This window comes from Sphingobium soli (assembly GCF_020782245.1).
GTDB classification, from domain to species: domain Bacteria; phylum Pseudomonadota; class Alphaproteobacteria; order Sphingomonadales; family Sphingomonadaceae; genus Sphingobium; species Sphingobium soli.
Map to the genome: position 1 here is coordinate 56319 of NZ_JAJGNP010000011.1, position 57036 is coordinate 113354.

General features: G+C 63.1%; 50 protein-coding genes, 3 tRNA genes and 2 pseudogenes (2 of these 55 running past the window's edge). 25 read left to right on the top strand and 30 right to left on the bottom strand.

Annotated features, from left to right (window positions below; translation table 11 throughout):
* Positions 1–1539: the 3' portion of an ATP-dependent helicase gene (locus tag LL253_RS13400; RefSeq protein WP_228227497.1), read on the top strand. Its footprint begins 738 nt before the window's first position; only the last 1539 of its 2277 coding nucleotides appear in the window; the start codon falls outside the window, past its left edge; it ends in the stop codon at positions 1537–1539.
* A 93-nt stretch (positions 1540–1632) separates the two neighbouring features.
* On the opposite strand, the gene LL253_RS13405 is transcribed toward LL253_RS13400, so the two are convergent.
* The 3 genes from LL253_RS13405 to LL253_RS13415 all read right to left on the bottom strand — a co-directional run bounded on the left by LL253_RS13405 (position 1633) and on the right by LL253_RS13415 (position 2364).
* Positions 1633–1708: transfer RNA gene (locus tag LL253_RS13405), tRNA-Ala, on the bottom strand.
* A gap of 155 nt (positions 1709–1863) precedes the next feature.
* Positions 1864–1939: transfer RNA gene (locus LL253_RS13410), tRNA-Ala, on the bottom strand.
* 89 nt (positions 1940–2028) lie between these two features.
* Positions 2029–2364 carry a TIGR02300 family protein gene (locus tag LL253_RS13415; protein WP_009821851.1) on the bottom strand — a complete coding sequence of 112 codons (336 nt, stop codon included), beginning with the start codon at positions 2362–2364 and terminating at the stop codon, positions 2029–2031.
* A gap of 177 nt (positions 2365–2541) precedes the next feature.
* Here LL253_RS13415 and aroA point away from each other — a divergent pair, with 177 nt between their 5' ends.
* From aroA to LL253_RS13450, 7 genes are all read left to right on the top strand, one after another.
* Positions 2542–3852, top strand: a complete 1311-nt coding sequence (gene aroA / locus LL253_RS13420; RefSeq protein WP_228227498.1) for a 3-phosphoshikimate 1-carboxyvinyltransferase — start codon at positions 2542–2544, stop codon at positions 3850–3852.
* Positions 3849–4097 (top strand): CBU_0592 family membrane protein, encoded by a 249-nt coding sequence (locus LL253_RS13425; RefSeq protein WP_009821853.1) that lies wholly within the window; start codon positions 3849–3851, stop codon positions 4095–4097. Before aroA ends, LL253_RS13425 begins: the two co-directional genes overlap by 4 nt.
* On the top strand, positions 4094–4738 hold the full coding sequence (cmk, locus tag LL253_RS13430) for a (d)CMP kinase (protein WP_228227499.1): 645 nt from the start codon (positions 4094–4096) through the stop codon (positions 4736–4738). The genes LL253_RS13425 and cmk overlap by 4 nt, the downstream gene beginning before the upstream one ends.
* A gap of 163 nt (positions 4739–4901) precedes the next feature.
* Positions 4902–6614 (top strand): 30S ribosomal protein S1, encoded by a 1713-nt coding sequence (rpsA, locus tag LL253_RS13435; protein ID WP_009821855.1) that lies wholly within the window; start codon positions 4902–4904, stop codon positions 6612–6614.
* Between the two features lie 161 nt (positions 6615–6775).
* Positions 6776–7066 (top strand): integration host factor subunit beta, encoded by a 291-nt coding sequence (locus tag LL253_RS13440; RefSeq protein ID WP_009821856.1) that lies wholly within the window; start codon positions 6776–6778, stop codon positions 7064–7066.
* A gap of 48 nt (positions 7067–7114) precedes the next feature.
* A tRNA-Leu gene (locus LL253_RS13445) sits at positions 7115–7200 on the top strand.
* A 238-nt stretch (positions 7201–7438) separates the two neighbouring features.
* Complete coding sequence (locus tag LL253_RS13450; RefSeq protein WP_009821858.1) at positions 7439–9223, top strand: cation:proton antiporter domain-containing protein; 1785 nt, start codon at positions 7439–7441, stop codon at positions 9221–9223.
* A 2-nt stretch (positions 9224–9225) separates the two neighbouring features.
* Here LL253_RS13450 and LL253_RS13455 read toward each other — a convergent pair whose 3' ends face one another.
* The 5 genes from LL253_RS13455 to LL253_RS13475 all read right to left on the bottom strand — a co-directional run bounded on the left by LL253_RS13455 (position 9226) and on the right by LL253_RS13475 (position 16591).
* A complete protein-coding gene (locus tag LL253_RS13455) occupies positions 9226–10167 on the bottom strand; it encodes a glutaminase (RefSeq protein WP_009821859.1) in 942 nt (313 codons plus the stop codon).
* A gap of 60 nt (positions 10168–10227) precedes the next feature.
* Positions 10228–10719, bottom strand: a complete 492-nt coding sequence (locus LL253_RS13460) for a methylated-DNA--[protein]-cysteine S-methyltransferase (RefSeq protein ID WP_407696101.1) — start codon at positions 10717–10719, stop codon at positions 10228–10230.
* A 78-nt stretch (positions 10720–10797) separates the two neighbouring features.
* Positions 10798–12210 carry an efflux transporter outer membrane subunit gene (locus LL253_RS13465; protein ID WP_228227501.1) on the bottom strand — a complete coding sequence of 471 codons (1413 nt, stop codon included), beginning with the start codon at positions 12208–12210 and terminating at the stop codon, positions 10798–10800.
* A 4-nt stretch (positions 12211–12214) separates the two neighbouring features.
* The gene (locus tag LL253_RS13470; RefSeq protein ID WP_228227502.1) at positions 12215–15391 is read right to left on the bottom strand and encodes an efflux RND transporter permease subunit; all 3177 of its coding nucleotides are present in this window, start codon (positions 15389–15391) and stop codon (positions 12215–12217) included.
* Positions 15392–15394: 3 nt separating this feature from the next.
* Positions 15395–16591 carry an efflux RND transporter periplasmic adaptor subunit gene (locus LL253_RS13475; RefSeq protein ID WP_228227503.1) on the bottom strand — a complete coding sequence of 399 codons (1197 nt, stop codon included), beginning with the start codon at positions 16589–16591 and terminating at the stop codon, positions 15395–15397.
* A 118-nt stretch (positions 16592–16709) separates the two neighbouring features.
* Here LL253_RS13475 and LL253_RS13480 point away from each other — a divergent pair, with 118 nt between their 5' ends.
* Complete coding sequence (locus LL253_RS13480) at positions 16710–17297, top strand: TetR/AcrR family transcriptional regulator (RefSeq protein WP_037542287.1); 588 nt, start codon at positions 16710–16712, stop codon at positions 17295–17297.
* A gap of 6 nt (positions 17298–17303) precedes the next feature.
* Here the strand turns inward: LL253_RS13480 and LL253_RS13485 are convergent, their stop codons facing one another.
* The 4 genes from LL253_RS13485 to LL253_RS13500 all read right to left on the bottom strand — a co-directional run bounded on the left by LL253_RS13485 (position 17304) and on the right by LL253_RS13500 (position 23640).
* Positions 17304–18422 carry a glycosyltransferase family 4 protein gene (locus tag LL253_RS13485; RefSeq protein ID WP_228227535.1) on the bottom strand — a complete coding sequence of 373 codons (1119 nt, stop codon included), beginning with the start codon at positions 18420–18422 and terminating at the stop codon, positions 17304–17306.
* A gap of 103 nt (positions 18423–18525) precedes the next feature.
* Positions 18526–21414: a M16 family metallopeptidase gene (locus LL253_RS13490; protein WP_228227504.1), complete on the bottom strand. Its 2889-nt coding sequence runs from the start codon at positions 21412–21414 to the stop codon at positions 18526–18528.
* A gap of 95 nt (positions 21415–21509) precedes the next feature.
* Positions 21510–22889, bottom strand: coding sequence for a DEAD/DEAH box helicase (locus tag LL253_RS13495; protein WP_228222381.1), 1380 nt, complete (start codon positions 22887–22889; stop codon positions 21510–21512).
* Between the two features lie 280 nt (positions 22890–23169).
* Entirely contained in the window at positions 23170–23640 is a 471-nt protein-coding gene (locus LL253_RS13500; RefSeq protein ID WP_228227505.1) for a pyridoxamine 5'-phosphate oxidase family protein, read from the bottom strand.
* 96 nt (positions 23641–23736) lie between these two features.
* On the opposite strand from LL253_RS13500, the gene LL253_RS13505 reads away from it, so the two are divergent.
* From LL253_RS13505 to LL253_RS13555, 11 genes are all read left to right on the top strand, one after another.
* A complete protein-coding gene (locus tag LL253_RS13505) occupies positions 23737–24312 on the top strand; it encodes a NifU family protein (RefSeq protein WP_228227536.1) in 576 nt (191 codons plus the stop codon).
* Positions 24313–24398: 86 nt separating this feature from the next.
* Positions 24399–25028, top strand: a complete 630-nt coding sequence (gene tsaB, locus LL253_RS13510) for a tRNA (adenosine(37)-N6)-threonylcarbamoyltransferase complex dimerization subunit type 1 TsaB (protein ID WP_228227506.1) — start codon at positions 24399–24401, stop codon at positions 25026–25028.
* On the top strand, positions 25025–25504 hold the full coding sequence (locus LL253_RS13515) for a GNAT family N-acetyltransferase (protein ID WP_009821871.1): 480 nt from the start codon (positions 25025–25027) through the stop codon (positions 25502–25504). Before tsaB ends, LL253_RS13515 begins: the two co-directional genes overlap by 4 nt.
* Positions 25505–25617: 113 nt before the next feature.
* Complete coding sequence (locus tag LL253_RS13520; RefSeq protein WP_009821872.1) at positions 25618–26040, top strand: MucR family transcriptional regulator; 423 nt, start codon at positions 25618–25620, stop codon at positions 26038–26040.
* Between the two features lie 123 nt (positions 26041–26163).
* Positions 26164–26586 (top strand): Fur family transcriptional regulator, encoded by a 423-nt coding sequence (locus LL253_RS13525; RefSeq protein ID WP_009821873.1) that lies wholly within the window; start codon positions 26164–26166, stop codon positions 26584–26586.
* A 4-nt stretch (positions 26587–26590) separates the two neighbouring features.
* Positions 26591–27349 (top strand): lysophospholipid acyltransferase family protein, encoded by a 759-nt coding sequence (locus tag LL253_RS13530; protein WP_228227537.1) that lies wholly within the window; start codon positions 26591–26593, stop codon positions 27347–27349.
* A gap of 9 nt (positions 27350–27358) precedes the next feature.
* Positions 27359–28723, top strand: coding sequence for a tRNA (N6-isopentenyl adenosine(37)-C2)-methylthiotransferase MiaB (miaB, locus tag LL253_RS13535; protein WP_228227507.1), 1365 nt, complete (start codon positions 27359–27361; stop codon positions 28721–28723).
* 122 nt (positions 28724–28845) lie between these two features.
* The gene (locus tag LL253_RS13540) at positions 28846–29850 is read left to right on the top strand and encodes a PhoH family protein (RefSeq protein ID WP_009821877.1); all 1005 of its coding nucleotides are present in this window, start codon (positions 28846–28848) and stop codon (positions 29848–29850) included.
* Between the two features lie 141 nt (positions 29851–29991).
* Positions 29992–30501: an rRNA maturation RNase YbeY gene (gene ybeY / locus LL253_RS13545; RefSeq protein ID WP_228222377.1), complete on the top strand. Its 510-nt coding sequence runs from the start codon at positions 29992–29994 to the stop codon at positions 30499–30501.
* A 70-nt stretch (positions 30502–30571) separates the two neighbouring features.
* A complete protein-coding gene (locus LL253_RS13550) occupies positions 30572–31507 on the top strand; it encodes a hemolysin family protein (protein WP_228227508.1) in 936 nt (311 codons plus the stop codon).
* A 135-nt stretch (positions 31508–31642) separates the two neighbouring features.
* Entirely contained in the window at positions 31643–33082 is a 1440-nt protein-coding gene (locus tag LL253_RS13555) for a DUF2142 domain-containing protein (protein WP_228227509.1), read from the top strand.
* 48 nt (positions 33083–33130) lie between these two features.
* On the opposite strand, the pseudogene LL253_RS13560 reads toward LL253_RS13555, so the two are convergent.
* The 4 genes and pseudogenes from LL253_RS13560 to LL253_RS13575 form a co-directional block, all read right to left on the bottom strand.
* Positions 33131–33715, bottom strand: a pseudogene (locus LL253_RS13560) (phosphatase PAP2 family protein); the annotation flags it as partial.
* On the bottom strand, positions 33672–35069 hold the full coding sequence (gene lpdA, locus LL253_RS13565; RefSeq protein WP_228227510.1) for a dihydrolipoyl dehydrogenase: 1398 nt from the start codon (positions 35067–35069) through the stop codon (positions 33672–33674). The gene lpdA and the pseudogene LL253_RS13560, both read right to left, overlap by 44 nt.
* A 12-nt stretch (positions 35070–35081) precedes the next feature.
* Positions 35082–35483, bottom strand: coding sequence for an acyl-CoA thioesterase (locus LL253_RS13570; protein ID WP_009821884.1), 402 nt, complete (start codon positions 35481–35483; stop codon positions 35082–35084).
* Positions 35483–36805 carry a pyruvate dehydrogenase complex dihydrolipoamide acetyltransferase gene (locus tag LL253_RS13575; RefSeq protein WP_228227511.1) on the bottom strand — a complete coding sequence of 441 codons (1323 nt, stop codon included), beginning with the start codon at positions 36803–36805 and terminating at the stop codon, positions 35483–35485. Before LL253_RS13575 ends, LL253_RS13570 begins: the two co-directional genes overlap by 1 nt.
* A gap of 184 nt (positions 36806–36989) precedes the next feature.
* On the opposite strand from LL253_RS13575, the gene LL253_RS13580 reads away from it, so the two are divergent.
* Entirely contained in the window at positions 36990–37445 is a 456-nt protein-coding gene (locus LL253_RS13580) for a universal stress protein (RefSeq protein WP_009821886.1), read from the top strand.
* 85 nt (positions 37446–37530) lie between these two features.
* Here LL253_RS13580 and rnr read toward each other — a convergent pair whose 3' ends face one another.
* Positions 37531–39831 carry a ribonuclease R gene (rnr, locus tag LL253_RS13585; RefSeq protein ID WP_228227512.1) on the bottom strand — a complete coding sequence of 767 codons (2301 nt, stop codon included), beginning with the start codon at positions 39829–39831 and terminating at the stop codon, positions 37531–37533.
* Positions 39832–39927: 96 nt separating this feature from the next.
* Between rnr and LL253_RS13590 the strand changes: the two genes are divergently transcribed.
* On the top strand, positions 39928–40995 hold the full coding sequence (locus LL253_RS13590) for a PA0069 family radical SAM protein (RefSeq protein ID WP_228227513.1): 1068 nt from the start codon (positions 39928–39930) through the stop codon (positions 40993–40995).
* 202 nt (positions 40996–41197) lie between these two features.
* On the opposite strand, the gene LL253_RS13595 is transcribed toward LL253_RS13590, so the two are convergent.
* The 3 genes and pseudogenes from LL253_RS13595 to dnaE all read right to left on the bottom strand — a co-directional run bounded on the left by LL253_RS13595 (position 41198) and on the right by dnaE (position 45364).
* Entirely contained in the window at positions 41198–41569 is a 372-nt protein-coding gene (locus tag LL253_RS13595) for a hypothetical protein (RefSeq protein ID WP_228227514.1), read from the bottom strand.
* A gap of 62 nt (positions 41570–41631) precedes the next feature.
* A pseudogene (locus tag LL253_RS13600) lies at positions 41632–41717 on the bottom strand.
* A 104-nt stretch (positions 41718–41821) separates the two neighbouring features.
* Entirely contained in the window at positions 41822–45364 is a 3543-nt protein-coding gene (gene dnaE / locus LL253_RS13605) for a DNA polymerase III subunit alpha (protein ID WP_228227515.1), read from the bottom strand.
* A 147-nt stretch (positions 45365–45511) separates the two neighbouring features.
* Between dnaE and LL253_RS13610 the strand changes: the two genes are divergently transcribed.
* The gene (locus tag LL253_RS13610; protein WP_228227516.1) at positions 45512–47308 is read left to right on the top strand and encodes a sensor domain-containing diguanylate cyclase; all 1797 of its coding nucleotides are present in this window, start codon (positions 45512–45514) and stop codon (positions 47306–47308) included.
* A 16-nt stretch (positions 47309–47324) separates the two neighbouring features.
* On the opposite strand, the gene LL253_RS13615 is transcribed toward LL253_RS13610, so the two are convergent.
* On the bottom strand, positions 47325–48002 hold the full coding sequence (locus tag LL253_RS13615) for an ABC transporter ATP-binding protein (protein ID WP_009821893.1): 678 nt from the start codon (positions 48000–48002) through the stop codon (positions 47325–47327).
* Positions 47995–49245: a lipoprotein-releasing ABC transporter permease subunit gene (locus LL253_RS13620; RefSeq protein WP_037542295.1), complete on the bottom strand. Its 1251-nt coding sequence runs from the start codon at positions 49243–49245 to the stop codon at positions 47995–47997. The genes LL253_RS13615 and LL253_RS13620 overlap by 8 nt, the downstream gene beginning before the upstream one ends.
* A 298-nt stretch (positions 49246–49543) precedes the next feature.
* Between LL253_RS13620 and LL253_RS13625 the strand changes: the two genes are divergently transcribed.
* Together LL253_RS13625 and LL253_RS13630 are read left to right on the top strand one after the other, a co-directional pair.
* Positions 49544–49843 carry a hypothetical protein gene (locus LL253_RS13625; RefSeq protein WP_228227517.1) on the top strand — a complete coding sequence of 100 codons (300 nt, stop codon included), beginning with the start codon at positions 49544–49546 and terminating at the stop codon, positions 49841–49843.
* Positions 49840–50310, top strand: a complete 471-nt coding sequence (locus LL253_RS13630; RefSeq protein ID WP_228227518.1) for an Hsp20 family protein — start codon at positions 49840–49842, stop codon at positions 50308–50310. Before LL253_RS13625 ends, LL253_RS13630 begins: the two co-directional genes overlap by 4 nt.
* A gap of 125 nt (positions 50311–50435) precedes the next feature.
* Here the strand turns inward: LL253_RS13630 and LL253_RS13635 are convergent, their stop codons facing one another.
* From LL253_RS13635 to ccmC, 8 genes are all read right to left on the bottom strand, one after another.
* Entirely contained in the window at positions 50436–52364 is a 1929-nt protein-coding gene (locus LL253_RS13635; RefSeq protein WP_228222364.1) for a potassium transporter Kup, read from the bottom strand.
* 132 nt (positions 52365–52496) lie between these two features.
* Complete coding sequence (locus LL253_RS13640) at positions 52497–53141, bottom strand: tetratricopeptide repeat protein (protein ID WP_228227519.1); 645 nt, start codon at positions 53139–53141, stop codon at positions 52497–52499.
* Entirely contained in the window at positions 53138–53545 is a 408-nt protein-coding gene (locus LL253_RS13645; RefSeq protein WP_228227520.1) for a cytochrome c-type biogenesis protein, read from the bottom strand. The genes LL253_RS13640 and LL253_RS13645 overlap by 4 nt, the downstream gene beginning before the upstream one ends.
* Positions 53542–54069, bottom strand: coding sequence for a redoxin family protein (locus LL253_RS13650; RefSeq protein ID WP_228227521.1), 528 nt, complete (start codon positions 54067–54069; stop codon positions 53542–53544). The genes LL253_RS13645 and LL253_RS13650 overlap by 4 nt, the downstream gene beginning before the upstream one ends.
* Positions 54066–55994 (bottom strand): heme lyase CcmF/NrfE family subunit, encoded by a 1929-nt coding sequence (locus LL253_RS13655; RefSeq protein ID WP_228227522.1) that lies wholly within the window; start codon positions 55992–55994, stop codon positions 54066–54068. Before LL253_RS13655 ends, LL253_RS13650 begins: the two co-directional genes overlap by 4 nt.
* The gene (gene ccmE / locus LL253_RS13660; RefSeq protein WP_228227523.1) at positions 55991–56437 is read right to left on the bottom strand and encodes a cytochrome c maturation protein CcmE; all 447 of its coding nucleotides are present in this window, start codon (positions 56435–56437) and stop codon (positions 55991–55993) included. Before ccmE ends, LL253_RS13655 begins: the two co-directional genes overlap by 4 nt.
* A complete protein-coding gene (locus LL253_RS19805) occupies positions 56434–56565 on the bottom strand; it encodes a hypothetical protein (RefSeq protein WP_266101005.1) in 132 nt (43 codons plus the stop codon). Before LL253_RS19805 ends, ccmE begins: the two co-directional genes overlap by 4 nt.
* 1 nt (position 56566) lies before the next feature.
* Positions 56567–57036, bottom strand: partial view of a heme ABC transporter permease CcmC gene (gene ccmC, locus LL253_RS13665; RefSeq protein WP_009821903.1) — the 3' portion only. Its footprint extends 253 nt past the window's final position; 470 of the gene's 723 nt are visible here — the last part of the coding sequence; the start codon falls outside the window, past its right edge; it ends in the stop codon at positions 56567–56569.

A 57036-nucleotide genomic window follows, 5' to 3' on the forward strand; every position in this document is an offset into this window, starting at 1 on the left:
GCGCAGGAGCGGAAGAATATCTGCTGCGTGGGCGATGACGATCAGTCCATCTATTCCTGGCGCGGCGCAGAGGTTGCCAATATCCTGCGGTTCGAAAAGGATTTTCCTGGCGCAACGATCATCCGGCTGGAACAGAATTATCGGTCGACCCCGGACATATTAGGCGCGGCGTCCGGCGTGATCGCCGAAAATGGCAATCGCCTGGGCAAGACGTTGTGGACCGACATTGATGTGGGCGAAAAGGTCAAGGTCATCGGCGTCTGGGACGGGCCGGAGGAGGCGCGGCGCATCAGCGAGGATATCGAGGCGATCGAGCGGAGCGGCGGGTCGCTGGACGATGTCGCCATCCTGGTCCGCGCCCAGCATCAGACGCGTGAGTTTGAGGATCGCTTCATCCAGATCGGCCTGCCCTATCGCATCATCGGCGGCTTCCGTTTCTATGAGCGCGCCGAAATCCGCGATGCGCTCGCCTATCTGCGCCTCGTCAACCAGCCGGCCGACGATCTGGCCTTCGAACGGATCGTCAATGTGCCCAAACGTGGCCTAGGGGACAAGGCTGTCGAAAAACTGCATCGCCTTGCCCGCGCGCAGGGGATTCCGCTTACCCTCGCCGCCGCGCGGATCCTGGACACGGACGAATTGACGCCACAGGCGCGCCGGTCGCTGGGCGCCTTCATCGGCGATCTGGCGCGGTGGCGTGATCGCGCGGGGCAATTGCCTCATGCCGAACTGGCGCGCCAGATATTGGACGAGAGTGGCTATACCGCGATGCTACAGGCCGATCGCACGACCGAAAGCGCCGGGCGGCTCGAAAATCTCACCGAATTGACCCGCGCAATGGAGGAATATGACACGCTGGGCGCCTTCCTGGAGCATGTCAGTCTGGTGATGGACAATGAGGCGCAGGCGGAAGAGCGCAAGGTCACGATCATGACCATCCACGCCGCCAAGGGCCTGGAGTTCGAGCATGTGTTCCTTGCGGGGTGGGAGGAAGGCCTGTTTCCCTCGCAGCGCGCGCTCGATGAAGGGGGCCTCAACAGCCTGGAGGAAGAGCGCCGGCTGGCCTATGTTGCGATCACGCGCGCGCGGCGGCGCTGCACCATCCTGCATGCCGCCAACCGCCGCATCTATGGCCAATGGACCAGTTCGATCCCGTCGCGCTTTGTCGGGGAGCTTCCCCCCGAGCATGTCGAGGAGGAAAGCAGCATGAGCGGCGGCGCGTCGCTATGGCGCGCCAATTGGTCGGAACGGGAAGACCCCTTCGCCAATGTCGCGCGCGGCACTGGCCGGGGACCGGGCTGGCAGCGCGCCCAATCATCGGGCCAGTTTAGCGCCGAGCCGGTGCGCATCGTGGAAGCGCGGTCCTCCGCTGTCTCGCTGGGCAATAAGGGCCGCAGCGACATGAGCATCGGCCTGCGCGTCTTTCACCAGAAATTTGGCTATGGCACCGTCGCGGAGATTGAGGGCAACAAGCTGGAGATCGACTTCGAAACCGCCGGCCGCAAGCGCGTGATGGACAGCTTCATTTCCATCGCGTGATTGGAAGAGCGTCCCTCAGTCCGGCCCAGGGAGAAGGGCAGGAGACTCAGGGATTTCGCGGCCAACCGATATTCAATTTGTGAGGATGTTTTTTGGTGGAGCCTAGCGGGATCGAACCGCTGACCTCCTGCATGCCATGCAGGCGCTCTCCCAGCTGAGCTAAGGCCCCATCCTGCGCGGGAGCGCCGCAGCAATCAGGTCGGGCCATGTCCGGAAAACCGTCGGCCAAATAATGGTGCAGCCCCGGACTGAGGTCCGCCCGGCGCTGACGCTTCGGGAGTTTTGCCGGCAAATGCCCCTGGACATTTCCCTGATCGGCAAAACTGGTGGAGCCTAGCGGGATCGAACCGCTGACCTCCTGCATGCCATGCAGGCGCTCTCCCAGCTGAGCTAAGGCCCCGTCACCAACCCGAAGCGCCGCTTGGGCCGGCGCTTCGGAGGTCGCTGCCTCTAGGATCGTCAGACCCCATTGGCAAGCGGAATTTTCAGTTAATTGTCGTCATTGTCGTCGTCATTGCCAGCTTCGACGCCCAGGTCGTCGTCACCGCCCAGATCGACGTCATTGTCCGGGGAATCGTCGTCATCATCGACGTCGATATCCAGGTCCAGATCGTCGTCAGCCGTTTCCCGTTCGCCATCGGCGGTTTCCACCACCTTCTTGGGCGCTTCCTCATAGGGCAAGGGCTGCTTCGATTTCAGCACGGGCTCGGGTTCCCAAGCGGTGTTGCAGTTGATGCACACCACCGGATCGTCCTTGCCCAGATCGTAGAAGCGAGTCGCGCATTTTGGGCAGGTCCGCTTCGTGCCCCATTCAGCCTTCACCATGTCCGGCCTGTTCCTTCTTCGATGCTCAAACAGAAATCACGCGGCGCGACAGTCTGGTCGCCCGCGAAACGAGGCGCGCCTTGCCATAGGCAAACCCCGCTGTCAAAAGCCGCGGAGATTTTTTCCGTTCCATGACAAGGGGCATTTGTGACCCAGACCCAAGACCAGCCTATGCCTATGACCTTCCGCACAGCGCCGCCCCTTTCGGGCAGCGTCACTGTGCCGGGCGACAAGAGCATATCGCATCGGTCGCTGATGCTGTCGGCGCTGGCGGTCGGTGAAAGCCGGGTCGAAGGACTGCTGGAAGGGGAAGACGTGCTTGCCACGGCGGCAGCAATGCGGGCGATGGGTGCCCGGATCGAGCGCGACGCCGACGGCGTCTGGCATATTCACGGCGTGGGCGTCGGCGGCCTGTTGCAACCAGAAATTGCGCTCGACATGGGCAATAGCGGCACGTCCACGCGGCTGCTCATGGGCTTGCTGGCCAGCCATGATCTTACCGCGACCTTCATTGGCGACGCATCCTTGAGCAAGCGGCCGATGGCACGCGTGACGGAGCCGCTCGCCCAGATGGGCGCCAGCTTCACGACCAGTCCTGGCGACCGCCTGCCGCTGACGATGAGGGGCGCGTGCCCGGCGGTGCCGCTGGACTATGTGCTGCCCGTCGCATCGGCGCAGGTGAAGTCGGCCATTCTCCTGGCCGGTCTCAACACACCCGGGATCACGCGTGTCGTCGAGCCGATCCCGACGCGCGACCATAGCGAACGCATGCTCCAGGGATTCGGCGCGGATCTGCGCGTGGAGCAGCAGGCCGATGGCGCCCGTGTCATCACGCTGATCGGCGAGGCCGAACTCAAGCCGCAGCAAATCATGGTGCCGGGCGATCCGTCCTCGGCCGCCTTCCCGATGGTCGCAGCGCTGGTCGTGCCGGGATCAAAGGTGACGATCGCCAATGTCGGCTTGAACGCAACGCGGGCCGGGCTGATCGACCTGCTGCGCGAAATGGGCGGGGCCATCGAGGTGGTGAACGCGCGCGATGTCGGCGGGGAGCCGGTTGGCGACCTGGTCGTCACGGCATCGGTGCTGACCGGCGTTGAGCCCGATCCTGCCCGTGCCCCCAGCATGATCGACGAATATCCGGTTGCCTTCGTCGCAGCGGCCCTTGCGCAGGGGCGCAGCGTCTTTCGCGGACTGGAGGAACTGAGGGTCAAGGAGTCCGACCGGATCGCGACCATGGCAGAGGGGTTGCGTGCGATCGGCGCGCGAGTGGAGGAAATGGAGGACGGCCTCATCATCGAAGGCACTGGCGGCCAGTTGTTGCCCGGCGGCGGCCCGATCGCGACGAAGCTGGATCATCGCATCGCGATGAGCTTTGCCATCGCAGGCTTGGCGTCGCGTGAAGGGGTCACGATCGACGACATGCGCCCGGTCGCCACCAGCTTCCCGACCTTTATCCCGCTGTTGCGCGAATTAGGGGCTGTCGCATGAACCTTGACCTCGCCAATCTGGTTGGCCTTGCTGGCAGCGCACTCATGGTCGTCGCCTATGCCTACAGCAACATGGCCCGACAGCTGAACTTCCTCATTTTCAACCTTCTCAACCTCGTCGGGTCGCTGCTTCTCATCTGGTCGCTGACGGTCCATTTCAACATGGCGTCGATGGCGCTGGAAATCGTCTGGGCCGCAATCGCGCTGCTCGGGCTCGGCAACGCGCTTCGCAGGAAAAGACAATGATTATAGCCGTCGATGGTCCCGCAGCATCCGGCAAGGGTACGATCGCCAAGGCATTGGGCCGCCATTATCGGTTGCCGGTGCTGGACACGGGCCTGCTTTACCGTGCGGTGGGCCTGTCGGTGCTCAAGGCCGGCGGCGATCCCGATCGGGAAGAAGATGCCCTGGCCGCCTGCAATTTCGGTGACGCATTGCTCGCTGACCCGGCGCTGCGCAGCGAAGCGGTCGGCAGCCTCGCCAGTCGCGTATCCGTGCATCAGGTCGTGCGGGATGCGCTGGTTCAGCGGCAACGCGATTTCGCGACCCAGCCCGGCGGTGCGATCCTGGACGGACGCGACATTGGGACGGTGATCGCGCCCGATGCCGACGCCAAGATTTTCGTTACCGCCAGCGTGCATGTGCGCGCGGAACGCCGATACAAGGATGCGCTGGCGCATGGCGGGCACCCGGACATGGATTCGCTGGTCGCGGACATTCAGGCGCGCGACACCCGCGACATGAGCCGGGACCACGCTCCGCTGCGGGTCGCCGATGGCGCGGACTTGCTCGACACGTCGGAATTGACTATAGACGCGGCCGTCCAGCGGGCGATCGCGCTTGTGGACGCCCAGCTGGAAGGTCGCTCCGCACGAGTGACCCGATAAGGCGCGCGGATTTTCCGGGCGCCCTTTTCGCTTTTCTCGACGGCGCGTCCCTTGGCTCTCAACCCATTGGATACGCGACGGGTATTCGGCCTGGCGCGTAGTTTGGCCAAAGACCACCGGATACAACCGGTTGGCCAGCAATGACGAGTGAAGGAACGACTTAATGGCCTCTACGGCATTTCCCTCGCGCGACGATTTCGCCGCGCTGCTCAATGATTCTCTCGGTGGCGAGGATGGCGGTTTCGAAGGCCGCGTCGTCAAGGGCACCGTTACCGGTATCGAAAACGACCTGGCCGTCATCGACGTTGGCCTGAAGTCCGAAGGCCGCGTGCCGCTGCGCGAATTCGCGATGCCCGGCCAGAAGGCTGACCTCAAGGTCGGCGACGAAGTCGAAGTCTATGTCGACCGCGTCGAAAACGCCCATGGCGAAGCGATGCTGTCGCGCGACCGCGCCCGCCGCGAAGCCGCCTGGGACAAGCTGGAAGCCGAATTCACCGAAAGCGCCCGCGTCGAAGGCGTCATCTTCGGCCGCGTCAAGGGTGGCTTTACCGTCGACCTCGACGGCGCCGTCGCGTTCCTTCCCGGCAGCCAGGTCGACATCCGCCCCGTGCGCGACGTCACACCGCTGATGGACATTCCGCAGCCCTTCCAGATCCTCAAGATGGATCGCCGCCGCGGCAACATCGTCGTGTCGCGCCGCGCCATTCTGGAAGAAACCCGCGCCGAACAGCGCAGCGGCCTCATCCAGACACTGGCCGAAGGTCAGATCATCGAAGGCGTCGTCAAGAACATCACCGATTATGGTGCGTTCGTCGACCTGGGCGGCATCGACGGCCTGCTGCACGTCACCGACCTGAGCTACAAGCGGATCAATCATCCCAATGAGATGATCAACATCGGCGACACGGTGAAGGTGCAGATCATTCGCATCAACCGCGACACCCAGCGCATCTCGCTGGGCATGAAGCAGCTGGAAAGCGATCCGTGGGAAGGCGCGAGCGCCAAATATCCGGTCGGCGCGAAGCTGACGGGCCGCGTCACGAACATCACCGAATATGGCGCCTTCGTCGAGCTCGAGCCGGGCATCGAAGGCCTGGTCCACGTTTCGGAAATGTCTTGGACGAAGAAGAACGTCCATCCCGGCAAGATCGTGTCCACCAGCCAGGAAGTCGAAGTCCTGGTTCTGGAAGTCGATCCCGAAAAGCGCCGCATCAGCCTGGGCCTCAAGCAGGCGCAGTCCAACCCCTGGGACAGCTTTGCCGAGCGTCATCCCGTTGGTTCGACGGTCGAGGGCGAAGTCAAGAATGCGACCGAGTTCGGCCTGTTCATCGGCCTGGACGGCGACGTCGACGGCATGGTCCACATGTCCGACATCGCCTGGGGCATTTCGGGCGAAGATGCGCTGGCCCTGCACCGCAAGGGCGAGACGGTTCAGGCCGTCGTTCTCGACATCGACGTCGAGAAGGAGCGCATCAGCCTCGGCATGAAGCAGCTTGAGCGTGGCGGCCCGGCCGCTGGCGGCACCGCGGCTGCGGCTGCAGGCCTCAACAAGAACGCGATCGTCACCGTGACGGTTCTGGAAGTGCGTGATGGTGGCCTGGAAGTCCAGGCCGGTGAAGACGGCGCCGCCGGCTTCATCAAGCGCAGCGACCTTGGCCGCGACCGTGACGAACAGCGTCCGGAACGCTTCCAGGTCGGCCAGAAGTTCGACGCGATGGTGACCGGTTTCGACCGCGCCAAGAAGCCGACCTTCTCGGTCAAGGCCATGCAGATCGCCGAAGAGAAGCAGGCGGTTGCGCAGTATGGCTCGTCCGACAGCGGCGCCTCGCTGGGCGACATTCTGGGCGAAGCGCTCAAGGCCAAGAACGAAGGCTGATCCCTTCCGACATGGCAAGGCGAAAGGCCCGTCGAACCCCGTGTTCGGCGGGCCTTTCCCGTTATGACACAAGCGCAACGATAATGCGGCGGACGATTGTCAACGCGTTACAAAAGCAGTATGAAACGACAGGGGGAACAGCAGAGGGGAGCTGGACACCAATGATCCGTTCGGAATTGATTCAGAAACTGGCCGAAGAAAATCCGGGACTGACGGTGCCGGAGGTCGAACGGATCGTCGATCTCTTTTTTCGTGAGATTGTGGATCGGCTTGCCTCGGGCGGCCGGGTTGAACTGCGCGGTTTCGGCGCATTCACGACCCGCGCTCGCGATGCCCGAACGGGGCGCAATCCCCGCACCGGCGAACAAGTGCCGGTCTGCGCCAAGCGCGTTCCCTATTTCAAGCCGGGCAAGGAAATGCGCGAACGCTTGAACAGCGGCAGCGAAGCCTGATTTCTGCGACTTGACCTGATCGCCGCGCCGGCTATGGCCATGGCTTACGCGGACGTGGCGAAATCGGTAGACGCAGCGGACTTAAAATCCGCCTCCCCCTGGGAATGCGGGTTCAAGTCCCGCCGTCCGCACCAGTGTGCAATGCTGCCCTTGGCATTCGCCATCAGGCGGCAACAGGCGCGTCGATCGGCCATGGCCGCCCAGCACTAGCGATCCCGATGCATCCCTGGAGCGCCTGCCCCTGCGATGCCCCTTCCGGCAACGGGCTTATCACAGCCTTCGCCGCCGAGATTTCAAACCTGAACGATGTCATTCGAAGCTTTTTTCTACTTCCATGCTGGTCTTTCGCATGCCCAGCGGCAATGATGGGTCATGGCCGGCGCAATTGATCCCAACAGTTTCAGTGACTCTCTTGTAATCCTTGGCGCAGCGGGGCTGGTGATACCCGGCTTTGCCCGCTTCCGGATCAGCCCGGTCATCGGCTTCATCCTGGTCGGGCTGGCGGTCGGGCCGGCTGGCCTGGGGGCATTGGTCGAGCGCTATCCCTGGCTTTACCATATCACCATTTCGGATGGGGAGGCCATCGAACCATTTGCCGAACTCGGCATCATTCTGCTGCTTTTTTCCATCGGGCTGGAATTGAGCTTCAAACGGCTCTGGTCGATGCGCGCGCAGGTTTTCGGCGTCGGTGCGGCCGAATTATTCGGAAGCGGCCTGCTGATCGCGGCGGGGCTGTATCTTCTGGGGCAACCGACCGCCGGGGCGATCGGCCTCGGTCTTGCGCTCGCCCTGTCCTCGACCGCCGTCGTGCTGCCCATGGTCGGCACCCAAAGTGCGGTCGGCCGCGCCGCCTTTTCGATGCTGCTGTTCGAAGATCTCGCGCTGGTGCCGATCATCTTCATGCTGGGTGCGCTCGCCCCCTCTGTCGCCAGCAGCCCCGACGGCGCCTGGAGCGCGTTGGCCAGCACATTGGTCAGGGGTGGCGTGACTGTCGGGGTCATGCTGATCCTTGGCCGCATCACCCTGCCCCATATTTTCAGTCAGGCGGCCCGCACCAAAAGCCCCGAAGTCTTTCTGGCCGCCAGCCTGCTCGTCGTCATCATTTCCAGCATGGCGACGTCGATCGCCGGCCTGTCGCCGATCGTCGGCGCGCTGGTCGCGGGCCTGCTGATCGCGGAAACCGACTATCACGGCGAGGTCGAGGTCATCACGGCCCCGTTCAAGGGCCTGGCGCTCGGCGTCTTCCTGATTACCGTGGGCATGAGCCTGGACCTGCGCGTCATCCTGGCCAACTGGCCCAGCCTGATGCTGGCCGTATTCGGCGTGGTGCTGTGCAAGACGCTGGTCACGGCGGCGCTGCTCTATTTTTCGGGCACGCGCAAAGGGACCGCGCTGGAGGTCGGCGTGCTGATGTCCAGCCCGTCGGAAACGACCTTGATCGTGCTGTCCGCTGCGGCCGCGGCGCAACTGATCCTGCCTTCGACCGCGGCTTTCTGGCAGATCGTCACTGCGATCGGCCTCACCATCACGCCGCTGCTGGCCCGCTTCGGCCATGATATCGCCCGTCGCCTGGAAATGGCGCTTGGCGAAGAACGCGTGGAAACCGACGACGTCCAGACGCAGGCCGCCGCGGTGGTCATCGGCTTTGGCCGGGTCGGCCGCATGGTCTGCGACCTGTTGCGCACGCATAGTCAGCGCTTCATCGTCGTGGAATCCGACCCCGACGTCGTGGCGGAAGCCCGCCGGGCGGGCTATCCCATATTATTTGGCGACGTCGCCCGTGTGGAAATGCTCGACAGGCTGCGCCTGGGCCATGCGCGCGCGCTGATCCTCACGATGGATGATCCGGTGTTGTCGGTCCGCGTCACGCAGCGTGTGCGCGGCTGGGTGCCGGACCTGCCCATCATCGCCCGCGCGCGGGACGCGGACCATGCCGCCCAACTGTATCGCGCCGGGGCCAGCGATGCGGTGCCCGAAACGCTGGAAAGCTCGCTGCAACTGGCGGAAACCGCGCTCGTCGATCTTGGCGTTGCCATGGGGCCGGTCATCGCCTCCATCCATCAAACGCGCGAGGATTTGCGCATGGGCATCAAGGATGCGGCTCAGATGCAAAAGACGCCCAAATTGCGACGGTTGCGCGCGGACGAGACAAACTGACGTCACCCGGCGACGGGCGGGCTGAAAATCGACCATCCGGTGCGGCTGGATAGTTCCTCCAGCGCCAGCGTGCCCAGCTGGCTGTTGCCGCTGGCGTTCAATCCCGGCGACCATACCGCGATCGACGCGCGGCCGGGTACGATGGCCAATATGCCGCCCCCTACCCCAGACTTGCCGGGCATCCCCACGCGAAAGGCGAAGTCGCCCGATGCATCATAATGGCCGCAGGTCAGCATCAAGGCATTGATGCGTCGCGCCCTGCGCGGCGACACGACCCGGCCACCATCGGGATGCCGTCCGTCAAGCATCAGATAGCGCCCCGCAAGTGCCAATTGCCGGCAGCTCATCTCGATCGCGCACTGGTGGAAATAGGCGCCGAGCACCAATTCGACCGGATGGCGCACATTGTCGAAGGCCCGCATGTAATTGGCGAGCGCCATGTTGCGAAAGCCCGAGGCGGTTTCGGATGCGGCAACCGCTTCATTGATGGCGATATCGTCATCCCCGGCAAGATAGCGCAGGAAGCGGAGCATCTCGCCAATGGCGACGCGCGGCTGGTGCCCGCCCAGATTGACGTCGGCAACCACGATCGCCCCGGCGTTGATGAAGGGATTGCGCGGAATGCCCTGCTCATGCTCCAGCTGCACGATCGAGTTGAAGGCGGTGCCAGATGGCTCACGCCCCACACGGTCCCAAAGCTGATCACCTACCTTGCCAACCGCCAGGGTCAGCGCGAACACCTTGGATATGGACTGGATGGAAAAGCCCATGTCGGCGTCGCCGCCTGTCACCATCTGCCCGTCGGCCGTCGCGATAGCGATGCCGAAATGGCGGGCCTCAACCTTGGCGAGCTCGGGAATATAGTGGGCAACGCGACCCCGATCCGGCGCGCTCCGCATGCTGGCGACGATGTCCGCCACTATATCCGTCAGATCTTCCGTCATGTCGCCCCTGATATGCGCAGAGCGGCACCCTAACGACAAGCCGCGCGGGAAAGAAGATGCTCAGCGAGCGAGGACACGCGCCTCATGGGCCAGCAGCCACTGTTTGGCGTGCAGGCCGCCTGCAAAGCCGGTCAAATCGCCGTTCCTGCCTACCACACGATGGCATGGCGTGATAATCGACAGCGGATTGCGCCCATTGGCGGCCCCGACCGCCCGCACCGCTGTCGGCCGACCGATGTCGGTCGCGATAGCGCCATAGCTGCGCGTCTGACCATAAGGAATGGCGTCCAGAGCGCGCCACACATCCCGCTGGAACGGCGTTCCAGCCGGCGCGCACGGCAGGTCGAAGCGCCCCAGCGCGCCGTCGAAATAGGCAGCCAGTTGCGCCGATGCCTCCTTGAGCAACGGATCATCCTTGGCCTCGCCAAGGGCAGGCAAGGGCACGCGCGAGGGTCGATCCTGCGGCCAGAGCACGGCGACCAATTGACCGGCGCTCGCCACGATGGTCAGAAGGCCGACGGGCGAGGCCAAACGGATGCAGCTGAAAGTCACGCGACGGTCCTTCAGAAAAAGTGGCGACGTCATGACAACGCCGCCATCGTTCCGCTTCCCGCATTTTGCGGCCAAAGCCTATTTGAGACCGCCACCCATGGCCCGGTAGAGTTCGACCATATTGGCCTCACGCGTCAACCGCGTCGCCACCAGCGACTGTTCGGCGGTATAGAGCGAACGCTGCGAATCCAGCGTCGTCAGGAAGCTGTCGACGCCCGCCCGAAAGCGCGCTTCGGAAAGCGTATAGGCGACCCGCGCGGAATCCCGCAGCGAGGTCTGGGCCTCCAGCTGGCGCTCCATCGTCCCGCGGCGAGCCAACGCATCGGCAACTTCGCGAAAACCGGTCTGGACGCTTTTTTCGTATGTTGCGACCATCGCGTCATAGGTGGCCCGGGCATAACGCAAATTGCCCTGATTACGGCCGAAATCGAAAATCGGCAGGTTGGCCGAAGGCGCCACCGACCAGAAATCCGATCCCGATCCGAACAGGTTGGAGAGGCCCTGGCTGATGGATCCGAAAGCCGCCGTCAGTGAGATATTAGGGAAGAAGGCCGCCCGCGCGGCGCCGATATTGGCGTTCGCGGCGCGCAACTGGTGCTCGGCCGACGCGATATCGGGCCGCTGCAGCAAGACATCGGATGTGATGTTCGCCGGCAAATTCTCAAGGGTGGCCCCTTCCGGCGTCAGGCTGTCGGGCAGGTCGCTGGCGGGCACGGTCGTACCGGCCAGCAGGTTGAGCGCATTTTGATCCTGCGCGACCAGCGTCGTCGCTTCGGCAATATCCGATCGCGCCTGATCGTAGCTGGTCTGCGCCTGGCGCACTTCCAGCTCCGATGCGATCCCCCGCTCAAACCGGGCCTTGGTCAGGGTCAGCGTCTTGCCGAACGCCCCCTCCAGTTCCCGGGCGATGCGCAATCGTTCCTGATCGGCCGCCATCACCAGCCACGCATTGGCGGTTTCCGCCACGAGACTGGTCTGCGCCGCCTTGCGATTTTCGTCTGTTGCGAAAAATTGCTCGAGCGCCGCCTTGCTGAGATTGCGCACGCGGCCGAAGAGGTCGATTTCCCACGCCGAAATGCCGACCTGCGCCTGATAGACATCATTGTTCAGCCGCTGAGTTTGGCCGAACTGAACGAGCGGCTGTTCGGAATAAGTGGCCGTGCCACTCGCATTCACGCTTGGAAAGAGGTCGGCCCTTTGCACGCGATATTGCGCGCGCGCCTGCGCTACATTGGCGACAGCAATGCGCAGGTCGCGATTATTGGTCAAAGCCGTCTCGATCACCCGGACCATCCGGGGGTCCGTGAAGAAATCCCGCCAGGCCGTCTCTGCCGGAATCGCCGCTACGCCCTCGCCTGTTTCAGCATAGGCAGGCCCCTGCGGGCTTTCGACCGGCACCGGCAGATCGGGCCGCACATATTTCGGCGCCATGTCGCACGCCGCCAGGGCAAGCGACAGGGTGACGGCGCTCAGCGCCTTGATGCTGCGCATGATCTCAGGCCTCCTGCGACGAAGTGGGCGCATCGGCATTGTCCGCCGCTTGATTATCATGGTGTTCCCGGAACAGACGTTTCACCACGGTGAAGAAGACCGGCACGAAGAAGATGGCCAGCACGGTCGCCGACAACATGCCGCCTACCACAGCCCAGCCAATGGCATTTTGGCCACCCGCGCCCGCGCCGGTCGACAAGGCCAGCGGCAAGACGCCGAAGATGAACGCGAAGCTGGTCATCAGGATCGGCCGCAAGCGCAACTTGCCCGCTTCCAGCGCTGCCCGCGCGGGCGACAGGCCCTCACGCATCTTTTCTTCCGCGAACTCCACGATCAAAATCGCGTTCTTGGCCGAAACGCCAATGGTCGTGATGAGGCCGACCTGTAGGTAAATGTCGTTATTGAGGCCTGCGAGCGTGGCCGCGATCACCGCACCCAGCACGCCGAGCGGAACCACCAGCATGACCGCGATCGGCACCGACCAGCTTTCATACAGGGCAGCAAGGCACAGGAAGACGATCAGCATGGACAGCGCATAGACATAAGGCGCCTGCCCCCCCGATGTCTGTTCTTCATAAGAAATGCCGTTCCAGCTGAAGCCGATCCCTGCGGGCAGCTTGGCGGCATGTTCCTCCATCGCCTGCATGGCAGTGCCGCTGGACACGCCGGGCGCGGCGCCACCCTGGATGTTCATCGAAGGCACACCGTTGAAGCGTTCCAGTCGCGCCGGCCCCTGCACCCATTCCGTCGTCGAGAAAGCGGAAAGGGGCGCCATTTGGCCGGAACTACCCCGGACATGATAAGCGCCTATGGCATCGGCCGATGTGCGATAGGGCGCGTCAGCCTGGACGTAGACGCGCTTCACCCGATCACGATCGATGAAATCGTTGACATAGGCGCCGCCAAGATTGGTGCTGATCGTGTCATTGACATCCGCCTGGGCGATCCCGAGGGCGCCGGCAGCCGCCTGATCGACGTTCAGCTTGAGCTGGGGCGTATCCTCCAGGCCGTTGGGACGCACCTGCGCCAGCCGCTCGTCGCCCATTGCCATGCCAAGCAGCTGGTTGCGAGCCGCCAGCAGCTTATCATGGCCCAGATTGCCCTGATCGAGCAGCTGGAAATCGAAACCGGACGCATTGCCCAGTTCCTGGACGGCCGGCGGCACGAAGGCGATGGCCATGCCAGCGGAAATCTTCTTAAACGCCATATTCGCGCGCCGCGCGATCGCAGGGACGGCATTTTCCGCGGCCTTGCGATCCGCCCAATCCTTCATCCGGGCAAAGGCGATGCCCACATTCTGCCCCTGCCCCACAAAGCCGAAGCCCGCGATGGTAAAGACAGCCTCCACATTACTCTTCTCATCGACCAGATAATGGCGCCGCATTCGCGTCAGCGACCGTTCGGTTTCTTCCAGCGTGGATCCCGCCGGCAGGGACAATTGCGCGATGATAATGCCCTGATCCTCCTCCGGCAGGAAGCCTGATGGCAACCGCAGAAAGATGAACGCCATGCCGATGACGATCAGCAGGTAAAGCAGCATCGTGCGCACCCAGCGGCGCTCGACCTTCTCGACGCCCTGGCCATAACGCGCGACGCCCTTGTCAAAGGTACGATTGAACCAACCGAAAAAGCGTCCGAAAATCGACCCGAAACGCCCCGACCATTGATCATGGCCATGCGATGCGGGCTTCAAAATTGCGGCGCACAAAGCTGGCGTCAGAATCAGCGCCACCAGAACCGACAGGATCATCGACGACACGATGGTAATGGAGAACTGGCGGAAAATGACGCCAGTCGAGCCGCCGAAGAAGGCCATCGGCAGGAACACTGCGGACAGGACGAGACCAATACCGATCAGCGCGCCACTGATTTCGTCCATGGATCGCCGCGCGGCTTCCTTCGGCGTCAGCCCTTCATCCTGGATCAGGCGCTCGACATTTTCGACCACGACGATCGCGTCATCGACCAGCAGGCCGATGGCCAGCACCATACCGAACAGAGTCAGCGTATTGATGGTGAAGCCCGCCGCGTAGAGCACCGCTAATGCGCCAAGCAGGACAACCGGCACGGCAATCGTTGGGATAAGCGTCGCGCGCCAGTTCTGCAAAAAGATGAACATGACGACGAAGACGAGCAGAATTGCTTCGAACAGCGTGTGGATCACCTGCTCAACCGACAATGTCACGAATTTGGAATTATCGACCGGAAAATCATATTTGACCCAGGTCGGAAAATTCTTGGACAATTCGTTGACGCGGTCTTTCACCGCTTCCACTGTATCGAGCGCATTCGCGCCAGGCGCCAGCTTGATGCCAAAACCGGAAGCGGGATGGCCGTTGAACTTGACGCCAAAGCCGTAATTCTCAGCCCCAAGCTCGACGCGAGCGACATCGGACAACAGGACGACCGATCCATCGCTGTTGCTGCGAAGCCGAATTTTCTCGAACTCCTCCGCCGTACGCAAACGCGACTGGGCGGTGACAGTCGCATTGAGCGCTTGTCCCTCGGGCGCTGGCGCTCCGCCGATCTGGCCGGCCGAAACCTGGGCATTTTGCGCCTGGATCGCGGACTTCACGTCTCCCGTGGTGATGCGCAAATTGGCCATCTTGTAGGGATCGAGCCAGATGCGCATCGCATATTGCGACCCGAACAGCTGCGTATCGCCCACGCCGGTGACGCGGCTGAGCGGATCCTGCAAGGTGGCCGCGATGAAGTCGGCCGCGTCTTCCTGATCGTGAATACCATCGTCCGTGTAGACCGCGGCGATCAAAAGGAAGCTCGATGTCGACTTGCCGACGCGTAGCCCTTGCTGCTGGACCTCTTGCGGCAGCAACGGGGTCGCCTGCGACAATTTATTCTGAACCTGCACCTGCGCAATGTCAGGGTCGGTTCCCTGTTCGAACGTCAGCGTAATGCTGAGATTGCCCGACCCGTCGCTGGTGGACGAAAAGTAACGCAGATTGTCGATGCCCTTAAGCTGCTGCTCGATAATCTGCGTGGTCGTGCTTTCCAGCGTCTGGGCATTCGCGCCGGGGTAGCTGGTCTGGATCGTGACCGCAGGTGGCGCGATTTCCGGGAACTGCGCAACCGGCAGGGAACGGATCGCCAGCAGGCCCGCGAGCATGACGACGATGGCGATGACCCACGCAAAGATGGGCCTGTCGATGAAATAGCGCGCCATGATTTAGTTAGCCTCGCCCTGAACCGGCTGGTCGACCGCCTGGCCGGGACCGCGCTTCGCGCCCTGCTGCTGCGCCGTTATTTGCTGCGGCGCACCAGGGCGAACCACCGTTCCAGGCTTGAGATTGACCAGGCCTTCCACGATCAGCTTGTCGCCGGGCTTAAGCCCATTGGTGACGATCCATTTGTCTCCGACCGCACGATCAACCTCCACCTGACGCATTTCGACCTTGTTTCCCTTGCCCACGACCATCGCCGTGGCGCGCCCGCGGGCATCGCGGCTGATGCCCTGCTGCGGCGCCAGGATCGCTGAATTGCGCCGTCCTTCGACGAGGCGGGCACGGACATACATGCCAGGAAGCAGCAGTCCATCGGGATTGGGAAAGGTCGAACGCAACGTGACCGCCCCGGTGTCCGGGTCCACGGTCACTTCCGAAAACTGGAGACGGCCCTCTATCGGGTATGTGCTGCCGTTGGGCAAGATCAGTTGGATGCGCGCACCATCAGCCTCGCTCACGCCACCTTTCTTCATGGCTTGCTTCAGGTCGATGATCTCGGCCGCCGACTGGGTCACATCCACATAGACCGTGTCCAGCCGCTGGATCGTGGCGAGCGGGTCGGACTGACCGGTTTGCACCAGCGCACCCGCGGTAAAGAGCGAGCGCCCGATGCGGCCAGAGATGGGTGCGCGGATGCGCGTAAAATCCAGGTTGACCTGTGCCGCCTGTACCGCGCCGCGCTGCGCCGCAACATCGGCCCGCGCCTGCTGCGCGGTGGCCACCGCATTGTCATATTCCTGCCGGCTGACAGCATTGATGCCGACTAGGTCCTTATAGCGTTGCGCTTGCAAACTGGTCGATCCGATAGTCGCCTGCGCGCGCGCCAAAGCACCCTGTGCCTGTGCCAATGCCGCGCGATAGGGCGAATCTTCGATCTCGAACAAAACCTGGCCGGCGCGCACATAGCCGCCTTGCGAGAACAGGCTGCGGCGGATGACGCCATTGATCTGCGGGCGAACTTCGGCCGTTTCCAGCGCCGCCACACGGCCCGGCAGTTCATTGACCAAGGGGACAGATTGCGTGCTGACCGTCGTCACGCCGACCGCTGGCGGCGGGGGCGCGGGCGGTTGGCTTTCACCACAACCGCTTAACGTCAACGCCGACGCGCACGCCAGCAACCCGGTGAAAATCCCCTTTTGCATAGCCCGAATCCGTTTTTGCTTGATACCTGAGTACGGAATGAACGTTCATTCCGCTTGCTGCGCAGGTATGATCCTGCCACAGAAAGTTCAAGGCTCAAAAAGCCATTTGGGGGTAGAAGTGGTTGCAGTGCAGCATGAAGCGGACGGCAGGGCACGTATTCTGGCTGCGGCGCGCACGCTTTTTTCCGCCAACGGGTTTCATCAGACGTCCATGGCGCAATTGGCCAGCGCCGCTCAGGTGTCAGTCGGGCAAATCTATCGCCTGTTCAAGGGCAAGGAAGAAGTGATCGAAGCGCTGGTGCGGATCGACTCCGATGCATGGACTGCGCAGATGACCATATTGCGATCCCGGCTGGATGCGCATGAACTCTCTGCCGAACAAGCGTTCGAGGCCATGCTGCTCCATAGTACCGATGAAAAGGAAGAAGCGCTCTTGTTTGAAATCATGGCCGAGGCGTTTCGTAACGAGGCTGTGGGCAAGATGATCGGACAGTTGTGCATCGGATTTCGCGTTGTTCTGCGCGACTTTGCCTGCGTGGCAAATCCTGACCTGTCAGGAGAAGCGCTCGATGCAGCTGAAGAATTGTTGCTGGCATGCATGTTTGGCCTTGGCCATCGCACCCTGTCGCGTCCCAAGCTGCCAGCGGCCAGTACGGCGCGTCGGGCGGCGGAGACGATCGTCGCGGGGTTGAAGGCGATACACTAACGCCGCTCAGCGCAAACGACGGTAAACCTCTACGGTTTCCCGCGCGCACCTGTCCCAGCTATAGCGACCGGCGACCTCCAGCCCCTTGGCGATAGCGTGCCGTCGCCAGCTGTCATCCTCAAGCGCCCGCTCCAAGGCCCGCGAAAATCCCGCAATATCCTCCGGCTCGACCAGCATCGCCGCGCCGCCAGTGACTTCAGGCAGGCATGACGCGTTCGATACGACGACTGGCACGCCGCTGGCCATGGCCTCAACTGGCGGAAGGCCGAACCCTTCATAGACGGATGGATAAACGAACAGCGACGCGCCGGCATAGAGCAGCGGCAAATCTTCCTCCGGCACGAAGCCCAGATAACGCACCCACCCCTCGCGCGCCCCTTTTTCCATCAAGTCGCGAACGGCATCGCTCAGCCAGCCCGATCCTCCCGTCACCATAAGTGGCCAGCGGCTACGGACGGCGGCTGGCAGGTTTCGCCAGGCATGCAGCAATTGCGTGATGCGCTTACGCGGCTCGACGGTCGAAACACACAGCGCATAACCCTGCGGCGTCAGATCGTAGCGCGCCAGCGCAGCAGCGGTCGCATCGGCACCGCGCGGCTGAAACACCGGGCTCGCCGCCAGCGGGACGGCCGTGATCCGCGCCAGATCGAACCCCAGGAAATCAGCCACTTCCTGACGCGTCGTCTCACTATCGGTGATGATATGCGCCGCACGATCCACCGACAGGCGAAAGTAACGTTCGAACTGAGCCAGACGCTCGGCCGGGTGCGTTTCGGCGTAGCGGAACACCGACAGGTCATGCACGGTAATGACCCCGCCCTCCCCGGCCGGTGGCAGGAAATAATTGGGCCCGTGGAACAGATGACTGCGCATCGTTGCGGCCTGTTTCAGGCGCACGGCCCATTGGTTGCGCTTGCGCAGCCATCGCAACGGCTTGTTGCCCCACAAGGGTTGCCGGCCATCCGTCAGCAACAGGCCGGGATCAGTGATCCACTGGCCGTTGCGATAAAAGCGGACGCTCTCGACATCCTCGATCAACGGCAAGCGCTGGGCCAGTTCCCAGCTATATCGACCGATGCCGGAAAGCCGCGGCTCCAGCGCCTCTACCGACAGGATGACCCGCACGCTCAACCCCGTCCGCCCTTCATTGCCCTGCCCTTCGCTCCCGGAGCCGTCGCCTAGTCGTCCAACACCGGCTGGAGCAAGCGGAAAAGCCCGTCACCGCCGTCTATTTGGCGGATACGCCTTCGGGCAGCACGATCACCGACCAGCTTTTGGCAGGCACCAGATATTTGACGGCCAGCGCCTGCAACTGCGCTGGCGTGACGCTCAGCATATCCTTGCCCATATTCTGCATTGCCTGAACATAGCGGGGATCATGCGTCGCCCCTTCCATCTGGTTCATCCAGAAAGCGTTGCCAGTGCTTGCGCGCATCAGCAATTGCTGCATCGGCGCAACCGCGCGCTGGAGTTCATCGGCGCTGACGGGATTGGCCGCCAGATCGGCCGCCGTCGCCTTCACCGCGTCGTAGAAATAGCTGATACGGTCCGGCCGCACCTGGCTGGTAACCAGGATATATCCGCCGCTTTCATAGGAAAATGGCCAGTTATTCTGGACGCTGGGCGAATAGGCCGCACCCTCGGTCGACCGTAGCTTGTCGAAAAGGCGGTCGTTGAAAATCTGGGTCAATATCTCCAGCTGGCGGCCCTGCTGTTGCAAATCGAAGCCGCCCGCCGTTGGCCACGCCATGACGGCGGCGGCCTGATCCTTGTCGCCTTCATGGCGCAGGACCACCGGCTTTTCGACATGGGCGGGAAAGCGCATCGCCTTGTTAGCGGACGGAACCGGCGTATCGCCGCGCGATGGCAAGGCGCCGAAGGTAGCGGCAACCGCCTTGATGGCGTCTTCGGCATCGACATGACCGAACAGCTGAACCTCGATCGGGCCCGAAGCAAGGATCGGCGCCCATGTTGCGCGGAACGCTTCGGGCGTCAGCGCTTCGATTTCGGCGCGGGACGGCGTGCGGAACCGCACATCCTTGTCATGCAGCAACCAATTGAGATCGCGTCCAAGCACCGAATCGGGCGCACGGGACATAGCGTCATAGGCAACCATGGCCCCCGTCTTGACCCGCGCGATCGGCGCGGGGTCCCAACCGGGTTCCCCAAGCTTGGCAGCAAACAGCCGCAACTGATCCTTATAGTCGGCCGGCCGCGTCACGGCCTGCATTTCGAAGGCGTCGTCGTCAGTTTCGAAATTCATCCCCATGCGTCGGCCGATCATCAGCTCGTCCAGTTCGCGCTGGCCCAGCTTGCCAATGCCGCTTGCCATCAGCGCATAGCCGCCGGCCCAGCTCGGCACGGGTTTCACCGGCGAAAAGGCCTGCTGACCATGACCGAAACGGACATTGATCCGGACCTTTTCCGGTTCGGCGTCATTGGCGAACAGAACCAGCTTGACGCCATTGGAGAAAGTGATCGTCTCCATGCCGGGCAAGCCCACCTGGCTGCGCGACACCACCGTGCCCGGCGCGCCGAGATTGGGCAGGTCATCCATCGTTACCGGCTTGTCCGACAGCCGCGCATTGGTCGCGGCCTTGACCGGGGCGGCAAGCGCGGCCGCCAGTCGTTCGTCCTGCCCCGGCTCGACCTTGCTTGTCACCAGCATTGCCCGGAACACCCCGGCGGAAAACAGCCGCTGCGTTGAATCGAGAATCTTTTGAGGGGTCATGGCGGGCTTGCCCGCGCGGAATATCTCGACAGCGGCCTGCGGGCTGACCGTCGTCTCACGAATATCGACCGCGCTCACCAGGTCGGTCGCCTGCTTGGCCCCGGCTTCAGTCGGCGCATTTTCGACCTGTATGGCGAGCGCGGTATCCATCTGCGCATATTCGCGATCGATTTCCGCCTGGCTGGGCGGCGCTGCCTTTGCGTCCTCAATGATGGCCCGCACGTCGCGCAGCGCCTTTTGCCAGTCGTCATTGCTGGGTATGATCGACACGAAGGTGCCGTCGGCGGATCGGCTGACGTCCTGCTGCTCGACGCTCGCCTGAAGGAAACTCCCCCCGCTCCGCGCCGCCTGTTCCAGCCGCCGGCTGACGATCTGCAACGCCAGCATGTCGGTCAGCTTGTCCTGATTATAGACGATCGTGTCGGCATGCGGGGTCCAGGGTCGCAGCCACGCCATGGTCAGGCTGACCGGCACGCCCGGTTCCACGAAGACGCGCGTCGCCGGCGCCTTCGGGTCAGGTGCGCCGAAATCAGGGATCGCCGCCCCCTTTCCAGGCGCAGTCCAGTTACCGAAATTATCCTTGATCAACTGTTCGGCAATGGCCGGATCAATGTCCCCGGAAATTGCGATCACCGTGTTTTCAGGGCGATACCAACGCTGGTGGAACGCCTCCATCTTCGCCGCGGTCGCGGCTTTCAGCGTGTCGACCGTGCCGATCGGCGCATGTTCGGCCAGTGGCTGTCCGGCGAAGAAATGCAATCGATTGGCATCCGAGATGCGGCTTTGTGGGCCGTCGCTCTCTCGCTTTTCCGCCAGCACGACCGCCCGTTCGGCATCGACCGAACCGGCGTTGATATTGGGTTCGGCCATCATCCCGGCCAATATCTTCATGCTTTCGGTCAAGCTGGCCTGCGTCGCCTGGGGCAGGTCGAGCGCATAGGTCGTGCCGGTGGGCGTTGTCTGGGCGTTGCTGTCGCTGCCGAAGGTGACGCCCAGACGTTGCCAGATACGCTTGGATTCGCCATCCGGCACATGGCGCGACCCACGCATGGTGAGATGCTCCATATAATGAGCATATCCCTGCTCATCCGCGCGCTCCATGAGCGATCCGACGTCCATCCGCAGGCGGATCGAAACCTGTCCCGGCGGAACGCCATTGCGCCGCACCGCATAGCGCAGCCCGTTGGAAAGCGTACCGAACCGCCATGCAGCATCGATCGGCACGTCGCTATTTTCATAGAGCCAGGGGCGGACCTGCGCCTTGCTCGCCCCCTGATCGACCGGTGTTGCGGTCTGCTGCGGCTGGGCCAGCGTCTGCGGCGCGCCGGCCAGCAACAGGGACAGGATGAGGAGCGAAGCGGCCGAACGGCGGGGGGAAAAACGCATAGGCGGTAAAGCCTAGCGGCTTTTTCCTGAACCACCACTGACAAAATAAGGAAAGGGAGGCGACTGAGCGCCGCCTCCCTTTCTTTCATTGCTGTTTAGCGCGCGCCAGTCCGCTGCACCGCGCCCTTGTGCGCGCCCACCGCGCCACGCCGGCGCCGACGGAAAGGCTTCTTGGCCCCCGTGCCGTCGCCATCGCCACGATGCGCCTTGTCGGGGGTGCCGCGCTGCGCCTTCTGCTGGTCCTGATAGCGGCGCTGCCCTTCGGCGCGCTTGGCCTGTTGCGACGGGCTCTGGCTGGGACCTTTGCGCTGCGGCGCGGGCTTGGGCAGGTTACGGACGGCTTCCAGGAAATTTTCCGGCAGCGGTGCAACGTCCAGCTTCACGCGCGTCGCCCGCTCGATCGCCTTGAGATAGGGCCGCTCATCATCGGCCACAAAGCTGATCGCCACGCCTTCCGCGCCCGCGCGCGCCGTACGGCCGATCCGGTGAACATATTGTTCGGGCACGTTGGGGATTTCGAAATTGATGACATGGCTGACGCCCGACACGTCGATGCCGCGTGCGGCAATATCGGTCGCCACCAGCAGCTTGACCTTGCCCTGGCGGAACGCCTGCAGAGCGGTGGTGCGCTGGCCTTGGCTCTTATTGCCATGGATGGCGAAGGCGTCGATGCCTGCCCCTTCCAAAAAGCGAACCACGCGGTCTGCGCCATGCTTGGTCCGCGTGAAAATGAGCGCGCGATCAATGTCTTCGGTTTCGAGCACGATGTGCAGCAACGCCTGCTTTTCCGCCTGATTGACGAATGTCGCCTGCTGACGCACGCGCTCTGCCGTCGTCGATTGCGGCGCGACGCTGACCTTGACCGGATCGTTCAGGAACTGACCGGCCAGCGCCTCGATCTCCTTCGGCATGGTGGCCGAGAAAAACAGGTTCTGCCGATCGGTCGGCAGCAGCTTGGCGACGCGTTTCAACGGGTGGATGAAGCCCATGTCCATCATCTGGTCCGCTTCATCGAGGACAAAGATTTCCGTGTCTTTGATGGTGAAGCACCGTTGGTCGATCAGGTCGAGCAGGCGGCCCGGCGTCGCCACGACGATATCCACGCCCTGGCTCAGCGCCTTGATCTGCCGGTTGATCGGCACGCCGCCGAACACCGTTTCGACGCTCAGCTTGAGGAACCGGCCATAGTCGCGAAAGCTCTGCGCAATCTGCGCGGCAAGTTCACGGGTCGGCGACAGCACCAGCATCCGGCAACCGCGCAGCGGCGTCGGCTTGGGGTTGCGCGCGAAATAATCGAGGCTGGGCAGCGCGAAGGCCGCCGTCTTTCCGGTGCCGGTCTGTGCGATGCCGCACAGGTCGTGGCCTTGCAGCAGCACCGGGATCGCCTTTTGCTGGATGGGGGTGGGCGCGGTGTATTTCTTGGCGGAAAGCGCCTTCAGAATCGGCTCTGACAAGCCCAGATCGGTAAATTCCATGATAGTCTCACATGTCGGCCAGCGCCGACCGTCCGTGACTGTCACAGAGAGGGCGCGAGGCGGGTTATGAAACGACCCGCGTGAAAAGGGAAGCCTCAAGCTTGGCGCAGGCTGGTCATTGGCCGGTCCCTTCCCGCTCCATAAGCGTCGGGGACGATCACGCTGCCAATCGCTATGGGCCTGTGAGAGCCGGTTGCCGCGCCGCAGCGCATATGCCTGCAACGCGCGCAAAAAGCAAGCGGCCACCAACCAGGCAGCCGCTCACCACAAGATCAGGTGTTCAAAGAGAGACTTCGGCGTGCTTGCCCTTCATCTCTGAACGCACGTCGCCACCGAACATCATCTTGAACACGCCCTTCAGGGACATTTCTGCTTCCCAGATCTCAGCGGTGTTAAGGTCGAACCGCAGCATCAGAAGACTGGGATCATTCCGACCCTGCGGATACCAGGCCTCTACCTGCTTGGACCAGTAACGATCAATCACGGCCGGGTCTGTCTCTGGGGTCAGCGTGCCATCGATACATGCGAACAGGTCATGATCCTTCGACGCATATTGCGCCATGGCCGGGCCGCCCGGCGCCAGCCGATTGTCCTTGGACGTGTAAAACCAGAAGGCATGATTGGCTTCCGGGTCCAATTGCGCGGTCATCGGCAGATTATGGTCCCGCGAACCCTGCAGGCCGACCATCAGAAACGGGCTTTCCGTCAGTTGCTTCCAGAAACGTTCGCGGATTTCGGTCTCGGTGCTCATCGTCGCATCTCCTTCATATTTGCTACACTCAATCAACGGTCGCGGGCGAAGTTCCGACGGGTTGATCTTGCCGCAGCAAATCGCCACATGCGCACCATGCTGATCGAGACCGAACCGACGCCCAATCCGGCGACCGTCAAATTCATCCCCGGCCGCGTGGTCATGGGCGCTGGCACCCGCGATTTCGCATCCCCTGAAGAGGCCGAGGCATCGCCGCTTGCCAGTGCGCTCTTCACCTTGGGAGACGTTACCGGCGTTTTCTTCGGCGGCGACTTCATTTCCGCGACCATCGGCGAAGGGTCTGACTGGCGCGACGTGAAGCCCGAAGTGCTTTCCATCCTGCTCGAACATTTCTCCGCGAACATGCCTTTGTTCGTGGCCGGATCGGCAGGCGAAATTCATGTTCCGGCCGACGACGACGCCTTTGCCGAAAACCCCGAAGATGCCGAGATCGTGGATCAGATCCGCGAACTGATCGACACCCGCGTCCGCCCTGCCGTCGCCAATGATGGTGGCGACATCATCTATCGCGGGTTCGACAAGGGCACGGTTTACCTCAAGATGCAGGGCGCCTGCGCTGGTTGCCCATCGTCGTCGGCGACGCTCAAGAACGGCATCGAGCAACTGCTCAAACATTATGTTCCCGAAGTGACGGAAGTGCGCGCGGTCTGATGCCGCAAGGCCATTTGGCAAATCGCCCCGGATCGACTAACCGCTAGGCGAGTCCGCATCTGGCGGATGCTGAACGGGAGTATTCCTTGCGCCTGCTGGTGATCGACACTGCGACACAGGCTTTGTCCGTGGCGCTGCTGGAGGACGGCACGCCTGTCGGGCGATTTCACGAGATTGTCGGTCGCGGCCATGCCGAGGCGCTTCTGCCGGCTATCGCTGCCTTGCCCGACGGAGGACGCGCCGATGCGATCGCCGTCGATGTAGGGCCGGGCAGCTTTACCGGCGTGCGGATCGGTATCGCCGCCGCCCGTGCCCTGGCTCTGGCCTGGGGCGTCCCGCTTCACGGTTTCAGCGCGCCCTCGATCATTGCGGCCCAGGCGGCGCTCAGCGATCATCAGGGCGGCCCCATTGTGGTCACCATCACCGGCGGGCACGGCGAACTATTCTGGCAATGCTTCGATGCCGATGGCCGCACCCAGCATGGCCCCATCCGTTCGACCCTGATTTCGGACCTGGCGCGACAGATTGAAACGCCCTTTATCTACGGCACCGGCGCTGAGACGCTGGTCACGGAACGCGGTGCCGGCACAGCGGTCACCCTCTATCCCGACGCCAGCGCATGGCCGCTGATCGCGGCGCTGCCAGGCCTGCCGCCCTCCCCCATTTATGGCCGTGGCGCAGACGCGAAGACGATTGCGGAGCGCGCCCTGCCATGATGCCCGGCCTCTCCCTTGACCTGCACGAAGGCGCGGATCGCAACGCGATGGCCGACACCATGGACGTCATGACTGCGGCCTTCGACCCCGTTTTTGGCGAAGCCTGGACCTTGCCGCAATTGGCGGGGGTGATGATCATGCCTGGCACCTGGCTTACGGTTGCGCGGCTCGACGCCTCGCCGCTCGGCTTCGCCCTGGTGCGGTCCGTTTTGGATGAATGCGAATTGCTGTTGCTGGCGGTCGCGCCGCTCTGGCGCGGGCGCGGTATCGGGGAAACATTGCTGCGGGACAGTTTACGCACGGCGCGTCGGCGAGGCATCACATCGATGAATCTTGAAGTACGCGCGACGAATAACGCCATTCAACTCTATGAGAAAATTGGGTTCGAATATGTGCATCGCCGCCCGGGTTATTATCGCGGCAGTGATGGTCAATTATATGACGCCTTAAGTTTTCGCATCGATATGGGCATTTGAAGCAATTGATGGTTGCGCAAACCCCATGTGAAGATTAGGCGACGCAATACCGCTCCTGAAAACATTCCGTCGGGCGGGTCGCATCACTGTATAAATTGGCAGGAAACAGGACCATGGAAACCGAATCCGCGCAGAACGAACTGCTTATCACCTTGACCTCTGACATTGTTGCCGCGCACGTCTCCAACAATAGCGTTGCGGTTTCGGATGTGTCGTCGCTGATCCAGAATGTTCACGCCGCCCTGTCCGCGCTCAACCAGCCGGTCGAAGCGCCCGAGGTCCGCCCCGAACCCGCCGTGTCCATCCGCGCGTCGATCAAGCCCGACTATATCGTCTGCCTTGAAGACGGTAAGAAGCTCAAGATGCTCAAGCGTCACCTGATGACCCATTATCAGATGACGCCGGAAGATTACCGCGCCAAGTGGAACCTGCCCGCCGACTATCCGATGGTTGCGCCCAACTACGCCGAACAGCGCCGCAATCTGGCAAAGAAGATCGGCCTTGGCACCAAGCGTCGCCGCACCCGCGGCAAGTAATCACACCGCGCCAGCGCGACTTTCCCGGAAAGGGGTGCATCGGCCGATGCGCCCCTTTCCCGCATGGGTAAAAGGCGCTAGGCTATGCCCGACTTTTCGCCTGAATCCAGTAAGCGAGCCTGCATGAACCGCAAAATTGACGTCGAAGCCCTGTGTCATGAAAAGGGGCTGCGCATCACAGAGCAGCGCCGGGTGATTGCCCAGGTGCTCAGTGACGCGTCCGATCATCCCGATGTCGAGGAATTGCACAAACGCTCCGCCACTATCGATCCGGGCATTTCCATCGCCACCGTGTATCGCACTGTGCGCCTGTTCGAAGAAGCCGGCATCCTGGAACGCCATGATTTCGGCGACGGTCGCGCCCGCTACGAAGCTGCGCCGGAATCGCATCATGACCATTTGATCGACGTCGAAACCGGCAACGTCATCGAATTTGTCGACCCGGAACTGGAACAGTTGCAAAAGCAGATCGCCGAAAAGCTGGGTTTCCGGCTGGTCGATCACCGTATGGAGTTGTACGGCGTCGCGCTCGACCGCAAGAACTGACAGGATCGCGCCCCTGCGCTGCGCTGGCCGCCTTTTCCTGCTGGCCAGTGCCCTGCTGCTATGCCTCATCCCTCATCTCGGCTGGCGCCTGGCCGGTCGGCGCTCGCCTTGGCCCTCCCGGTTTCTGGGGCTCGCGGCGCGCGCGATCGGCGCGCGGATATCTCTCGACGGTCAACCGGCCGGCGGCGACATTTTCCTGCTCGCCAACCATGTCAGCTGGATCGACATTCTTGCGCTGGGCGGGGCCACCGGCACGGCCTTCGTGTCGAAAGATGGCGTCGCACGATGGCCCGTCGTCGGCTGGCTGGCGGCGCAGAACAACACGGTCTTCGTTTCGCGCGAACGCCGCGGCGGCCTGTCGGGGCAGATGGACGCGCTCCGATCGGCCTTGATGGGGCATCAGCCGGTCACGCTCTTTCCCGAAGGCACGACCGGCGACGGCACCACGCTCCTGCCGTTCAAGCCCACCCTGTTGGCCGTATTGCTACCGCCGCCGCGCCCTGTGATGATCCAGCCGGTGCACATCGACTATGGTGCAGCCGCCTCGGACATCGCCTGGATCGGTGACGAACCCGCGGTCGACAACGTCCTGCGAATTCTGCGACGCAAGGGCCGATTGCCGATGACGATCCGCTTTCTCGCGCCCTTCGATCCGGCCAAATGCGCGGATCGCAAGGCGATCGCCGCGCTGGCGCGAGACCGGATCGCTGCCAGCATCGCCGCGCATCACCACTCTTCCGCTCCCCCCTTGCCGCCTGTATAGCTGGACCGCATGAATCGTAACGACGCCCCCCGAAATCCTGCGACGACCGCGCCCACGACATTTCACGTCAAATCCTTCGGTTGCCAGATGAACGTCTATGATGGCGAGCGCATGGCCGAAATGCTGGGCACGCAGGGCATGACCCCGGCTGCCGAGGGCACGGACGCCGACCTCGTCATCCTCAACACCTGCCACATTCGTGAAAAGGCGGTGGACAAGGTGTATTCCGACATCGGCCGCCTGACCCGCGACGATGGCAGCCGTCCGATGATCGCCGTCGCCGGCTGCGTCGCACAGGCCGAAGGCAGCGAGATCCAGCGCCGGGCGCGCAATGTCGACATCGTGGTGGGGCCACAGGCCTATCATCGCCTGCCCGATCTGATCGACAAGGTCGGTCGGGGCGAAGCGGCGGTCGATACCGACATGCCAGCGGCCTCCAAATTCGGCGCGCTCCCGGCGCGCACCAAGCAGGCGCGCCCCACCGCCTTCCTTACCATCATGGAAGGGTGCGACAAATTCTGCACCTATTGCGTGGTCCCCTACACACGCGGCGCCGAGATCAGCCGCAGTTGGAGCGCGATCGTCGATGAAGCCAAGACGCTGGTCGATGGCGGCGCGCGGGAAATCACCCTTCTTGGCCAGAATGTGAACGCCTGGACCGGGGAGGATGACAAGGGCCGGGCGCAGGGCATGGACGGACTGGTCCGTGAACTGGCGAAAATCCCTGACCTGCGCCGCATCCGCTATACGACCAGCCATCCCAATGACATGAGCGATGGCCTGATCGCGGCGCATGGCGACATCGACAAGCTCATGCCGTTCCTGCATCTCCCGGTGCAGGCGGGCAATGACCGCATCCTAAAAGCGATGAACCGCAGCCACAGCGCCGACAGCTATCTGCGCATCATCGAACGGGTGCGGCAGGCGCGCCCCGACATCGCCATTTCGGGCGACTTCATCGTCGGCTTCCCCGGCGAAACGGATGCCGAATTCGAAGATACGCTGCGCATCGTCGAACAGGTGCGCTACGCCCAATGCTACAGCTTCAAATATAGCCCCCGCCCCGGAACGCCAGCCGCCGACATGGATCACCAGATACCGGCAGCGGTCATGGACGAACGGCTTTCGCGGCTTCAGGCCTTGCTCAATCGTCAGCAGGCCGAATTCAACGCCGCGACCGTAGGGCGCACCACGCAAATCCTGCTGGAGCGCAAGGGTCGGCACCCCGGCCAGCTCATTGGCAAATCGCCCTGGCTCCAGTCGGTCGTCGTGACCGCGCCCGAGCTGTCGATCGGCGATCTGGTCACCGTCGATATCATCAGCGCCGGACCCAATAGCTTGGCTGGCGAAACCTTGAGGAGGAAGGCCGCTTGATCCATCGCACCGTCGTTCCCGCAAGGACGGGGACCCATCTCCGGGCCGTTCCGCTAGACGCTTGGTTTGGAAGATGGATGCCCGTCTTTGCGGGTGTGACCGTGCAAGGGAGAGGTTGACCTATGTCGAAAAAGCCGCATCACAGTCCGCGCCCCGACATCGCCGAGCGCGCCCGTCTGGAAGTCACTTTCGATAAACCGCATCTGCTGGGCGCGCTGTTCGGGCAATATGACCAGAATCTGGTCGCCATCGAAAACCGCCTGGGTGTCTATATCGCCGCGCGCGGCAACAAGCTCCAGATCGAGGGTGAGGCCGAAGCCGCCGCCCGCGCCCGCGACGTCATGACCGGCCTCTACAACCGGATTGTCGCCGGGCAGGAAATCGATTCCGGCGCAGTGGAGGCGGTGATCGCCATGTCCGCCGAACCGACGCTCGACGGCATCATCCGCCATGACGTCGCCGAACCGCCCAAGGTGATGATCCGCACCCGCAAGAAGACGATCGTGCCACGATCAGCGACGCAGGTCACCTATATGGAGGCGCTGACCCGCAACGACATCATCTTCGCCCTCGGCCCGGCAGGCACCGGCAAGACCTATCTCGCGGTCGCGCAGGCAGTCAGCCAGCTCATCACCGGCAGCGTGGATCGCCTCATCCTCTCCCGCCCGGCGGTGGAAGCGGGCGAGCGGCTGGGCTTCCTGCCCGGCGACATGAAGGACAAGGTCGATCCCTATCTGCGCCCCATCTACGACGCGCTCTATGACACGCTGCCGGCCGAACAGGTCGAACGGCGCATCGCGAGCGGCGAGATCGAGATCGCGCCGCTCGCCTTCATGCGCGGGCGCACCTTGGCCAACGCGTTCATCGTGCTCGACGAGGCGCAGAACACAACCATCGCCCAGATGAAGATGTTCCTGACCCGCTTTGGCGAGGGCAGCCGCATGGTCATCTGCGGCGATCCCAAGCAGGTCGACTTGCCGCAACCCGGCATCTCTGGCCTCGCCGACGCGGTGGCCCGCCTGCATGGCGTGGAAAGCATCGCCATGGTGCCATTCGGCATCGGCGACGTGGTGCGGCACCCGGTCGTCGGCCGCATCGTCCAGGCATATGAGGGGCCGGATGCTTGATCTGATCCCTACACCGGTCGCCCGGATTGAGGGACTGAGCGTGTCGACAGCTGTGTATCGAAGGGCAGGCGCGCACTACATCCTTCGATACGCCGCTTCGGCAAGCTCAGCGGCTACTCAGGACGAACGGACATATAACTCATGATCGACGTCGCCCTCCTCCACGAAACCGGCTGGCCCGACGCGGACTGGCAATCCCTCGCCGACCGCGCCGTCACCGCCGCGATCGCGCACAGCCCCTATGCCGGCTTCGCAGCAGCACCCACACATTATGAAATCGCGGTGAAGCTGACCTCCGACGAGGAAGTGCATGGCCTCAATCGCGCCTATCGCGACAAGGACAAGCCGACCAACGTCCTGTCCTTTCCGATGGTGCAGGACGATCTGCTTCAGGCGACGGCCAACACCGACGATGGCGAGGTGCTGCTGGGCGACATCGTCCTGGCCGAAGGCGTCTGTGTCCAGGAAGCCGCCGACAAGGGCATCAGCATCTTGGATCATGCCACGCATCTTATCGTCCACGGCACTTTTCATTTGCTGGGATATGACCATATGGACGACGCAGAAGCCGAAGCGATGGAAGCGCTGGAAATCGCCGCGCTGGCGTCGCTGGGCCTGGCTGACCCCTATGGGGACCGCAACGATATTTGATGAGGCGTTTTTCCTGCAAGGTCGCTAAGGCCGATCGCGAAACGCTTCGAACAGGGGACTAGGACGACCGATGGCTGAAGGCAGCCCCAAGGATGGCAACGCTTCCAAGGAAGCGGACAGTAGTAACGAGGGCGGCTTATGGAGCGGCATCAAGTCGCTGCTGTTCGGCGAGAATGCAGAAACCAGCCTGCGCAAGGAACTGGAGGAAGCGCTCGACGAATATGATGAGGAAGATGAAGAAGATCATCCGCCGGTAAAGGGCGATCTGTCCGCCATCGAACGGCAGATGCTGCGCAACCTGCTGCACTTTTCCGAACATACGGTCGATGATGTCGCCGTGCCCCGCGCCGACATCGTGGCGATCGAAGAGACGGCAAGCTTCGCAGACCTCGCGGCGCTCTTTGCCGAAGCTGGCCACAGCCGCATCCCTGTATACCGGGAAAATCTCGACACGATCGTGGGCATGATCCACATTCGCGACGCCTTTGCCATCCTGGCCGGCAAAGCGCCGGCGCCCGACACGCTTGCGCCCCTGATCCGTCAGCCGCTCTATGTGCCTGAAAGCATGGGCGCATTGGACCTGCTTGCGGAAATGCGCGCCAAGCGCACTCATCTCGCCATCGTGCTTGACGAATATTCCGGCACCGAAGGGCTGCTGACGTTCGAGGATCTGGTCGAGGAAATCGTTGGCGACGTCGAGGACGAGCATGACGACGCGCCCGAAGCGATGCTGGTGCCGCTGGACGATGGCCTGTGGGACGCTGATGCCCGCGCTGAACTCGACGATGTCGCCGAAGAAATTGATGCCCGCCTTGGCGATGTGGAGGAAGATGTCGATACGCTGGGCGGCCTGGCCTTCGTGCTCGCCGGCCGCGTGCCCGAGATGGGCGAGATTTTGGACCATCCCGAAAGCGGCTGGAAGCTGGAAATCACCGCCAGCGACAGCCGGCGCGTGACGCGCCTGCGTCTGCATCCCCCCGTGGCGCTGGAGCCGGAAGCGGAATGACGACGCCGCCCTATGTAACGCGCCGTTGAAAATCTGGCCACATTGCGAGACAGTCGCGAAATATTAAGCCGTCGCGGCTAAATTTTGCCGATGCGGAACGAACGACAGCGATTTTCTGGCCTGGAACGCGCGGACATGCTGTTCTCCGCGCCATGGAGCCGGTCGGAAAAGCTGTTGCTTGCCCTCCTGTGCCTGCTCACGCTCTTCTTCTGCCTCGTGACGCCCCCCTTCCAGGCGCCGGACGAAAATCAACATTATATGAAGGCGTTGGCGGTCAGGCAGGGGGATGTGCTGACGCAGCAGCGTGGTCCGGCGATCGGCACGACATTGCCACGTGCCGCGCTGGACATCCATCGCATCGACTTTCCCACCGACGTGCCCGCCACGGTGCGGGTGTTCGACGCGGATCAATTGCGACGGAGCGCCGCCGCCGACGCGGGTCGCACCGGGACTGACTTTGCCGATTTCCCCAATGTCGCCAGCTATGCGCCCACACTCTATGTGCCAGGGGCCGTGGGTCTGGCGGCGGCCAAGGGGCTGGGCCTGTCGTCGCTTGGCACCTTCTATGTCGGACGCCTCGTCAACGCGCTGACCGGCCTCGCCCTGCTGATCGCCGCGCTGCAACTGCTACCTTTCGGCCGTAATGCGCTGCTCGTCACCGCCTTGCTGCCGACCTTCGCCTACCAGACGGGCTCGCTTTCTCCCGATGCCGTCATCAACGGCCTTGGCTTTGTGGGGCTGGCGCTTGCCCTGCGGATCGGGTTCATGGGCTCGGCACCGGCTCGCTCGGTCGGACTGCTCCTCACCGGACCGTTGCTGGCCCTGTGCAAGGGCGTCTATCTGCCGCTCATGGCCGCAGGCCTTCGCTGGCCGACGCGACGCGATCCCCGCCAGTGGCTGATCCTCGGCGCGATGGCGCTGGGCTCGATCGCCTTCCTGGGCTGGATGCACTATTCCGGTGGCAGCCAGGCGCTTTACCATATCCAGTCGCGCAAAACCGGCGAGACGATGATGACCGCGCCACTGCGCGATCAGCTTGCCATGATTCTCGCCTCCCCGGTTAATTATGTCCATATCCTCGTCACCAGCGTCATTGAACGCGCGCCGGTCTATGCGCTTCAGATTGTCGGGCGGTTCGGCTGGAACGCGATCCTACTGCCCCTGCTCGCCTATCCGCTCGCCGCGCTGATGCTTGCTGCCGGGGTGTCGACGGGCTCGGGCGCGCGCTTTGGCCTGGGGCAGCGTATCTGGTGGCTTGCTGTCGCCCTCGGTGTCGCGCTGCTCATAGAAACCGCTATGTATCTGACTGGCACGCCGCTCGGCGCGGATTATATCCAGGGTACGCAGGGGCGCTACTTCCTGCCGGTGCTGCCGCTGGTGCTGATTGCGCTGTCACCGGCACGCGCTGTCATCGGCGCGCATAGGCTGCTCATCTGGACGGCGATCCCCTTATCGCTGATCGCCGCGAGCAGCGCCTTCGACAGTTTCTGGGTCCACGGCTTCATTACCAGCGATGGAATGCCTCCGCACGGCAGCATTGCGCGCGCGCTGCTGCTTCCCTCCCCGCGCTGGTAGCCAGATCGCGCAGAAAGCCAGCCAGCCCAGCCCCTCAATCCAGCCGGCCAGTACGTCGCTGGGCCAATGGACCCCCAGCCAGACGCGGCTGACCCCGATCAGCAGGATTGCGACCGCCGCGCTCCAATAGGCGCCACGCCGCCCGAAGAGCATCGCCAGCGCGCCGAAAAACATCATGTTCCCCGCCGAATGGCCGCTTGGAAAGCTGTATGTGTGGACGATATCGAGATGCGGCAGCAAGTCCGGGCGCGGCGCGGCAAAGGCCTGTTTCAACGCCAGGTTGAGCAGCGTCCCGACCGCCATCATGCCCGCCAGCCACATCGCGGATCGCCGATAGCCAGCCCAGATGAGTGGCGCCAGCACCAACGCCAGCAGCGTGATGCGCCCCAGCGTGCCACCGATGGCAGACGCCAGCCGCATCACCATCGTCACCGTGCCGCCCGGCCCGGTGTCCCGCCCTTCGCCCGCCAGCGTCATCAGCCCGACATTGATTTCGTCCAGCCATCCGAAACGCTGCGCGAACGCGATCAGCAACACGCAAAAAAGCGCGAGAGCCAAAGCTCCCGCGCCTTTTGTCACTGATCGCCGGTCAGATATGAAGCGCGCGCCCATAGGCCGCGAGCACGCTTTCATGCATCGATTCCGAAATGGTCGGATGCGGGAACACCGTGTGCATCAGTTCCGCCTCGGTCGTTTCCAGCGTCTTGCCGATGGTGTAGCCCTGGATCATCTCGGTCACTTCCGCGCCGATCATGTGGGCGCCCAGCAATTCGCCGGTCTTGGCGTCGAACACCGTCTTGGTGAAGCCTTCCGCTTCGCCCAGCGCGATCGCCTTGCCATTGCCGATGAAGGGGAACATGCCGACCTTCACTTCATAACCCGCTTCCTTCGCCTTGGCTTCGGTCAGGCCGACGCTGGCGATTTGCGGATGGCAATAGGTGCAGCCGGGAATATTACGCGCGTCCATGGCATGGGGGTGTTTGCCCGCAATAGCTTCGGCGGCAATCACGCCCTCATGGCTCGCCTTGTGCGCCAGCCACGGCGGCGCGGTGATATCGCCGATCGCCCACAGCCCCTCGACATTGGTGCGGCACATCTCGTCGGTCTTGAGGAAACCGCGATCGTCCACATCGACGCCCAGTTCCTTAAGGCCGATGTCGGCAGTGTTGGGAACGATGCCGATGGCGACAATCATGTGGCTGAACTCGGCGGCGCTTTCCTTCCCGGCCTTGTCCTTCAGCTTGGCCGACACGCCCTTGTCCGTCACCTTTATGTCACTGACGCCTGCGCCGGTCATGATGGTCATGCCCTGCTTTTTGAGCGCCTTTTCCAGGAATGCCGAAACGTCGGCATCCTCGACCGGGACGATGCGGTCCATCATTTCGACGACCGTCACGTCCGCGCCCATGTCGTTATAGAAGCTGGCAAACTCGATGCCGATCGCGCCCGATCCGATGACCAGCAGCTTGGTCGGCATTTCGGGCGGGGTCATCGCATGGCGGTAGGTCCAAACCCGCTTGCCGTCGGCCGGCGTGCCCGGCAGGTCGCGCGCGCGCGCGCCAGTCGCCAGGATGATGTTCTTGGCCGTCAGTTCCTCGGTCTTGCCGTCCTTGGTTACGGACAGCTTGCCCTTACCCGTCAGCTTGCCATCGCCCATGTGCACGGCGATCTTGTTCTTCTTCATCAGGTGCGTCACGCCCTGATTAAGCTGTTTGGCCACCCCGCGCGAACGCTTGACGACCGCCGCGATGTCGGCGCTGATCTTTTCCGCCGCCAGACCATAGTCACCGGCATGCTGCATATAGTGGAAGATTTCCGCCGACCGCAGCAATGCCTTGGTTGGGATGCACCCCCAGTTGAGGCAGATGCCGCCCAGATTTTCGCGCTCCACGATCGCGACTTTCAAGCCCAGCTGTGCAGCGCGGATCGCGGCGACATAGCCGCCGGGGCCGGAGCCCAGAACGATGAGATCGTAATTCTCAGCCATGATGTCTTCTCTCTATTCTGCCGGAAGCGGCGGCACGGAACGGGGCTGGCGATCTTCGCCGATCGCCACGAAGGTGAAGGTCGCGCGGGTTACGCGGTAACTGCGGTCGTCATGGCGGGTTCGGCGCCATGCTTCCACGTCAATCTTCATGGACGTGCGCCCAACGGATTTCAGGGTTGCGAAGACCGAAACCTCATCACCCACGACCACCGGCCGCAGGAATGTCATCCCTTCCACCGCGATGGTGACGGCGCGTCCATGACTATGGCGCGCCGCGACCGACCCGGCGGCCGAGTCCATCAGGCTCATCAGCCAACCACCGAAAATATCCCCATAGGGATTGGTATCGGCGGGCATGGCAATGATCCGCACAGCCGGACTAGCCTCGGGCGGCTGTTCGTCGGGATGCCCCATCAGGCAAGCAGGCCCATCGGATTTTCGATCAGTTCCTTGAACACCTGCATCAGGCGCGCGCCATCGGCGCCGTCGATGGCGCGGTGATCGAAGCTGCCTGTGGCCGACATCACCGTCGCGATCTGAACGGCGTCATCGACGATATAGGGCCGCTTTTCACCCGCGCCGATCGCCATGATCATGGCCTGCGGCGGGTTGATGACCGCCTCGAACTGCTTGATGCCGAACATGCCCATGTTGGACAGCGAAGCCGTGCCGCCCTGATATTCCTCTGGCTTCAGCTTCCCGTCCTTGGCGCGTGCCGCCAAATCCTTCATCGCGGTCGAAATGGCGGCGACGCCCTTGCCGTCCGCCTGCGTGATGATGGGCGTGATCAGGCCGCCGGGGATCGACACCGCGACCGAAATGTCGGCGCGCTTGAATTGCAGCATCTGGTCGCCGGCAAACTGCACATTGCATTCGGGCACCTGCATCAGCGCGACGCCCAAGGCCTTGATCAGCAGGTCGTTGACCGACAGTTTCACCTTGCGGCTTTCCAGACCCGCATTCAGCTCCGCGCGCAGCTTGAGCAGCTTGTCGAGCTGGATGTCCACCGTCAGGTAGATGTGCGGCACCTGCTGCTTGGATTCGGTCAGGCGGCGCGCGATCGTCTTGCGCATGCCGCTGAGCTTGATGACCTCATGCGGGATGCCGAAGTCCTGCGCAGCGGGCGCAGCGGGCGCAGCGGCCGGCGCGGCGGCCGCGGTAGTCGGCGCAGCCGTGGCGGACGAAGCGGCGGGCGCAGGCGTATCGCCCGGCTTGGCCGCGTCGATGTCCGCCTTGATGATACGGCCGTTGGTGCCGCTGCCCTTGACGCTGGCCAGGTCGATGCCCTTCGCTTCGGCCAGGCGGCGCGCCAGCGGGCTCGCCTTGATGCGATCGCCCGAAGCGGTTGCTGCGGCAGGTTCCGGCTTTTCGGAAGGCGCCTCGGCCTTAGGCGCCGGGGCATCCTCCGCCGTTTTGGGCGCTTCATCCGTCGAAGCCACTGCCTTGGGGGCGGGTGCGTCGGATGAACCGCTTGCGGCATCGGCGACATCTTCGCCTTCTTCGGCGATGATCGCGATCACGGTGCCCACCTTCACGCCCTCGCTGCCTTCCGACACCAGGATCTTGGCGATGACGCCCTCGTCCACGGCTTCGAACTCCATCGTCGCCTTGTCGGTTTCGATCTCCGCCAGCAGGTCGCCCGACGACACGCTGTCGCCTTCCTTCACCAGCCACTTGGCCAGCGTGCCTTCCTCCATCGTCGGCGAAAGGGCGGGCATCTGGATTTTCTTGCTCATGTGCGGGGCCTCTTCTTCATTATCCGGCGGTCGCCATTTGTGGCCGTGTTTCCACCCATTCGCCGGATCGGTCAAGCAGCGGGTTGCAGAGCCGGCATTTATCACCCACATTTCACCGGACTGGTTCGTTGAGATCGGATTACCGACCTTTGCGGCCAGAAGTTCAAAGCGGGGCGCTGAAATTATGCGGACATATCTGGTTGTTGTGGACGAATCGCCGGAGGCGGAAACCGCCTTGCGCTTCGCCGCCCGACGTGCGGCCAAGACTGGCGGCGCGGTACGCATCCTGGCGCTGATCCCGCCGGCCGAATTCGTGCAGTGGGGCGGCGTTCAGGCGACGATGGAGGATGAAGCGCTGCAACGCGCCGAAGCGCTGGTGACCAGTGCGGCCGGCACGCTCAGCGACGAATCCGGCATCCGTCCCAGCATCACCGTGCGTCAGGGCGACGCCGTCGCCGTCGTCCGCAAGACGCTGGAGGAAATGGAGGATGTCGCCGCCCTGGTCCTGGGCGCTGCGGCCACGGGCAACCCCGGCAAGCTCGTCAGCCATTTCGCTGGCGCCGACGCGGGCAAGCTGCCCTGCCCTATCATGGTCATTCCAGGTGGCCTGGATGGTGAGGCGATCGACCGGCTGAGCTAATTCCAAAATCCGGTCATTTCGAGCGTGCCGAGAAACGGAAGCGCCGCGCCATCGGCATCTCGCCTCCGCTCGAAGCGGGCGCGAGTCAGTTTCGGTGTCTGCCCCGCTTGCCGCCGATATGGCGGATATTGGCGGGGCGTCCCCGCTTGATGCCGGGTCGCGTGCGATCCCGCTTCGTTGGCGCGCCGCGCGGCGCGGGACTGTCGGGCAGTTCGAAGCGCAAGGATCCATTGATCGGGTCCGCGTCCGCCAGCCGCAACTCCAGCCTCTGCCCCACCGTATAGCGGTCGCCGCTCTCTACCCCCTGCAAGGCGCGACCAGCCTCGTCATAAAAGAAATGCTCGGTCCCCATGGTCGACACTGGCACCAGCCCGTCGCCGCCCAGCCCTTCCACCGTGGCAAAAAAGCCGAAATTCTGCACGCCGGTGATCCGCGCGGGCATCACCTCGCCCACATGCGCCGCCAGATAGGCCGCGACATAGCGGTCGATCGTCTCTCGCTCCGCCTCCATCGCGCGCCGCTCATGGCCCGAAATCATTTCGCCCACGCGCCCCATATTCTCATAATCGTCCTGGCTGAGCGACGAACGATCCGGAACGTCCCTGCCCTTGGGCGCGGGCAGGTCCAACCCATAGGCGCCCACCAGCGCGCGATGCACCAGCAAATCCGCATAGCGCCGAATGGGCGAGGTGAAATGCGCATAGCTGCCCAGCGCCAGGCCGAAATGCCCCATATTCTGCGGCGCATAATAGGCCTGCGTCTGGCTGCGCAGGATCATCTCCATGATCTGCGGCTTCTCCTCCGCCTCGCCGATTTTCGCGATCAACTGGTTGAAGGTGGAGGGCTTCACCACCTGCCCCAGCGCGAAGCCGATGTCGAAGGTCGCCAGATAATCCTTCAGCGCCACCAGCTTGTCGCGGCTCGGCGGTTCATGCACCCGGTACATAACCGGCGCCTTCTTCTGTTCCAGCGCCTTGGCCGCCGCGACATTGGCGGCGATCATATAATCCTCGATCAGCATATGCGCGTCGAGCCGCTCGCGCACCGCAACGCTCACGATCTTGCCCGCCTCGTCCAGCACCACTCGCCGTTCGGGCAGATCCAGCGCCAGCGGATCGCGCGCCTTGCGCGCCTTTTGCAACAATTCCCAGCAGGCCCAGAGCGGTTTCAAGGCTGGCTCCAGCAGCGCTCTGTCCTTTGTCCCGTCGATCGCCGCCTGCGCATCCTCATAGGCCAGCACCGCCGCCACCCGGATCACCGCGCGCGTAAAGCGCCATGCCGTCACCTTGCCCTGCGCATTGATCGTCAGATGGCACGCCATAGCCGCCCGGTCCTCGCCCGCGCGCAGCGAGCACATATCGGATGACAATTGATGCGGCAGCATCGGCACGACCAGATCGGGGAAATAGACGCTGTTGCCCCGTTTGCGTGCTTCCTTGTCCAGCGCGCTGCCGGGGCGGACATAATAGCTGACGTCCGCAATCGCCACGATCGCCTTATATCCCCCCGGATTGCCCTCGTCCTCGTCGGGCGCGGCCCAGACTGCATCGTCATGGTCGCGCGCATCGACCGGGTCGATCGCCACGATCGGAAGGTGCCGCAGATCCTCGCGCTTGTCCTCATGCAGGGGTAGCGCCGCGACGGTCAGCGCATCGTCCTCGACCCGGTCGGGAAAGACGTGGGGAATGCCATGTTTGTGAATGGCGATCAGGCTGAAGCTGCGCGGCGCAAAGGGATCGCCCAGAATTTCCGTCACCCGCGCCGAAATGCGCGGCGGCCGGCCATGCGGCTCGGCCAGCACCAGGTCGCCGGGCCGGGCTTCGCCTGGGTCGCTGATCGGCGTGTCCTTGCGGATGCGCTTGTCGACGGGGCGCAACCACAGCTTGCCGTCGGCCATCTCCTCGACCACGCCCAGCAATTCCTCGCTCGCTTTCGCCAGCTTCTTCATCGGGTGCGCGATCCAGCCGCGCCCGGCCTCCTCCGTGCGCGCCAAGATGCGGTCGCCGATGGTGAGCGCCCCGCGTTTACCCCGCTCGACGATACGCAACCGGGGCGCAGGCTGTCCCTCCGCGTCCCATTTTTCCGGCGTCGCGATCAGGGTCGTGTCGTCCACATCGACGATGCGCAGCACCGTCACCTTGGGCACGCCGCCCATCTTGTGAAAGGCGCGCGCCGGACCAATGTCGATCAATCCTTCATCGGCCATGTCCTTGAGCAGCGCTTTGAGCGCAATTTTCTCCTGCCCCTTGAGGCCAAAGGCCTTGGCGATCTCCCGCTTGCCCGCGGGCGTATCGGCTTCGGCGATGAAATCCATCACCTGCTGACGGGTGGGCAGGCCGGCAGGGCGGACCTTGGCGGGTTTCTTCTGTTTCTGGTTGGAAGCCATCTTCCCGCTATAGGGACGCCCGCCCCCGCGCGCCAGTGCCGCCACCGACGCGGGCAGCCGCTTGCGAATGTTCTCTTATTGTTCTACCTTCCCGCCATGGCGATCGAAAAGGGCAGAGGCGCGACATTGAATGGCGAAAGCCGCCGTTTCGCCCTGCCCCAACGTCAGGCCGATGGCGATTGGCTCGACATGGCGGAGGCGATCGACGGGGCGCAACCGCGCCTGCGTACCCAGGTCGCGGTCGAACATCCCCGCACGATCATCGCCCGCAACAGCTCGCCCGACATCGCCTTCTCGCAATCGATCAACGCCTATCGCGGCTGCGAACATGGCTGCATCTATTGTTTCGCGCGGCCGACCCATGCCTATCTCGATCTCTCGCCGGGGCTGGATTTCGAAAGTCGGCTCTTCGCCAAGCCCGATGCCGCCGCCCTGCTGCGCAAGGAATTGGGGAAGCGCGGCTATATCGTCAGCCCCATCGCCATGGGCACCAATACCGATCCCTATCAGCCGATCGAGAAGGATTGGCGCATCACGCGGCAGGTGCTGGAAGTGCTTGCCGAAACCCGCCATCCCACCTTCATCACCACCAAGTCCGACCGCATCCTGCAAGACATCGACCTGCTCGCCGATCTGGCGCGCGACAATCTGGTCGCGGTGATGATTTCGGTCACGACGCTCGATCCCAGGGTCGCTCGCACGCTGGAGCCGCGCGCGGCCCATCCCGAAAAGCGCCTCGCCGCCATTGCCCGGCTGGCGGAGGCGGGCGTGCCGGTGTCCGCCAATATGTCGCCAATCATTCCGGCAATCAACGACCATGAAATCGAAAAGGTCGTTGCCCGCGTCGCCGCCGCCGGCGCGCGCGACGTCAGCTATATCCTCGTGCGCCTGCCCCACGAAGTCGCCCCCCTCTTCCGCGCGTGGCTGGACGAACATCACCCGGACCGCGCGGGCAAAGTCATGACCATCATCCGCGACCTGCGCGGCGGCCGCGACAATGATCCCAATTTCGGCAGCCGGATGAAGGGGCAAGGCGTCTGGGCCGACCTCATCCGCACGCGGTTTATCAAGGCCAGGCGCAAGGCAGGACTGGGCAGCGAGAAACTGGCGCTGCGCACCGATCTGTTCCGCCCGCCCGAAGGCGCGCAGATGCGATTGTTCTGATGGCAGGCGAGAAAAGCGCCCTGATAGCAAGAAGCAGCTAAACGCCACCTCTTGCCTCATGCGCGCGCAGGCGGGGATCCATCTCCCTCTCATGATCCGCGGGAAAAGGTCAGAGGATGGCTTTCTGGCTGTATGGAAAGGACTAAATTGGGTGGTTTGCGGACCGTCCCCTCCTAAATCGATAACAATGCATACTGCCATGTCAGTTCACAACCGGCCTTTCAATATTCCAACCTACCTCGGCACAGCGACGCTGTTCACATAAGCCGCTATCAATGATTTTCTGTCGAATAGAACTCTTTCTTTGCTTCGACACACCCGGTTCAAACTCTACGAAAAGACGGCCACCATTTGGGCGTCTCGCAATTTGTTGAAGATATCGTTCCAGCGTTTCCTCATCGATAGGGGCGCTACTCCAAGTGAATGGAGGATTTTTCGGCACTCGCAGTTGATATCCATCTAGAAAACCGGTGCTATTATCAAACGGAAGTTTGATCTCGGCTGGCTGCTCGCATCCTGCCAACCCGATGATAGCGACTGCAAAGATTGCCTTCCTCATCAATGCCTCTTGCATGGTTGGAGGTCCGCTTCGATCATATGACCTGAAAATCTAATTGTAACAAATTGGCCGATTCTTGCCAGCGGCAGGGGATCGAACCCGCACCTTTACCCTCCGGCGAGGATCGCTGTAGCGATACGTCTACCAATTCCGTCACGCTGGCGGTTCCATCTAACGGTAAAAGGGTTGTTGTCGCAATGTCCCGTGTAGAGATGCGCGATAGACATCACCAAGGGCAAAAAATGGTCGATGGTTGCCACAAAACCCTCACCCTACCAGCCGCATGCCCGACCGGCGCGTTCGCGTGCGGTAGCCGTCAGCCTTCACGTCCATCCGCTCGAACTTGTGGATCGTCAGCCCCCTGATGGTCGCGATCGCGTCCACCTGATCCGCGCCCAGGCTATATCCATCGCCCAGGAACACGCGCGCGGCCTGCCCGTCGCTTAACGGCGCGCGCAGGAAGACTTCGCTGCGGCCGCCGCCCGCGCCGGCCAGTAGCGCTGCCAGCGCCTCGACGGCGTCCGTCGTCTCGACGTCCACCGTCAATTCCATGCGCGATGCGCTGGCGATCGCGCGGAAGGGCTCGACGCTGCGCACGGTCACGCGTGGCGTTTCCTCGCCCGGCAGGCGATCCAGCTCGACGATCAGCAGCGCGCAGTCGCCATCGCGCGCCAGTTCCTCGATCGCCTTGCAACCATCCTCATCGAAGCAACTCGCTTGGAACTGGCCGCTCTGGTCGGAAAAGGTCGCGCTGGCGTAGCGCGCGCCGCGCTTGGTCTCGCGCCAGCGCACATCCTCGACCATCGCCGCCATGATCGTCATTGCCCGGCCTTCCGCATTGGGCGCGGGCATGGGGGACTGACAGATGAGGCCATAGCTGCGCGCGCCGCGCGCGTCGGCCAGATGCTTGTAGCGGTCCACCGGATGGGCCGAGAAATAAAAGCCGAACGCCTCCTTTTCCTGCGCCATGCGGTCCGCCACGGTCCAGGCCTGATGCGGCGGAATGCGCACATCGGCATGGGGTGTTTCAACGTCGCCGAACAGCCCCCCCTGTCCGCTTTCGCGCGCGGCAGCATTGCTGGAGGCGACGGACAGGATCGTCTCGGCCGCGGCATGAACGCCCGCGCGGTCGGCATGGATACCATCGAACGCGCCCGCCGCCGCCAGGCTTTCCAGCTGCCGCCGGTTAAGCAAGCGCGGCTCGATCCGGTCAGCGAAATCGTCGAGGCTCTTGAAAGCGCCGCCCTTGTTGCGCTCCTCGACAAGCTGCTCCATCGCCTTTTCGCCCACGCCCTTGAGGCCGCCCAGCGCATAGCGCACGGCAAAGCCCAATCGCGCGTCTTCGCCCTCATAAGCGACCGGCTCGACGGTGAAATCCGCCTCGCTGCGGTTGATGTCGGGCGCAAGGCAGGTCAGCCCCATACGCCGCATATCATCGACGAACACCGTCAGCTTTTCGGTGAGGTGGATGTCGAACGCCATCGACCCGGCATAGAATTCGGCCGGGTAATGCGCCTTGAGCCACGCCGTTTGATAGGCGAGCAGCGCATAGGCGGCGGCGTGCGATTTGTTGAAGCCATAGCCGGCGAACTTGTCGATCAAGTCGAACAGTTCGTTCGCCTTGGCGGCCGGAATATCGCTCCTGGCGCAGCCTTCAACGAAGCGGGCGCGCTGCGCGTCCATCTCCGCTTTGATCTTCTTGCCCATGGCGCGGCGGAGCAAGTCTGCATCGCCCAGGCTGTAGCCGGCCAATATCTGCGCCGCCTGCATCACCTGTTCCTGATAGACGAAGATTCCATAGGTTTCTTCGAGGATCGGCTTCAGGAGAATGTGCGGATATTCAATATCTTCCTGGCCATTCTTGCGACGGCCGAACATCGGAATATTGTCCATCGGGCCGGGGCGATAGAGCGACACCAGCGCGATGATGTCGCCGAAATTGGTCGGACGCACTGCCGCCAGCGTTTTGCGCATCCCTTCCGATTCCAGCTGGAACACGCCGACCGTATCGCCCCGCTGGAGCAGGTCATAGACCGCCGTGTCGTCCCAGGCGAGCGTGTCGAGATCGACCGTCACACCCCGTGCGCTCAGCAACTGCACCGCCTTCTGCAACACCGACAGCGTCTTCAAGCCCAGGAAGTCGAACTTCACCAGCCCCGCGCCTTCGACATATTTCATGTCGAACTGCGTCACCGGCATGTCCGATCGCGGATCGCGATAGAGCGGCACCAGTTGGCTCAGCGGCCGGTCGCCAATCACCACGCCCGCCGCGTGGGTGGAGCTGTGGCGCGGGAAGCCCTCCAGCTTCATTGCATAGTCGATCAGGCGCTTGACCTGATTGTCATTGTCATATTCGGCCTTGAACTCGCTGACCCCATTCAGGGACCGTTCCAGCGTCCAGGGATCGGTCGGGTGATTGGGCACCAGCTTGGCGAGCCGGTCCACTTGCCCATAGCTCATCTGCAGCACGCGGCCGGTGTCCTTCAGCACCGCGCGCGCCTTCAGCTTACCGAAGGTGATGATCTGCGCCACATGATCCGCGCCATATTTCTGCTGTACGTAACGGATCACCTCGCCCCGCCGCGTTTCGCAAAAGTCGATGTCGAAGTCGGGCATCGACACACGTTCGGGATTGAGGAAGCGCTCGAACAGCAGCCCGAGTTGCAATGGGTCCAGGTCGGTGATGGTCAGCGCCCAGGCAACCAGCGACCCCGCGCCCGACCCGCGCCCCGGCCCGACCGGAATATCCTGCTCCTTGGCCCATTTGATGAAGTCGGCAACGATCAGGAAATAGCCGGGAAAGCCCATCTGGATGATGATGTCGGTCTCGAACGTCAGCCGTTCATAATAGGGCCGCCGCATCTCCTCGCCCAATATGCCGGCCTTTTCCAGCCGCGCCTCCAGTCCCGCCGCCGCCTGATCCCGCAGCATCGCGGCCTCGCCCTCGATATCGCCGGCAAGGCTGGGTAGGATCGGCTTGCGCTTGGGGGCGGCCACGGCGCAGCGCTGCGCCACTACCAGCGTATTGGCCAGCGCTTCTGGCAGATCCTCGAACAGCCGCTTCATTTCGGCCGCCGGCTTCATCCAGGCGTCGGGCGAGCTTTTGCGACGGTCGGCGGTGTCCACATAGGCGCTATCGGCGATGCACAGCATCACGTCATGCGCTTCATGGAAGTGCGGTTCGGTAAAGCAGGTGGGGTTGGTTGCCACCAGGGGCAGGCCGCGATCATAGGCAAGATCGAGCAGCGCCGCTTCCGCCTTGCCCTCCACCGGGTCGAGGCGGCGGCAAATTTCGACATACAGCCTGTCGGGGAACAGCGCCTCCAGCCGCTCGGCATAGGCCAGGGCAGCATCGGGCTGATCTTCCGCGAACAATCGCGCCAGCGCGCCCTCGCCACCCGCTGTCAGGGCGATGACGCCGTCGGTGCGCCCTTCCAGCGCGTCGAGCGTCACATGCGGCACCTCCTCCACCGGCCGGTCGAGATGCGCCATCGACACCAGAGCGCAGATATTGTCATAGCCGCGCGCATCCTGCGCATAGAGCGTGATCCAGTCATGCACTTGCGCCGCATTGGCGGGACGGCCCGGGCGCAACACGCCCAGCATCGCCCCGATAATCGGCTGCACGCCCTCGCCTTTGCAAGCGTCGGAAAAGGCCATGGACCCGTAAAGTCCGTTGCGGTCGGTGATCGCCGCTGCCGGAAAACCCAGCGCCCGCGCCTGCTTGGCGATCTTCTTGGGATCGATCGCCCCTTCCAGCATGGTGAAGGAGGAAAAGATGCGAAGCGGAACGAAGGCGGCATGGGACATGGCGGCACCTTAGGCGTCGAGCATGAGTCGGCGCCAGCCCCCGACGCGCGAAAGCTGTGGACGAAAGGAGGACGACGGGATCGCACATCCGTCCACTTCGCTGTCATGCTTAATCAATCGCCAACTTCTGGCCGGTAGATTGCCGCCATGCGGCTTTCCACGATTACCAACTGGGCCTATGGCGCCACCGTCGCGCTGACCCTCGTGTCCGGCGCCACCATGCTGCTCGCCTCGTCCGTCGAGGAGCAGGAGCGTGCCGCCGTTACCCAGCGCGCGACCTTCGACCAGCTTACCGCCACGCTGGAAGAGGATGTCTATCGCCTTAGCGAACAGGCGCGCGGCTTCGTCGTCACCGGCAACCCCAGCCACCTGATCGCCTATCGCCGTGAACGTGACGGTTTGCGGTCGGTCGAGGAGCGCGTTCGTCATCTCAAGGATGCCGGCGCCAGCTACAGCGAACTTCAGGCATTGCGGCAGGGCATCCATTGGGCGGATGCGCTGATAGAGGAGCAGGAAACGGCGTTGAAGGCCGTTCAGAGCGGCGACGCGCAATCCGCGCGCGCCATCCTGTTCGGCGACGAATATGGGCGGGAAATGGACCGGGTCGCCGCCCAGATCGCCCGCTTCCAATATATGCTGGACCAACGCACGGATCAGGCCGTCGCCCGCGCCACCGAAAGCGCGCGGCTGTGGCGCACCATGTCGGAAATCATGCTGGCCGCCACAGCGCTGCTGTTCCTGTGCGTCCTCTATTTCGTTCTCAAGCAACGCATTCTTCGCCCCGTGGTGCGGCTGAGCGATGTCGTGACTCGACTGGCGGCGCAGGATTATGACGCGATCCCGCCCGAAATGGCGCATGTCGATGAAATAGGCGATATGGCGCAGGCGATCCGGATCTTCCGGGAAAATGGTCTGGAACGCCAAAGGCTGGAACGCGAACGCGCCATCGACCACCGGATGCGCGATCTTCTGTCACGCCTGACGCAACGGCTACAGGGCTGTGACGACACCGCCGATCTGGTCGGAGTCGTGCGCCGATTCGTGCCCGAAATAACGCCCGACTTTCCGGGCAAGCTGTACATCTACGATGCACGGCGCAATGCGATGGCCCAGGCCTGCGAATGGCTGGACCCCACGCATTCGGTGACGGAATTTGCGCCTTCGGCCTGCTGGGCGCTGCGCCGGGGCCAGACTCATCGACCGGTTGGCGACATGGTCGATATTCCATGCGAGCATCTGGACGCGCAGGGCGGTGTCCAGACGATCTGCATCCCCCTCACAGCGCAGGGTGAGAGCATCGGCCTTCTCTATTTCGAGGAACCTGCGGGCGCGAGCGCAACGCATCTGGAGCGCAGCGGCACCTATCTGGAGATGCTGGCGGAAAATATCGGTCTTGCCCTATCCAACCTGCGCCTGCGCGACGTGCTGCGCGACATGGCGATGGTCGATCCCCTGACCGGCCTGCCCAATCGCCGGCAGTTCGACCTGCTGTTCAGCAGGCTGGCGCAGGAGGCCGATCGCAACGCCACGCCGCTCTCCTGCCTGATGATCGACATCGACCATTTCAAGCAATTTAATGACAATCATGGGCATGATGCCGGCGATGCGATCCTGCGCGCGGTGGGCGCTTTACTGAACGATTCTCTGCGCGAGGAAGGGCACGCCTTTCGGCTAGGTGGTGAGGAATTCGTCGTCCTGATGCCGGGCTTCTCGCTGGATCAGGCCCTGGCCCGCGCGGAACAGATACAGAAACAGTTACAGGATCTGCGCGTCGATCATGGCGGCACGGCGCTGGGACCGGTGACCGCAAGTTTCGGCCTGTCAGCCTTTCCCGATCATGGCCGCGCCGACCGCCTCCTCAAAACCGCCGACGCTGCGCTGCTGCGTGCCAAGGCGCAGGGGCGCGATCGGGTGTTGGTCGCGGCGATGCGGGACGCGGCCTGAGACGCGATCATTGGCGTCAGGCCGTTTGCAAACGGCCTTCGTGCAATCGCACCACCCGGTCCATTTTCTGCGCCAGCCGCTCATTGTGCGTGGCGACCAGCGCTGCGGAGCCTTCGCCTCTGACCAGCCGCAGGAATTCGGCCAGGACCACGTCGGCCGTGCGCTCGTCCAGATTGCCCGTCGGCTCGTCCGCCAGCACCAGCGCCGGCCGGTTCGCCAGCGCGCGGGCCACGGCGACGCGCTGCTGCTCGCCGCCCGACAATTGGCTCGGACGATGGTCCAGCCTGTGGCCTAGCCCCAGTGACGTCAGCAGCGATTCCGCGCGCGCCTGCGCGCTCGCCATGTCCGCATCGCGAATGACCTGGGGCAGCACCACATTCTCGGTGGCATTGAAATCGGGCAGCAGATGATGGAACTGATACACGAAACCCAACGCATCGCGGCGCAGCCGGGTGCGTCCATCATTGTCCAGCTTCGCCGCTTCCTCCCCCGCGATCCGGATCGATCCTTCGAACCCGCCTTCCAACAGACCGACCGCCTGCAACAGCGTCGATTTGCCCGAGCCCGAAGGCCCCAGCAGCGCCACGATCTCGCCTTCGCCCACGCGCAGGTCGACGCCGCGCAGCACATCGATCGTCACGCCGCCCTGGGTGAAGCTGCGCGCAAGGTCGGTGACTTTGAGAACATCATTCATAACGCAGCACCTGGACCGGATCGGTATTGGCGGCCTTGAAAGCCGGATAGAGGGTGGCAAGAAAGCTGAACAGCAATGCCATGACGCAAATCACCGCGATTTCGACCGGATCGGGCTGTGACGGCAATTCTGTCAGGAAGCGGATCGATGGATCCCACAAATTCTGACCGGTCACGAATTGGATCGCGTTTACAACGCTCTGCCGGAAGAAAAGGAAGGTGAAGCCCAGCGCCATGCCAGCCACCATGCCCAACGTGCCGATCGTCACACCAACCGTCATGAAAATCTTGACCAGCCCTGCCCGGCTTGCCCCCATCGTGCGCAGGATCGCGATGTCGCGGGTCTTCGCACGCACCAGCATGATGAGCGAGGAGAGGATGTTGAACACCGCAACCAGCACGATGATGGACAGGACGACGAACATCGCCACCCGCTCGACCGCCAGCGCTTCGAACAGGGACGCATTCATCTGCCGCCAGTCGGTGATGACCGCACGGCCGGCGACCTTTGCCGCCAGCGGCTCCAATATCTGACCGACCCTGTCCGGATTGACCGTCTCCACCTCGATCATGCCGACGACATCGCCCAGCAGGAGAAGCGTCTGCGCATCCTCCACCGGCATCACGACCATCGCCTTGTCATAATCATAGATGCCGACCTCGAAGATGGCCGACACCTGGTAGGATATCTGCCGCGGCACGGTTCCAAAGGGAGTCGATCGGCCCGCAGGATTGATGATGGTCAGACTGTCGCCCAGCTGGACGCCCAGATTTTCAGCAAGCCGCGACCCGATGCCGACTTTTCCCGCGCCCGGCGTCAGGCTGTCCAGACTGCCGGCCAGCACCTTTCCCTTCAGCGTTTTGTTCGCGCGAATGTCGGGCACGGTCATGCCCCGGACCAGAACCGCTTCGACCCGGCCGTTGAACGTCGCCAGCAAAGGCTGCTCGATCATCGGCGTCGCGCTGGTGACGCCCGGCGTCGCCTTTGCCTGCTTCAGGATGGACTGCCAGTCCGGCAGCCGCCCGCCATAGCCCTGCACCACGGCATGGCCGTTCAAACCGACAATCTTGTCGAACAGTTCGGCGCGAAAGCCATTCATCACGCTCATGACGATGATGAGCGCCGCAACGCCCAGCATGACCGCGACCAGGCTGATGCCCGCAACCAGGAAGATGAAGCCCTCGCCCTTGCCCGGCAGCAAATAGCGCTTGGCAATCATGCGTTCGTAACGGGAAAGAATCATGTGGCGCGAACGGCCCTTCGATGGTGGTTTGCAGCAGGCTCTAGGACCGGCCGGGACCCACGGCAAGCATTGCCGGATTGTTGCATCGTCGCCACAGGGTCGCACCGAAAATCACCACGTCCCGATTTTGCCCGTGACTCGCCGTCGCAGCAAGCATAGCAAGACAGTCGAAGCACAGGTGAAAGGCCGTGGTTCAGGGATACTGCATCCCGCTTCGAGCTTAGGGGGCTAAGAAGTGGTTGAGGCAGGCCAAGGGGGAGACGAGCAATCGTCCATTAAGCACCCGGATCATGAAAGCATGATCCGGGTGCTTTTTCTTCAGCACGACCATCCTGGCCTTTCGGCGTCTTGGCCGTTGCTTGCTGCGACACAACAAACTTCAATATTGCCATTGCGAAATGCCTTTGGCGGACCGCCGCATGATCGGTTCCGCGCAATGGATCGCGCCGAATGCCTGGGCATATTCGGGCCTCTTGAAAGCGGCATTCGTCAAACCATATCCCAATCGTCCGGCCGCCTCATGGGGCCGGGCATGGTATCGCCGGACGCCGGTGTGACGGGTTCGGCATGGTTCATTTTGCTCTTTAGGAGATTATGACGATGCGTGCTTTTGACTTGACCCCCTATCGCCGCTCGACCGTGGGCTTCGATCGTCTGTTCGACCTGATCGAAAATAATGCCCGGTTGCAGCAGAGCGACAATTATCCGCCCTTCAACATTGAGCGGCTGTCCGAGGATCGCTACCGCGTGACCCTCGCCGTGGCGGGTTTCCGCCCTGATGAGATCGACATCACCGCGCAGCAGAATCTGCTGCAGGTGATCGGCCGCAAGGACGATACGGCGGCGGATCGTTCCAAATTCCTGCATGTCGGCATCGCGAACCGCAGCTTCGAACGCCGCTTCGAACTGGCGGACTTCGTGCGCGTGGAAAAGGCCGACCTTGCGGACGGTCTGCTGGTGATCGAACTGGTGCGCGAAGTGCCCGAAGCGATGAAGCCCAAGAAGATCGCCATCAATGGTGGTCAGCTGGTCGACATCAACGCGACGGATCGCGACGCCGCCTGATCGGTGGATGATAAGAGAATGTGGGGCGCGACCTTCTTGGTCGCGCCCTTTTTATAGGCCGATTTCAGAAACGATGGATGGCCATCGTTCACCTCTGAACGGTGTGAACTTCGCAGGTCGCAGCGTCAGATTTCAACCTGACTGCCCAGTTCGACGACGCGGTTGGTAGGTAGGCGGAAAAATTCCATCGCACTTTCCGCATTCCGCAGCATCCAGGCAAAGATTTTTTCCCGCCACAGCGGCATGCCAGGTTTGGCCGACGGCAACAGGGTCTGCCGCGCCAGAAAGAAACTGGTGTCCATCATTTTGAACGCCTGACCGCATCCCGTGACATTCTTGAGCGCGGCCGGCACGTCGGGTTCCTGCATGAAACCATATTGAAGAATCAGGCGGAAAAATCCCCGGCCCAGATCTTCCAGCTTCGCACGCCCCTCATCCTCGACGACCGGCACATCCTTGATCTTGACCGTCAGCAGGATCACGCGCTCGTGCAGCACCTTGTTGTGCTTCAAATTGTGCAGCAGCGCATGGGGCACGCCGTCCGGCGTTGACGTCATGAACACGGCCGTGCCCGGCACGCGCACGGCGCTGTTGGCAGCGGACGCAACAAAGACCGGTATCGGCATTGCCGCCTCGCGCAAGCGGTCCTGCACCAGCCTGCGCCCGCGCGACCAGGTCGTGAGCAAGGTAAACACGATGAAGCCGATCAACAGAGGGAACCATCCGCCATCGGGCACCTTCGTCATGTTGGCGGCCAGATAGGCGCCGTCGACCAGGAAGAACACCGCCAGCAGGGGCGCGGCATAATACCATTTCCAGCGCCACAGCCGGTACAGCAGCACGGTCAGCAGCAAATTGTCGATGAACATCGCGCCGGTGACCGCGATGCCATAGGCCGCCGTCAGGTTGGACGAAGTCCGGAACACCAGCACCAGCAGGATGACCATCGTCATCAGCCCCCAGTTGATGAGGGGGATATAGATCTGCCCCGCCGCCGATGCGCTGGTATGCGAAATGCGCAGCCGCGGCATGAAGCCGAGCTGGATCGCCTGCTGCGTCACCGAAAAGGCACCGGATATGACGGCTTGCGACGCAATGATCGCCGCCATGGTGGCGAGGATGACCAGCGGCAACTGACCCCATTGCGGGGCGAGATTGTAGAAAGGGCTGTCCAGGGCAGCCGCACCGTCGCGGAACAGCAAGGCGCCCTGTCCCATATAGTTCATCATCAAGGCCGGCAGGACGAAGGCGAGCCATGACACTCGAATCGGGCTGCGGCCGAAATGCCCCATGTCGGCATAGAGCGCCTCAGCGCCCGTCACGGCCAGCACGACCGAACCCAGGGCCAGGAACGCTGGCAGCGGATCGGTGACGAAGAACATGAACGCCCAATAGGGATTGAGCGCGAACAGGATGCCGGGCGTCTGAAGGATCGAAATCACGCCAAGGGTCGCGATCGTCACGAAATAGGTGAGCATGATCGGGCCGAACAGCGATGCCACCCGATTTGTGCCCAGCCCCTGTATCCAGAATAAGCCGAGCAGGATGAGGATTGCCACCGGCAGGATCATCGGCGCAAGATTGGGATTATAGACCGCGATACCCTCAACCGCCGACAGCACCGAAACCGCTGGCGTGATCATCGAGTCGCCATAGAACAGCGCAGTGGCGAACACGCCCAGCAATACAATGCCCCGCGACCAGCGCTGCGTCTTCGTCTGGCCGTTGATCAGTGCGAGCAGCGCCAAGCTGCCGCCCTCGCCCTTATTGTCCGCACGCATGATGATGCTGACATATTTGAGCGTGACCACCAGCATCATCGACCAGAACATCAGGCTGATGACGCCCAATATATGATCCGGATCAAGATCAAGGTGGTGATGGCCCGCAAAGGTCTCCCGAAACGCATAGAGCGGGCTGGTGCCGATGTCGCCGAACACGATGCCGATCGCGCCGACTACCAGCTTCGCCGTGGCCTTCTGCCGCACATGGCCGTGACCGCCCTCTCCTTCTTCCGAAGACGAAGGAGCGGTATTGGGAAGAAGATCAGCCATGAATGATATGCCGAATGGTCATGCTCGTCTGGACACCCACCCGGGGGCTTGGGCGGAAAAGTCCGCTACCCCCGCAAACCGCCGCGCCCTATCACGGCTCCTGCCGCCGTGCAACGCGAACGCTGCACCGCATCATGGCTGACCAGCCTCACGACCCGCCAGCATGGCGTCGATACGCGCGATATTGCTTTCAAGTTCCTTACGCACTTCACTGTCAGCAGGCGCACGCGCGACCAGCGGCGCCCACAGGTCGCGCGCCGCCTGCAACTGTCCTGCGCGGGCCAGCGCCAAACCGTAGAAATAGCGCGGCGCCGGCGCTTCAGGGTCGATAGACAAGGCCCTGCGATAGGCAAACTGCGCGCCGGGCGAGAGCACGCCATCGCCATGCGCAACCAAGGCATTGCCCAGCCCCAGCCATAAATTCGGGTCGTCGGGCTGATCACGCAGGGCCGACAGCAGCACATTGGCGGCCGCCTTGGTCTTGCCCTGCCGTGCGAGCCCGTCGGACAACATCATCCATTGCGCCGCTGGGCCAAATCGTTCGGCCAGGCCACGCCGTTTTTGCGCAAGCGCCTCGTCAAACGGCTGCCCATCGGCTTCGGCAACCCGGCGAGGCGCCCCGGCAAGCCCGGGATTGCCCTGCCACGCATAGCCAGCCAGCCCCAGCAGCAGGGCGGCGGCGCTGATTTCCCATGCTGATCGAGGGATACGGCCAAGCAACAGAAGCCCGACCAAAACCAGTGCCGCCAATGCAGAAGCGATGAGCCAACCGGTCACGACCTGCTCCTCCTGATCCGACCGCGCATGAGGACAAGCCCCAAAGCCAGCAGGACCAGCGGCGCCGCCCACAGCGGCCACAGAATCGGATCGGCGCTTGGCGCATAGCTGACCCAATCGCCGTAGCGCGCCACCAGCCAGGCCCGGATCGCTTCGGGCCTTTCCCCCGCCATGATGCGCTCGCGTATCTGCGATCGCATGTCGGCCGCCATGCTGGCATTGGAATCGGCGATCGACTGGCTCTGGCAGGTGAGACAGCGAATGGTTTCCATCAGTGCCTTTGCAGCGCGCTCCTGCCGCGCATCGGGTATCTGCCGGTCGGCCCATGGTGCGGGCGGCAGCGCGGTCTGTGCCAGCGCCGGCGCGGCGGCAAACGCCAGAAACAAGGCGATCAGCGCCTTCATCGAGCATCCTCCAGCCGCGCCAAAATTGTCGGCACGTCATCGGCGCGGATTTCTCCGATATGCTGATAGGCGATGCGCCCCCGTCCATCGATCACGAATGTTTCCGGGACGCCGGAAGACCCAAGGGCGATCTGGACGGCGCTGCGCGCGTCCAGCCCGATCCGCTGATAGGGGTTGCCGTTGCGTGCCAGAAACGCGTCGACATCGCTCCGTGCATCGCGGATGGCGATGGCGTCGATGGCAACGCCAGCCTGCTTCAATGCCATCAACTGGGGCGCTTCGACCATACAGGGCACGCACCAGCTGGCAAAGATGTTGAGGAGCCGGGGCTGGCCGCTGGTCATGGCCTCGCTGCTAAGGCCAGGACGATCGCTCGCGGCGGCGGGGAGATCAAAGGCCGGGAGGGGCTGACCGACCAGCCTTGAATGGATGATGCGATCATCCGGCTGGAACAGGCCGCTGGCGAACAGGCCGATGAACGCCACAAACAGCAGCAGCGGCAACCAGATCAGGATCCGCCTCATGCCACCGCCCTCCGACTACGCCATTTCACCAGCCATCCGCGCCGTTCGTGCCCGACCAGCGCCAGCGCGCCACCCAAGGCGATCAGCACGCCGCCAAACCAGATCAACGTCACAAACGGTTTCCACCAGATGCGCAGCTGCCAGCGGCCGCCTTCAACCTCTTCGCCCAGCACGACATAGAGCTGGCCATCCCACTGCGTCAGCAACGCCGCTTCGCTCGTGGTGGTCGGTGGCGACGTGAAGAAACGGGACTGGGGGCGCATCATCACCGCGCGCCCGCCGCGATCGACCGCCATATCCGCTTGCAGCGCCGTCCAATTGTCGCCAGCCAGCGGCATGATTTTAACGAAGCGCAGCGTCCAACCGGCCGTGCGAATCGCTTCCCCCGGTCGCGCCGCGACCAGTTTTTCAACCGTGAAGGCCGAATCGCATGCCATGCCCGCCAGGCTGACAGCGCAGCCCAAATGGGCGATCACCATACCCCAGGTGAACAAAGGGGTACGCAGCAGCTTGCGCTTCCAGAGCGGCGCTAAGCTCGCAATGCCGACACCAATGGCGACAGTCAGCCCGAAAAAGGGCAGCGGGCCGATCCGCCCCCACGCGACTGCCGCTATGAACACGGCTGCCATCGCACCACCCGTCGCCGGTATGACCAGACGCCTGCCCACCGCCGGCAGCCGATCGCGCCGCCAACGGGTCAGCGGCCCTACCGCCATTGCGATCATCAACGTCAGCGCGATCGGCCCGGCGATCCGGTCGAAATAGGGCGCACCCACCGAAACCTTATGGCCAAAGGCTTCGGTCATCAGGGGGTAGAGTGTCCCGATAAGCACGATCCCCAAAATCACCGACAGCAGGAGATTGTTCACCACCAGCAGCGTTTCACGACTGACCAGTTCGAACGGCGCACCTTCCCGCACCGACCCGATGCGCCAGCCAAACAGCGCCAACGCGCCGCCGATATAGACAGCGAGTAGCGCGAGGATGAAGCTGCCCCGCTCGGGATCGACGGCGAACGCGTGGACGCTCGTCAAGATGCCCGACCGCACCAGGAATGTGCCGACCATCGACATGGAGAAGGCGACCACCGCCAGCATGATGGTCCACGCGCGCAGGCCATCGCGCGTCGCCAATACCGTGACGCTGTGCAGCAAGGCCGTGGCCGCCAGCCATGGCATCAGCGAGGCATTTTCCACCGGGTCCCAGAACCACCAGCCGCCCCAGCCCAGCTCATAATAAGCCCAATAGCTGCCCGCCGTGATGCCGAGCGTCAGCAATATCCATGCGCCCAATACCCAGGGACGCATCGCCCGCGCGAAGGCAGCATCGACCGCGCGGGTCAGCAACGCGCCGACCGCGAAGGAAAAGGCGACCGACAGGCCGACATAGCCGAGGTAAAGCGTAGGCGGATGGAAGGCGAGACCGGGGTCCTGCAACAGCGGATTGAGGCCCTGGCCGTCAGGCGGCGGCGGGTCGACTCGCGCGAAGGGATTGGACGAAAACAGCAGGAAGGCGTAGAAACCCAAGGAAATGGCCGCTTGCGCGCCCAATGTCGCCATATGCGTATCGCGCCGCAAGGCCCGCTCGAACAGGGCGACGGCGCCGCCCGCCACGCCCATCACCGCGACCCACAGCAGCATCGACCCTTCATGATTGCCCCAGGTGCCTGCGAATTTGTATAGCCAGGGCTTGGCCGAATGGCTGTTCATCGCGACCAGCAGCACCGACATGTCCGACCGCAGGAAAAGGGTGATGAGCAGCGCGAAGGCAAGCGCCGTCAGCACGCCCTGCGCGACCGCGACCGGACGCATGGCAGCCAGCAATTCCACCTTGCCGCCTTTCAGGCCCGCGAAAGCGAGGAACAGCTGAAGCAGCGCGAGGGACGCGGCGAGCCAGAGGGCGATAAGACCGGCTTCCGCGATCAAGGCTTCACCTTCAGCTGATGCGTGGTTTCATTATACTGCATCCCCTCCAGTTCCCGCGGCATATAGCGTTCGTCATGCTTGGCGAGCAGATTGGTCGCGACGAAGGTTCCCTGGTTGTCGAAGGCGCCTTCCGCAACGACCCCGCTGCCCTCCTTGAACAGGTCGGGCGCGATGCCGCTAAAGGTCGCCGGCACCGTTGCCTTCCCATCGGTGACATCGAACCGGATGGTGACGCCATCGGCTGCCCGCTTCAGGCTTCCCTTCACCACCATGCCGCCCAGCCGGATCGCGCGGCCCGGCTCCACGCCCTTGGCCTCGACGTCGGCGGGCGCATAAAAATAGGCGGCTTCGTCCTTGAGCGCCGACGCGGCGAGCAACCCCGCGCCGACGATTGCAGCCAGCGCAACAAGCGCCAGCATCAGCCTTTGATGCTTTGCCTTCATGGTCTGTCCGACAGCCGTTCCGCTGCGCGTTCAGCGCACGCCATCGCGCGCCAGTTTAGGAAACTCATGACAATTGTCGCGATCGCCGTCACGGCATAGGCGGCAATCACGAAGGCCCACTGGTTCATTTTATCCTCTCGCCAGACGCTGCATCCGCGCCTCAACCTTGTTCTGCGCCAGGATCGCGCGCATCCGCATCAGCACGATCGCGCCGAACCAGAGGGAGAAGCCCAGCAAAGTCAGGCCCAAAGGCCACAGCAGCGCCGTTTCGATGGTAGAGCCACGCATCGTGATGCTCGGCCCTTGGTGCAGGCTGTTCCACCACACCACGGATCGGTTGATGATAGGAATGTTGACCGCGCCGACCAGTCCAAAGATCGCGGTCACGCTGCTGACGCCGCCCTGCCCGTCGCGGGCGCTGGCATTGGCCAGCGCGATATAGCCCAGATAGAGGAACAGCAGCACCAGCATGGATGTCATGCGCCCGTCCCATTCCCACCAGGTGCCCCAGGTCGGCCGCCCCCAGATGGAGCCGGTCGCCAGGCAGATGGCCGTGAACAGGGCGCCGGGCGCCGCGATCGCCCGCCCCGCTATGGCTG

What these genes read in the sequence shown, in the direction of transcription:
- LL253_RS13415 (WP_009821851.1), bottom strand. Translation starts at nt 2,364, where the DNA reads ATGGTGAAGGCTGAATGGGGCACGAAGCGGACCTGCCCAAAATGCGCG.
- aroA (WP_228227498.1), top strand. Translation starts at nt 2,542, where the DNA reads ATGACCTTCCGCACAGCGCCGCCCCTTTCGGGCAGCGTCACTGTGCCG.
- LL253_RS13425 (WP_009821853.1), top strand. Translation starts at nt 3,849, where the DNA reads ATGAACCTTGACCTCGCCAATCTGGTTGGCCTTGCTGGCAGCGCACTC.
- cmk (WP_228227499.1), top strand. Translation starts at nt 4,094, where the DNA reads ATGATTATAGCCGTCGATGGTCCCGCAGCATCCGGCAAGGGTACGATC.
- rpsA (WP_009821855.1), top strand. Translation starts at nt 4,902, where the DNA reads ATGGCCTCTACGGCATTTCCCTCGCGCGACGATTTCGCCGCGCTGCTC.
- LL253_RS13440 (WP_009821856.1), top strand. Translation starts at nt 6,776, where the DNA reads ATGATCCGTTCGGAATTGATTCAGAAACTGGCCGAAGAAAATCCGGGA.
- LL253_RS13450 (WP_009821858.1), top strand. Translation starts at nt 7,439, where the DNA reads ATGGCCGGCGCAATTGATCCCAACAGTTTCAGTGACTCTCTTGTAATC.
- LL253_RS13455 (WP_009821859.1), bottom strand. Translation starts at nt 10,167, where the DNA reads ATGACGGAAGATCTGACGGATATAGTGGCGGACATCGTCGCCAGCATG.
- LL253_RS13465 (WP_228227501.1), bottom strand. Translation starts at nt 12,210, where the DNA reads ATGCGCAGCATCAAGGCGCTGAGCGCCGTCACCCTGTCGCTTGCCCTG.
- LL253_RS13470 (WP_228227502.1), bottom strand. Translation starts at nt 15,391, where the DNA reads ATGGCGCGCTATTTCATCGACAGGCCCATCTTTGCGTGGGTCATCGCC.
- LL253_RS13475 (WP_228227503.1), bottom strand. Translation starts at nt 16,591, where the DNA reads ATGCAAAAGGGGATTTTCACCGGGTTGCTGGCGTGCGCGTCGGCGTTG.
- LL253_RS13490 (WP_228227504.1), bottom strand. Translation starts at nt 21,414, where the DNA reads ATGCGTTTTTCCCCCCGCCGTTCGGCCGCTTCGCTCCTCATCCTGTCC.
- LL253_RS13495 (WP_228222381.1), bottom strand. Translation starts at nt 22,889, where the DNA reads ATGGAATTTACCGATCTGGGCTTGTCAGAGCCGATTCTGAAGGCGCTT.
- LL253_RS13500 (WP_228227505.1), bottom strand. Translation starts at nt 23,640, where the DNA reads ATGAGCACCGAGACCGAAATCCGCGAACGTTTCTGGAAGCAACTGACG.
- LL253_RS13505 (WP_228227536.1), top strand. Translation starts at nt 23,737, where the DNA reads ATGCTGATCGAGACCGAACCGACGCCCAATCCGGCGACCGTCAAATTC.
- LL253_RS13515 (WP_009821871.1), top strand. Translation starts at nt 25,025, where the DNA reads ATGATGCCCGGCCTCTCCCTTGACCTGCACGAAGGCGCGGATCGCAAC.
- LL253_RS13520 (WP_009821872.1), top strand. Translation starts at nt 25,618, where the DNA reads ATGGAAACCGAATCCGCGCAGAACGAACTGCTTATCACCTTGACCTCT.
- LL253_RS13525 (WP_009821873.1), top strand. Translation starts at nt 26,164, where the DNA reads ATGAACCGCAAAATTGACGTCGAAGCCCTGTGTCATGAAAAGGGGCTG.
- miaB (WP_228227507.1), top strand. Translation starts at nt 27,359, where the DNA reads ATGAATCGTAACGACGCCCCCCGAAATCCTGCGACGACCGCGCCCACG.
- LL253_RS13540 (WP_009821877.1), top strand. Translation starts at nt 28,846, where the DNA reads ATGTCGAAAAAGCCGCATCACAGTCCGCGCCCCGACATCGCCGAGCGC.
- ybeY (WP_228222377.1), top strand. Translation starts at nt 29,992, where the DNA reads ATGATCGACGTCGCCCTCCTCCACGAAACCGGCTGGCCCGACGCGGAC.
- LL253_RS13550 (WP_228227508.1), top strand. Translation starts at nt 30,572, where the DNA reads ATGGCTGAAGGCAGCCCCAAGGATGGCAACGCTTCCAAGGAAGCGGAC.
- LL253_RS13555 (WP_228227509.1), top strand. Translation starts at nt 31,643, where the DNA reads ATGCTGTTCTCCGCGCCATGGAGCCGGTCGGAAAAGCTGTTGCTTGCC.
- lpdA (WP_228227510.1), bottom strand. Translation starts at nt 35,069, where the DNA reads ATGGCTGAGAATTACGATCTCATCGTTCTGGGCTCCGGCCCCGGCGGC.
- LL253_RS13570 (WP_009821884.1), bottom strand. Translation starts at nt 35,483, where the DNA reads ATGGGGCATCCCGACGAACAGCCGCCCGAGGCTAGTCCGGCTGTGCGG.
- LL253_RS13575 (WP_228227511.1), bottom strand. Translation starts at nt 36,805, where the DNA reads ATGAGCAAGAAAATCCAGATGCCCGCCCTTTCGCCGACGATGGAGGAA.
- LL253_RS13580 (WP_009821886.1), top strand. Translation starts at nt 36,990, where the DNA reads ATGCGGACATATCTGGTTGTTGTGGACGAATCGCCGGAGGCGGAAACC.
- rnr (WP_228227512.1), bottom strand. Translation starts at nt 39,831, where the DNA reads ATGGCTTCCAACCAGAAACAGAAGAAACCCGCCAAGGTCCGCCCTGCC.
- LL253_RS13590 (WP_228227513.1), top strand. Translation starts at nt 39,928, where the DNA reads ATGGCGATCGAAAAGGGCAGAGGCGCGACATTGAATGGCGAAAGCCGC.
- LL253_RS13595 (WP_228227514.1), bottom strand. Translation starts at nt 41,569, where the DNA reads ATGCAAGAGGCATTGATGAGGAAGGCAATCTTTGCAGTCGCTATCATC.
- dnaE (WP_228227515.1), bottom strand. Translation starts at nt 45,364, where the DNA reads ATGTCCCATGCCGCCTTCGTTCCGCTTCGCATCTTTTCCTCCTTCACC.
- LL253_RS13610 (WP_228227516.1), top strand. Translation starts at nt 45,512, where the DNA reads ATGCGGCTTTCCACGATTACCAACTGGGCCTATGGCGCCACCGTCGCG.
- LL253_RS13615 (WP_009821893.1), bottom strand. Translation starts at nt 48,002, where the DNA reads ATGAATGATGTTCTCAAAGTCACCGACCTTGCGCGCAGCTTCACCCAG.
- LL253_RS13620 (WP_037542295.1), bottom strand. Translation starts at nt 49,245, where the DNA reads ATGATTCTTTCCCGTTACGAACGCATGATTGCCAAGCGCTATTTGCTG.
- LL253_RS13625 (WP_228227517.1), top strand. Translation starts at nt 49,544, where the DNA reads ATGATCCGGGTGCTTTTTCTTCAGCACGACCATCCTGGCCTTTCGGCG.
- LL253_RS13630 (WP_228227518.1), top strand. Translation starts at nt 49,840, where the DNA reads ATGACGATGCGTGCTTTTGACTTGACCCCCTATCGCCGCTCGACCGTG.
- LL253_RS13635 (WP_228222364.1), bottom strand. Translation starts at nt 52,364, where the DNA reads ATGGCTGATCTTCTTCCCAATACCGCTCCTTCGTCTTCGGAAGAAGGA.
- LL253_RS13645 (WP_228227520.1), bottom strand. Translation starts at nt 53,545, where the DNA reads ATGAAGGCGCTGATCGCCTTGTTTCTGGCGTTTGCCGCCGCGCCGGCG.
- LL253_RS13650 (WP_228227521.1), bottom strand. Translation starts at nt 54,069, where the DNA reads ATGAGGCGGATCCTGATCTGGTTGCCGCTGCTGCTGTTTGTGGCGTTC.
- ccmE (WP_228227523.1), bottom strand. Translation starts at nt 56,437, where the DNA reads ATGAAGGCAAAGCATCAAAGGCTGATGCTGGCGCTTGTTGCGCTGGCT.
- LL253_RS19805 (WP_266101005.1), bottom strand. Translation starts at nt 56,565, where the DNA reads ATGAACCAGTGGGCCTTCGTGATTGCCGCCTATGCCGTGACGGCGATC.